The 57671-nt window shown below is 62.0% G+C and carries 48 protein-coding genes, 3 tRNA genes, 1 other RNA gene and 1 pseudogene (1 of these 53 running past the window's edge); 16 read left to right on the top strand and 37 right to left on the bottom strand.

The window, feature by feature from the left end; translation table 11 throughout:
* Positions 1-452, top strand: the 3' end of a protein-coding gene (locus QP305_RS02025) for a hypothetical protein (protein WP_284903643.1). Its footprint begins 1027 nt before the window's first position; the window shows 452 of its 1479 coding nt (coding positions 1028-1479); the start codon falls outside the window, past its left edge; the stop codon is at positions 450-452.
* 117 nt (positions 453-569) lie between these two features.
* On the opposite strand, the gene QP305_RS02020 is transcribed toward QP305_RS02025, so the two are convergent.
* From QP305_RS02020 to QP305_RS02010, 3 genes are all read right to left on the bottom strand, one after another.
* Positions 570-642 (bottom strand) — tRNA-Thr (locus QP305_RS02020).
* 167 nt (positions 643-809) lie between these two features.
* Positions 810-1709 carry a DsbA family protein gene (locus QP305_RS02015; RefSeq protein ID WP_284903642.1) on the bottom strand — a complete coding sequence of 300 codons (900 nt, stop codon included), beginning with the start codon at positions 1707-1709 and terminating at the stop codon, positions 810-812.
* A 204-nt stretch (positions 1710-1913) separates the two neighbouring features.
* On the bottom strand, positions 1914-3674 hold the full coding sequence (locus tag QP305_RS02010; protein WP_284903640.1) for a serine/threonine-protein kinase: 1761 nt from the start codon (positions 3672-3674) through the stop codon (positions 1914-1916).
* A 132-nt stretch (positions 3675-3806) separates the two neighbouring features.
* Between QP305_RS02010 and QP305_RS02005 the strand changes: the two genes are divergently transcribed.
* Positions 3807-4607 (top strand): ABC transporter ATP-binding protein, encoded by an 801-nt coding sequence (locus QP305_RS02005; protein ID WP_284903637.1) that lies wholly within the window; start codon positions 3807-3809, stop codon positions 4605-4607.
* A gap of 100 nt (positions 4608-4707) precedes the next feature.
* On the top strand, positions 4708-5964 hold the full coding sequence (locus QP305_RS02000; RefSeq protein WP_284903636.1) for a DUF4032 domain-containing protein: 1257 nt from the start codon (positions 4708-4710) through the stop codon (positions 5962-5964).
* Between the two features lie 75 nt (positions 5965-6039).
* On the opposite strand, the gene QP305_RS01995 is transcribed toward QP305_RS02000, so the two are convergent.
* From QP305_RS01995 to ffs, 5 genes and pseudogenes are all read right to left on the bottom strand, one after another.
* Positions 6040-7095 (bottom strand): aspartate-semialdehyde dehydrogenase, encoded by a 1056-nt coding sequence (locus tag QP305_RS01995; RefSeq protein WP_284903627.1) that lies wholly within the window; start codon positions 7093-7095, stop codon positions 6040-6042.
* Positions 7092-8357 (bottom strand): aspartate kinase, encoded by a 1266-nt coding sequence (locus QP305_RS01990; RefSeq protein WP_087070336.1) that lies wholly within the window; start codon positions 8355-8357, stop codon positions 7092-7094. Before QP305_RS01990 ends, QP305_RS01995 begins: the two co-directional genes overlap by 4 nt.
* A 393-nt stretch (positions 8358-8750) precedes the next feature.
* A pseudogene (recR, locus tag QP305_RS01985) lies at positions 8751-9356 on the bottom strand (recombination mediator RecR); the annotation flags it as partial.
* Positions 9356-12136, bottom strand: a complete 2781-nt coding sequence (locus tag QP305_RS01980; protein WP_284903853.1) for a DNA polymerase III subunit gamma and tau — start codon at positions 12134-12136, stop codon at positions 9356-9358. The gene QP305_RS01980 and the pseudogene recR, both read right to left, overlap by 1 nt.
* Before the next feature lie 76 nt (positions 12137-12212).
* Positions 12213-12309, bottom strand: an RNA gene (gene ffs / locus QP305_RS01975) — signal recognition particle sRNA small type.
* Between the two features lie 188 nt (positions 12310-12497).
* Here ffs and QP305_RS01970 point away from each other — a divergent pair.
* The 3 genes from QP305_RS01970 (at position 12498) to QP305_RS01960 (ending at position 14539) form a co-directional block, all read left to right on the top strand.
* Positions 12498-13646: an acyl-CoA dehydrogenase family protein gene (locus tag QP305_RS01970; RefSeq protein WP_284903625.1), complete on the top strand. Its 1149-nt coding sequence runs from the start codon at positions 12498-12500 to the stop codon at positions 13644-13646.
* A 24-nt stretch (positions 13647-13670) separates the two neighbouring features.
* Positions 13671-14267 carry a YbaK/EbsC family protein gene (locus QP305_RS01965; protein WP_284903623.1) on the top strand — a complete coding sequence of 199 codons (597 nt, stop codon included), beginning with the start codon at positions 13671-13673 and terminating at the stop codon, positions 14265-14267.
* Between the two features lie 187 nt (positions 14268-14454).
* A tRNA-Ser gene (locus QP305_RS01960) sits at positions 14455-14539 on the top strand.
* Between the two features lie 513 nt (positions 14540-15052).
* On the opposite strand, the gene QP305_RS01955 is transcribed toward QP305_RS01960, so the two are convergent.
* The 4 genes from QP305_RS01955 to QP305_RS01945 all read right to left on the bottom strand — a co-directional run bounded on the left by QP305_RS01955 (position 15053) and on the right by QP305_RS01945 (position 18190).
* Entirely contained in the window at positions 15053-15433 is a 381-nt protein-coding gene (locus tag QP305_RS01955) for a hypothetical protein (RefSeq protein WP_026429023.1), read from the bottom strand.
* The gene (locus QP305_RS08700; protein ID WP_350309591.1) at positions 15430-15651 is read right to left on the bottom strand and encodes a type II toxin-antitoxin system HicA family toxin; all 222 of its coding nucleotides are present in this window, start codon (positions 15649-15651) and stop codon (positions 15430-15432) included. Before QP305_RS08700 ends, QP305_RS01955 begins: the two co-directional genes overlap by 4 nt.
* A gap of 373 nt (positions 15652-16024) precedes the next feature.
* Entirely contained in the window at positions 16025-16342 is a 318-nt protein-coding gene (locus QP305_RS01950; protein WP_284903620.1) for a hypothetical protein, read from the bottom strand.
* 279 nt (positions 16343-16621) lie between these two features.
* A complete protein-coding gene (locus QP305_RS01945; protein WP_284903619.1) occupies positions 16622-18190 on the bottom strand; it encodes a uracil-xanthine permease family protein in 1569 nt (522 codons plus the stop codon).
* Between the two features lie 409 nt (positions 18191-18599).
* Here QP305_RS01945 and QP305_RS01940 point away from each other — a divergent pair, with 409 nt between their 5' ends.
* Positions 18600-19196, top strand: a complete 597-nt coding sequence (locus tag QP305_RS01940; protein WP_284903617.1) for a LytR C-terminal domain-containing protein — start codon at positions 18600-18602, stop codon at positions 19194-19196.
* Positions 19197-19205: 9 nt separating this feature from the next.
* Here the strand turns inward: QP305_RS01940 and QP305_RS01935 are convergent, their stop codons facing one another.
* From QP305_RS01935 to cysS, 4 genes are read right to left on the bottom strand one after another with little or no spacing between them, the layout of a single operon-like run.
* Positions 19206-19754: an ASCH domain-containing protein gene (locus QP305_RS01935; RefSeq protein WP_087070329.1), complete on the bottom strand. Its 549-nt coding sequence runs from the start codon at positions 19752-19754 to the stop codon at positions 19206-19208.
* On the bottom strand, positions 19747-21291 hold the full coding sequence (locus QP305_RS01930; protein ID WP_284903616.1) for a hypothetical protein: 1545 nt from the start codon (positions 21289-21291) through the stop codon (positions 19747-19749). The genes QP305_RS01935 and QP305_RS01930 overlap by 8 nt, the downstream gene beginning before the upstream one ends.
* Complete coding sequence (gene rlmB, locus QP305_RS01925; RefSeq protein ID WP_284903615.1) at positions 21263-22285, bottom strand: 23S rRNA (guanosine(2251)-2'-O)-methyltransferase RlmB; 1023 nt, start codon at positions 22283-22285, stop codon at positions 21263-21265. Before rlmB ends, QP305_RS01930 begins: the two co-directional genes overlap by 29 nt.
* A gap of 7 nt (positions 22286-22292) precedes the next feature.
* A complete protein-coding gene (cysS, locus tag QP305_RS01920) occupies positions 22293-23816 on the bottom strand; it encodes a cysteine--tRNA ligase (RefSeq protein ID WP_284903614.1) in 1524 nt (507 codons plus the stop codon).
* 170 nt (positions 23817-23986) lie between these two features.
* Between cysS and QP305_RS01915 the strand changes: the two genes are divergently transcribed.
* Complete coding sequence (locus QP305_RS01915; RefSeq protein WP_284903612.1) at positions 23987-25297, top strand: MFS transporter; 1311 nt, start codon at positions 23987-23989, stop codon at positions 25295-25297.
* A gap of 299 nt (positions 25298-25596) precedes the next feature.
* On the opposite strand, the gene QP305_RS01910 is transcribed toward QP305_RS01915, so the two are convergent.
* From QP305_RS01910 to QP305_RS01900, 3 genes are all read right to left on the bottom strand, one after another.
* On the bottom strand, positions 25597-26130 hold the full coding sequence (locus QP305_RS01910; RefSeq protein WP_016443353.1) for a CarD family transcriptional regulator: 534 nt from the start codon (positions 26128-26130) through the stop codon (positions 25597-25599).
* A 235-nt stretch (positions 26131-26365) separates the two neighbouring features.
* Positions 26366-27055, bottom strand: a complete 690-nt coding sequence (locus QP305_RS01905) for a response regulator transcription factor (protein ID WP_026429031.1) — start codon at positions 27053-27055, stop codon at positions 26366-26368.
* Positions 27056-27064: 9 nt separating this feature from the next.
* Complete coding sequence (locus QP305_RS01900; protein WP_284903610.1) at positions 27065-28246, bottom strand: sensor histidine kinase; 1182 nt, start codon at positions 28244-28246, stop codon at positions 27065-27067.
* 181 nt (positions 28247-28427) lie between these two features.
* Between QP305_RS01900 and phoU the strand changes: the two genes are divergently transcribed.
* Entirely contained in the window at positions 28428-29153 is a 726-nt protein-coding gene (gene phoU, locus QP305_RS01895) for a phosphate signaling complex protein PhoU (RefSeq protein WP_087070324.1), read from the top strand.
* 102 nt (positions 29154-29255) lie between these two features.
* On the opposite strand, the gene QP305_RS01890 is transcribed toward phoU, so the two are convergent.
* The 7 genes from QP305_RS01890 to adhE all read right to left on the bottom strand — a co-directional run bounded on the left by QP305_RS01890 (position 29256) and on the right by adhE (position 38230).
* A complete protein-coding gene (locus QP305_RS01890; protein ID WP_087070323.1) occupies positions 29256-30125 on the bottom strand; it encodes an anchored repeat-type ABC transporter permease subunit in 870 nt (289 codons plus the stop codon).
* Positions 30122-30898: an anchored repeat-type ABC transporter ATP-binding subunit gene (locus QP305_RS01885; RefSeq protein WP_284903609.1), complete on the bottom strand. Its 777-nt coding sequence runs from the start codon at positions 30896-30898 to the stop codon at positions 30122-30124. The genes QP305_RS01890 and QP305_RS01885 overlap by 4 nt, the downstream gene beginning before the upstream one ends.
* Before the next feature lie 2 nt (positions 30899-30900).
* Positions 30901-32118, bottom strand: a complete 1218-nt coding sequence (locus QP305_RS01880; RefSeq protein WP_284903608.1) for a choice-of-anchor M domain-containing protein — start codon at positions 32116-32118, stop codon at positions 30901-30903.
* On the bottom strand, positions 32115-33884 hold the full coding sequence (locus QP305_RS01875) for an anchored repeat ABC transporter, substrate-binding protein (protein WP_284903607.1): 1770 nt from the start codon (positions 33882-33884) through the stop codon (positions 32115-32117). Before QP305_RS01875 ends, QP305_RS01880 begins: the two co-directional genes overlap by 4 nt.
* Before the next feature lie 289 nt (positions 33885-34173).
* Positions 34174-34911 carry a phosphoglyceromutase gene (locus QP305_RS01870; protein WP_016443345.1) on the bottom strand — a complete coding sequence of 246 codons (738 nt, stop codon included), beginning with the start codon at positions 34909-34911 and terminating at the stop codon, positions 34174-34176.
* A 134-nt stretch (positions 34912-35045) separates the two neighbouring features.
* A complete protein-coding gene (locus QP305_RS01865; protein WP_154653577.1) occupies positions 35046-35198 on the bottom strand; it encodes a hypothetical protein in 153 nt (50 codons plus the stop codon).
* 113 nt (positions 35199-35311) lie between these two features.
* A complete protein-coding gene (adhE, locus tag QP305_RS01860; protein ID WP_284903605.1) occupies positions 35312-38230 on the bottom strand; it encodes a bifunctional acetaldehyde-CoA/alcohol dehydrogenase in 2919 nt (972 codons plus the stop codon).
* 522 nt (positions 38231-38752) lie between these two features.
* Between adhE and QP305_RS01855 the strand changes: the two genes are divergently transcribed.
* The gene (locus tag QP305_RS01855) at positions 38753-39001 is read left to right on the top strand and encodes a CopG family transcriptional regulator (protein ID WP_284903604.1); all 249 of its coding nucleotides are present in this window, start codon (positions 38753-38755) and stop codon (positions 38999-39001) included.
* A 55-nt stretch (positions 39002-39056) separates the two neighbouring features.
* Here QP305_RS01855 and QP305_RS01850 read toward each other — a convergent pair whose 3' ends face one another.
* The 3 genes from QP305_RS01850 to QP305_RS01840 are packed head-to-tail and all read right to left on the bottom strand — an operon-like array spanning position 39057 to position 42591.
* Positions 39057-41243 carry an FtsX-like permease family protein gene (locus QP305_RS01850; protein ID WP_284903603.1) on the bottom strand — a complete coding sequence of 729 codons (2187 nt, stop codon included), beginning with the start codon at positions 41241-41243 and terminating at the stop codon, positions 39057-39059.
* Positions 41244-41251: 8 nt separating this feature from the next.
* The gene (locus QP305_RS01845) at positions 41252-42058 is read right to left on the bottom strand and encodes an ABC transporter ATP-binding protein (RefSeq protein WP_350309590.1); all 807 of its coding nucleotides are present in this window, start codon (positions 42056-42058) and stop codon (positions 41252-41254) included.
* An 11-nt stretch (positions 42059-42069) separates the two neighbouring features.
* A complete protein-coding gene (locus QP305_RS01840; RefSeq protein ID WP_284903600.1) occupies positions 42070-42591 on the bottom strand; it encodes a PadR family transcriptional regulator in 522 nt (173 codons plus the stop codon).
* Between the two features lie 472 nt (positions 42592-43063).
* Between QP305_RS01840 and QP305_RS01835 the strand changes: the two genes are divergently transcribed.
* The 4 genes from QP305_RS01835 (at position 43064) to QP305_RS01820 (ending at position 46546) form a co-directional block, all read left to right on the top strand.
* Positions 43064-44215 carry a trans-sulfuration enzyme family protein gene (locus QP305_RS01835; protein WP_284903598.1) on the top strand — a complete coding sequence of 384 codons (1152 nt, stop codon included), beginning with the start codon at positions 43064-43066 and terminating at the stop codon, positions 44213-44215.
* Between the two features lie 123 nt (positions 44216-44338).
* Positions 44339-45118 carry a transporter substrate-binding domain-containing protein gene (locus QP305_RS01830; protein ID WP_284903597.1) on the top strand — a complete coding sequence of 260 codons (780 nt, stop codon included), beginning with the start codon at positions 44339-44341 and terminating at the stop codon, positions 45116-45118.
* Between the two features lie 20 nt (positions 45119-45138).
* Entirely contained in the window at positions 45139-45807 is a 669-nt protein-coding gene (locus tag QP305_RS01825; RefSeq protein WP_026429043.1) for an amino acid ABC transporter permease, read from the top strand.
* The gene (locus QP305_RS01820; protein WP_284903596.1) at positions 45800-46546 is read left to right on the top strand and encodes an amino acid ABC transporter ATP-binding protein; all 747 of its coding nucleotides are present in this window, start codon (positions 45800-45802) and stop codon (positions 46544-46546) included. Before QP305_RS01825 ends, QP305_RS01820 begins: the two co-directional genes overlap by 8 nt.
* Before the next feature lie 133 nt (positions 46547-46679).
* On the opposite strand, the gene QP305_RS01815 is transcribed toward QP305_RS01820, so the two are convergent.
* Both QP305_RS01815 and QP305_RS01810 read right to left on the bottom strand, forming a co-directional pair.
* On the bottom strand, positions 46680-47588 hold the full coding sequence (locus tag QP305_RS01815) for a GIY-YIG nuclease family protein (protein WP_284903595.1): 909 nt from the start codon (positions 47586-47588) through the stop codon (positions 46680-46682).
* Positions 47589-47732: 144 nt separating this feature from the next.
* On the bottom strand, positions 47733-48740 hold the full coding sequence (locus tag QP305_RS01810) for a hypothetical protein (RefSeq protein WP_284903594.1): 1008 nt from the start codon (positions 48738-48740) through the stop codon (positions 47733-47735).
* A gap of 716 nt (positions 48741-49456) precedes the next feature.
* On the opposite strand from QP305_RS01810, the gene QP305_RS01805 reads away from it, so the two are divergent.
* Positions 49457-50737 carry an ATP-binding protein gene (locus QP305_RS01805; protein WP_284903593.1) on the top strand — a complete coding sequence of 427 codons (1281 nt, stop codon included), beginning with the start codon at positions 49457-49459 and terminating at the stop codon, positions 50735-50737.
* A 176-nt stretch (positions 50738-50913) separates the two neighbouring features.
* Here the strand turns inward: QP305_RS01805 and QP305_RS01800 are convergent, their stop codons facing one another.
* The 4 genes from QP305_RS01800 to QP305_RS01785 form a co-directional block, all read right to left on the bottom strand.
* On the bottom strand, positions 50914-51057 hold the full coding sequence (locus QP305_RS01800) for a hypothetical protein (protein WP_284903592.1): 144 nt from the start codon (positions 51055-51057) through the stop codon (positions 50914-50916).
* Between the two features lie 334 nt (positions 51058-51391).
* Positions 51392-51907: a ClbS/DfsB family four-helix bundle protein gene (locus QP305_RS01795; protein ID WP_284903591.1), complete on the bottom strand. Its 516-nt coding sequence runs from the start codon at positions 51905-51907 to the stop codon at positions 51392-51394.
* A 131-nt stretch (positions 51908-52038) separates the two neighbouring features.
* Positions 52039-52114: transfer RNA gene (locus tag QP305_RS01790), tRNA-Thr, on the bottom strand.
* A gap of 564 nt (positions 52115-52678) precedes the next feature.
* The gene (locus QP305_RS01785; RefSeq protein ID WP_284903590.1) at positions 52679-54196 is read right to left on the bottom strand and encodes an alpha/beta hydrolase; all 1518 of its coding nucleotides are present in this window, start codon (positions 54194-54196) and stop codon (positions 52679-52681) included.
* 196 nt (positions 54197-54392) lie between these two features.
* On the opposite strand from QP305_RS01785, the gene QP305_RS01780 reads away from it, so the two are divergent.
* Positions 54393-55466: a 2,3-butanediol dehydrogenase gene (locus QP305_RS01780; RefSeq protein WP_284903589.1), complete on the top strand. Its 1074-nt coding sequence runs from the start codon at positions 54393-54395 to the stop codon at positions 55464-55466.
* Between the two features lie 142 nt (positions 55467-55608).
* Here the strand turns inward: QP305_RS01780 and QP305_RS01775 are convergent, their stop codons facing one another.
* Together QP305_RS01775 and tmk are read right to left on the bottom strand one after the other, a co-directional pair.
* Positions 55609-56976 (bottom strand): DNA polymerase III subunit delta', encoded by a 1368-nt coding sequence (locus QP305_RS01775; protein ID WP_284903588.1) that lies wholly within the window; start codon positions 56974-56976, stop codon positions 55609-55611.
* Positions 56973-57665 carry a dTMP kinase gene (tmk, locus tag QP305_RS01770; RefSeq protein ID WP_284903586.1) on the bottom strand — a complete coding sequence of 231 codons (693 nt, stop codon included), beginning with the start codon at positions 57663-57665 and terminating at the stop codon, positions 56973-56975. Before tmk ends, QP305_RS01775 begins: the two co-directional genes overlap by 4 nt.
* Positions 57666-57671: the final 6 nt, after the last annotated feature.

The raw sequence follows: 57671 nt of genomic DNA, 5'->3' as shown, positions 1-57671 counted from the left end.
GTGACCAAGCCGCGGCAGTCGTGAAGATATGCGAGAAGACGACGCCGGAGGACAAGAAGCCCGACAATCCCGAAACATCTGATACCGGTACCCCCGCCACACCTGGCACCCAGCCCACTACCCCGGGCACCCCTGACGATCCGGAGACTCCAGGTAACCAACCGAGTGCCCCGAGTAGCCCGGGCAGTCAAACCCCGGGCGCTCAGCCCAGCACTCCGAGTAACCCCAGCCCCGGAACACCGGGAACTCCTGGTGCCACTACTCCCGGAAACCCCAGCGGTGAGAAGCCCGGCCAGAATCCCTCCGAGGGACCGCGGGTAACGAAGAAGCGCACCCAGCCCCAGCTGCAGCGCACCGGTGCCTCGAGCGTCTTTGGCCTGGCAGCTGCCACGGCTCTGCTCTTTATGGGCATCCCGGTGGTCACGCGCAGCCGAGCCAAGCGCACGGCATAGCACGCCTTGACCGCAACGCGGGAGAAAGCTGGTCATCAGACCGCGCCTTCTCCCGCGTTTGTTTTCCGAGCACCATGGTTACCACCCAGTGCATTCCTGACATATATGCCGTACTTGAGCCCCCGGCAGGACTCGAACCTGTGACCTGCTGTTTACAAGACAGCTGCTCTACCAACTGAGCTACGGAGGCAATTCTTGCCCGGCACACCCGCCGAGCAAGGAACCAGAGTTTATCATGCCAGAATCCCCCCTCTGGAACAAATAGGGATCCCGGGAGCTAGCACCCAGCGGGGCGGCGCGAAGCGACCGCCCCGCTGCGGCGTCGTCGTACCGAAAAGGCACGCGGCGCCTGGGGCACTACTTGAGGGCGTCGAGCGCGGCGCTGAGTTTGCCGTCGGTCCAGTCCGCCACCTGTTTGCCGTTGAGGAGCACGGTGGGGGTGCCGGTGAAGCCGTCGGCGCTGAACTGCTGGAGCGACTGGCCCAGCAGCTCGGAGTACATAGCGGGCTTGCCGTCCCCAACGGAAACGTCCGCGATCATTTGCTCGGCTTCGGCATCGGTGAGGCCGGCCTTCTTACCGAGTTCGGCCAGCTGCGCGGTTTGCGGCACCGGCACCTTTTCCTTCGCTTCGAAGAGCGGGGCCGTCATCGCGAAAATTTCGTTGTGGTAGGCCGCGAAAACATCGGGGCGATGCTCGGCCACCCACAGCGCCGAGGCCGAGGCGGTGTGCGAGAATTCGTACTGCGATTCCACCACGAGCGGGTGGTAGACCAGCGTGATTTCGCCGTTCTTCGCGCGCTGGGTGAGCTCCTCCGCGTAGGAGGTTTCCAGGCGGTTGCACCACACGCACAGGTAGTCGAAGTAAATATCAACAACCGGCTTGCCGTCGTTCACGGTGCCGGCCGCAAGCGAACTGCCCACGCTCACCCCCACATCCGGGGTCACGTTTTTCGGCAGCTGCGCGGTGACCTTCGGGGCGGAGCGTTCGGCCAGCGCGGTGGCCGGCGCGCTCGGGTACGCGGCCGCAGAGCTTTCCTGCGTGGCCGGGGCGCCCGCATCATCCTTCTTATTGGAGAGGATGAACCACACGGCCGCCGCGATAAGCGCCACCACCACAACAGCCGCCACAACCGCGAGCGCGCGATTGCGCCGCGCCCGCTTCTTTTCCTGTTCCTGGAGCCGGGCCGCCGCCGCGCGCGCGGTTTCACGCCGCTGCGCCGCGGAGCTTTGCCGGTTATTCTTCTGAGTCTGTGCCATTCACTTTCCCTCGGTTACGACGACGCGCCTGCGGCCAGCCGGCCACTGCGCCTTTCACCCTGACTTTAACATGTCAATTATCGCCGCTTTCGCTGGGAAAAGTGAGGGCCGGCCGGGTGACATTGCCCGCGCGGGTGGTTTGGCGGCGGTTTAGCGGGCTGCGCGGGCGGTTTGGTGGGCCGCGCTGCCGGGTACTCCGGCCGTTTAGCGCCCCGCGCCGCCCACAATATCCTTGACCATCGTGACCAGCGGCTCGCCGAAGTACCCGAAGCTGAGCGGGGTATGCGAAGGCACGCCGAGCACCCCGGAAAGCGCCAGGAGCGCGAGTGCGGCCGTGCCGGCGGCCAGCACCACGGCCCAAAAGGCCCGGTAGGGGCGGGTGGGGGCGAGCTTGGCGAAGATGACCGCGCTGCCGCCGCGCGCTATCCGCCCGCTCGGGCCGAGCCAGGAGATTCCCACGCCCGCGAGGGCCGCTACGGCTCCCGCACCCGGCCCGGTGAGCCCGCCCAGCCGTGCCGCCACGTAGCCGAGCGTAACCGCGAGGAGCCCCACGCCGTGTAGCGGAATCACGCTGAGGGCGCTTTCCGCGAGGGTGAGCGGGGCGCGCAGAATTTGCCCCAGGTGTTCGCCGCGGAACGGCCCGCCTTCTTCTGCACGACGCCGCCGCAGCCGCGCCGCGTTCCGCTCCGCAAAGGCCAGGCACACCGTGACAAGCGCATATCCCACGTATCCGGCGATCTGCCAGGCAGCCACCAGCGCGCATAGCAACCCGCCCAGCACGAAGCTGAGGACGGGGGTGCGGCGAGGCGGGCGAGCCCACGGCGGGAGCGGTGCGGGGGCGGGTTCTAGCGGTGCGGCGCCCGGATAGGGTGCGGCTTCCGGCTGGGAAGCGAAAGGTGCGGCGGGGCCAGGTACGGCTTGCTGATAAGCGCTGGCTTCCGGGTAGGGAGTGGTGACGGGCGCCGCAGGGCCCGGCGCGGCTTGCTGATAAGCGCTGGCTTCCAGATAGGGCGCGGTGGCCGAGCCGGCGTAAATGGGTTGGGGCCAGGTTTCCGGGAACGCACTGGGAACGCTATCCGTGGCGTTATAGCTTGGCGCCGCCGCCCCGGGAAGGGCCGCCGGCACGGTTGCATCCAGCTGGGTGGGCAGGGCGCGGGGTGCGGTAGCGGCGTCGTCGTACCATGAAACCGGATCCGCAAGGGCCGCAACTACCTCATCAATCCCCCACCGCTGCTCCACCGGCTCGGCAAGCGCGGCGCGCAGGGCGTGGGCGATACGCGGCGGCACGCCGGTCACGTCCACGTCCCCCTCGAGGACGCGGCGCATGATCACCGCCGGGTTCGCGCCCGGGTAGGGATCGTGACCGGTGGCGGCGAAAGCGATGACCGCGGCGAGCGCCCACAGGTCAGCGGCTTCGTCCGGGGCGTGGCCGCGCAGCACCCGCGGGTCGAGGTAGCCGGGGGTGTGGGTGACCGCGCCGGACATGGTGAGGCGGCTATCGCCGCCCGTTTGCGCGATGCCAAAGTCGATGAGGACCGGGCCGTTCGCGCCGAGCATGACGTTCGAGGGTTTGAGATCGCGGTGCAGTACCCCGAGGCGATGCACGGAGGTGACCGCGGCGTGGAGCTGGCGGGCCAGGGTAACTAATTCCGCGGGCGGGTAGGGGCCGTCCACGCGCACGTCCTCCGCGAGCGTGGGGCCTTCCACCAGCTGGGTGACGATAAAAGCATCCTCGTCATCCGTTTCAGCATCGAGGACTTCGGCAACGTAGGGCCCGCGCACCCGCTGCAACATCGCAACTTCGCGCCGCAGGCGTTCGCGCCCGGCCGGCCCATCCACGGCCGCGGGGTGAAGGAGTTTCAGGGCCACGCGGGTGCCGGCGCCGTCCACCGCCTCGTAGACCGTGGACATGCCGCCGAAGCCAATGCGCCGCACCAGCCGATAGCCACCAATTTCCTCCCGCATACCTCAAAAATACCGAAGTGTGCCGCCCCGCGCATTTTTAGCGGGAATTCACTCTCGTATTCCCGTTCCTGACGTGGCATAATAGTGGATGAGCGTGTCAATGCCGACCGCTATAACTGATGGAGAATTCCCATGGCTTCTGTGTCACTCGTCAATGCGACACTGTACTATCCCGATGCGCCTGCGCCCGCGGTGGATCACGTGAATCTCCATATCAACGACGGCGAATTTTTCGCCCTCACCGGCCCGGTCAGCTCCGGAAAATCCACGGTTTTACGCATGATTGCGGGGCTGGAGGATGTGGATTACGGGTCGGTGCTGCTGGACGGTGAAGATGTGACCGCGCTGCCGCCGTCCATGCGCGATGTAGTGATCGTATTTCAGAATTACGCCCTGTATCCGCATATGACGGTCGCGGATAATATGGGCTTCCACCTGAAAATTGCCGGGGCGGACCCGGATGATATCGCCGCGCGGGTGGCGCAAGCGGCAGATATTTTGGAGCTCACCGACCTCCTGGAAGCGAAACCCGCCCAGCTCACCCGCGCCGAACGCCAGCGCGTCTCCATGGGGCGGGCGGTGGTGCGCCGGCCCCGAATTTTCCTCATGGATGAGCCGTTGAAAAATATGGATGTGGAAATTCGCGATGAAATTCGCGAACAGATTGCCGTGCTTCAGGAACGCACCGGCATCACCACGGTGTACGTAACAAACGATCCGCGCGAAGCTTTCAGCTGCGCCCATCGGGTGGGCGTTATGGTGGATGGCGCCCTCCAGCAGGTGGGGACCCCCGCGGAAATTCTGGCGGACCTCACTCCGCCCGTGCGGGCCTTCCTGGAGGAAGCCGGGATGGTGGAGGCGGGGGCGCTGGTTGATGGCGCGCTAGTAGACGGCGCGCTCGTGGCGGATAACCCGAGCCCCGCACCGGCCTAGCGCGCCCGCGCGCACCGAACTACCCGAGCGCGCCCGAACGCGCCGGGCTCTCGAGCTTTCGGCTACGATTAAGCCGCAGCTACTCCCGGAAAGGACACTCATGCGATCCTCGCTATCCATTATGGCGGCTAGCGTTGAACCTGATCTCCTCGATCTGCCGTGGAACGTGGCGCTCGAAGAGTGGCCGCGTGATCTCATCGCTGCGCTCCCGCGCGGTATTTCCCGCCACACCGTGCGTTTCGTGCGGCTCTCCGGGCGGATCATCGCCATTAAAGAGATTTCCGAACTGGTGGCGGTACGCGAATACGAACTGCTGCGCACCCTCAAGCGCCTCGGGGCACCCTCGGTGGAACCGGTGGCGGTGGTATCCAAACGCACCGACGCGGAAGGCAATGCCCTCAACGCCTGCCTCATCACCGAGCATCTCCCCTTCTCCCTGCCCTACCGCGCGATTTTCGGGCAGCAGCACCGGCGCGCCACCATCGCCCAGCTCATCGACGGGCTGGCTGTGCTGCTGGTGCGGCTCCACCTCCTCGGATTCTTCTGGGGTGATGTGTCGCTGTCGAATACCCTCTTCCGCCGCGATGCGGGAACTTTCGCCGCGTATTTGGTGGACGCGGAAACCGGGGAGCTTTACAGCCCCATCACCCAGCGCAAACGCGAATACGATATCGACGTGGCCCGCACGAATATTATTGGCGAGCTCATGGACTTGCAGGCCGGCGGGGTGCTTCCCGAAGATTTCGATACCATCGGGGTGGGCGATACGTTCTCGGATCGCTACTTCGAGCTATGGGAGGAAATCACCGCGCAGGTGGCCATCGGCCCGGATGAAAAGTGGAAGGTGACGGAGCGGGTGCGCCGCCTCAACGACCTGGGCTTTGACGTGGATGAAATCGCTATCGATTCCGGCCCGGATGAAGACCGCCTCCTCATCCAACCCAAGATCGTGGAAGCCGGGCACTATTCGCGCAAGGTGTGGCGCCTGACCGGCCTGGATGTGGAAGAAAACCAGGCCCGCCGCATCCTCAACGATATTGACGAATACGCCGCCCTCCACAATAAGAGCGGCAAATCCGACATGATGATCGGCCACGATTGGCTCGCCGATGTTTATGAACCGACCGTGGCCGCGATCCCGCCCGAGCTCACCGCGAAACTGGAGCCGGCCGAGCTCTTCCACGAAATCCTGGAACACCGCTGGTTCATCTCCGAAGACCAGCAGCGCGATGTGCCGCAGGCCGAAGCCGTGGCCTCCTTCGTGGAGAAAGTACTGCGCCACCGGCGTGACGAATCGACCTTCCTGGATGGGGAAACCACCGGGGAGATCCCCGCGGTCACGGCCACGCCGGAATAAGGCGCGCTTATTGCGCAGGTCGCGACCGCTGCGCCCGGTGCCGCGAGCTAGGCGCACCGGTGCCGCGCCTAGGCTCTAGGCCGCGCCGTTCTCCGTGAGCTCCTTGATGACCAGCTCAGCCAGCTGAATAGTATTGAGGGCCGCACCCTTACGCAGGTTATCGGCCACGCAGAAGAAGGCCAGCCCGCGCCCGCCCGGCACCGAAGGATCGCGGCGGATGCGCCCCACGAAGCAGGCATCCTTCCCAGCCGCATCGAGCGGATTGGGCAGGTCCACCACTTCTACACCGGGAGCACCTTTGAGGAGCTCGATTGCAGCTGCGACGTCGACCTCCTTCTCAAATTCCGCGTTGACGGACATCCCGTGCGCGGTGTACACCGGTACGCGCACGCACGTTCCGGCTACCGCGAGGTCCGGGATCCCGAGGATTTTGCGTGATTCGTTGCGTAGTTTTTGTTCTTCGTCGGTTTCGCCGCTGCCGTCCGTGGCGAGGTTCCCGGCAAAAGCGACAGCGTTGAAAGCGATGGGGGCCCGGTACACCTCAGGTTCGGGCAGTTCCACGGCGTGCCCGTCCAAGGCGAGGGCTTCTACATCCCCGCCCAGCGCGGCACGCACCCCGGTGGTTAGCTCGTGCACGCCCCGCACCCCGGAACCGGAGACCGCCTGGTAGGAGGAGGCGATCAGGCGAGTGAGCCCGTAGGCATCGTGCAGCGGCTTGAGGATGGGCATCGCGGCCATGGTGGTGCAATTCGGGTTGGCGATAATGCCCTTGGGGCGGCGCGCGATATCCTGCGGATTGACTTCGGATACGACGAGCGGCACGTCCGGGTCGCGGCGCCACGCGGAAGAATTATCGACGACGACGGCACCTGCCGCAACGAACTTCGGCGCGTAGGTGCGCGAGGCATCCCCGCCAGCGGAGAACACCGCGATGTCAATGCCGGCCAGGTCAGCGGTGGCAATATCTTCCACCACGATGTTGTTGCCGCGGAAGGGCAGTTCGGTGCCGGCTGAGCGCGCCGTCGCAAAGAACCGCACCCGGTCCACCGGAACGTCGCGTTCTTCCAGCAGGGCGCGCATAACCCGCCCGACCTGCCCGGTTGCTCCCACTACTGCCAAGGTGATGCTCATCGGCCTGTCCCTCCGTAAACGATTGCTTCTTCGCTGGCGTCCAGCCCGAAGGCGGTGTGGACCGCGCGGGCGGCCGCGTCTAGCACATTCGGGTCTACCACCACGGAAATGCGGATTTCCGAGGTGCTGATCATATCCACGTTCACGCCGTTATCCCCCAGGGTTTTGAACAGCTTGGAGGAGACGCCGCTGTGGGAGCGCATGCCCGCGCCCACGATAGAGAGGATGCCGATTTCGGAGCTGACGGCGATGTCCTCGAAACCGAATTCGGCCTGGTTGGCGCGTAGCGCGGCGACGGCAAGGTCCACTTGGTCGCGGGGCACCGTAAAGGAAATATTGCTCAGGCCCACGCGAGTGAGCGCGGTGTTCTGCACGATCATGTCAATATTGCAGTCCGCTTCGGCCACGCAGGAGAAGATTTTCGCGGCGGATCCGGGAAGATTGGGCACGCCCGTGACCGAGATTTTGCCCTGGTTGCGGTCGTGTGCCACTCCGACGACGACGGCGTCTTCATATCCGCCCTGTTTCGCGGTTTCTTCCACTATCCACGTCCCTTCGTTCTCGGAGAATGATGATCGTACGTGCAAGGCCACATTGAATTTCCGGGCGAATTCCACCGCCCGCAGGTGGAGCACTTTCGCTCCGTGTGCCGCTAATTCTAGCGTTTCTTCGTAGCTGAGTTCGCGGCGTTGGCTGGCCGCGGGGACGATGCGCGGGTCCGCGGAGAGCACGCCATCCACGTCCGTGTAGATTTCGCATACGTCCGCGCCGAGGGCGGCGGCGAAAGCCACGGCGGTGGTGTCGGAGCCGCCCCGCCCGAGGGTGGTGACGTCATTGGTGTCGTTCACGCCTTGGAATCCGGCAATAATGGCGACGGCGCCGTCTTGCACGGTCCGGAAAATGCGTTCGGGAACGATCCCGGTGATGGAGGCATTGCCGTAGCGTGCATCGGTGTGCAGGCCGGCTTGTTGGCCGGTGAACGAGTGCGCCGCGACGCCTTCATCATTGACGGCCATGGCGAGGAGGGCCATAGAGATCCGTTCTCCCGCGGTGAGGAGGATATCGAGTTCCCGCGCGGGCGGGTTGTCGGTGACGTTGTGGGCGAGGTCCAAGAGATTATCGGTGGTGTCTCCCATGGCGGAAACCACAACAACGACTTTGTTTCCGGCTTTGCTGGTCTGGGCAATTCGTTTCGCCACTCGTCTGAGTCCGGCGGGATCGGCGACCGAGGATCCCCCGAACTTCTGCACGATGAGTGCCACATTAACTCCTATTTTTCCAAGACTTACTAATGGTAACTGGAAGCGCGGGGCCGCCTGGGTGGCTTTCCGAGATTTTCAGGTGAGATTGTTCTCCTGCTCGGTGCTCGCGTGCGCGAGGAGCCGCATTATGCGAAGCATCGCCTTGTGCGAGGTGCCTCATTGGGGCGGGGCGCTGTGCTTTACGGTGATCCCGGACTGAGCTGCTTAGTTGTGCTCGCCGTGCGTTTCCGCGACTGGGGCGGAAGGCGTGGTGCCCGGAACCACCGAGGGCATTCGTCCCGTGTCTGTCATGCCCGTTCCGGGCGTGCTCGTGGTTTCCGTGCCGGTGGTTTCTGTGCTTGTGGTGGTGCCGGTGCCTGTGCCGGTGTCAGTGGTGGTAGGCACGGTTGCGCCGCTGGTAATGCGGGTGCGACCTTCGAAGGCGCGCGAGAGTGTGATTTCGTCAGCGTATTCGAGGTCTCCGCCTACGGGGAGTCCGGAGGCGAGACGGGAAAGCGCGATTCCGATAGGGGTGAGGAGGCGGATGAGGTAGGCCGCTGTAGCATCGCCTTCAATATTGGGGTCGGTGGCGATAATGACTTCGGTGACGCGGCCATCTTGGAGCCGGGTGAGGAGTTCGCGGATGCGCAGGTCCTCCGGGCCGATGCCTTGGATGGGGTTAATGGAGCCGCCTAGAACGTGGTAGCGCCCGCGGTATTCGCGGGTGCGTTCGATGACCATGATGTCTTTGGCTTCTTCGACGACGCAGATCACGGCATCACTACGCCGGGTATCCGAGCATAGTGAACAGATATCGGCTTCGGTCACGTTGCCGCAGATCTGACAGAAGTGAACCCGTTCCTTGACCCGGAGCATGGCTTCCGCGAGCGCCCGCACTTCAGGTTCTTCTTGTTCGAGGAGGTAGAAGGCGATGCGTTGGGCGCTTTTCGGGCCGATGCCCGGCAGGCGCCCGAGCTCATCAATGAGCTCCTGCACGGCACCGTCATACACCCCCGCCACTACATTCCTCCTTGTGCGGTATCAATTTCTTCAACGATGGTTCCTGAGAGCATTTCCACCACAACTTGCAGCCCGACAACATTGCTCTGCTCGATTGTGGGATCGTCCAAGGAGACATCATCCTCCTCAGTAGAATACCCCACCCCCGCCCGCGGCGCGGCATTATGCGGGCTGTTCGGACCGGCTGGCGCGGAGCTGGCCGGCGCGGTGGGCACATTGACACTGAGCCCAGGGCCCGCGGTTCCCCTACCGCCGGGCGCGCTACCCGCGGGCGCGTTGCCCCCCGCTGCTCCGTGGCGAAGCTGGCGCAGGTGTTCCCGGGCGTCATAAGTGGGGACTTCCTGGGTGCGCTGCGGCGGGCGCGGGATATGGAAATCCTGCGCGGGCTCAGGTGCGGCTGCCTGCTTCGGGGCGGCCTGCCCCGCAGCTACCTGCCCTGCGGCGGGCTGGCTTGCGCCTGGTGCCGGGCTTCCCGGGGATGCCGGCACATCGCCCGGGCTGGCGAAAGGCTGCGGCATGGGCATGTTTTGAAGATAGAAAGGAATCTCCCCACCGGGGTTAGCTGATCCGGAATTAGCCGGGCCAGAGCTGGCCGTACTCGCACCGGTCACGCCAGAGCTCGCATTTCCGGGCGCCGTAGCTTGCCGGCTGGGCGGGTAGTCTTCCGCGTCATCCGGATCGGAGAGTTCTTCAGGTTCGGGCCACTCATCATCCGCGGCCGCGCTGCCAGCGCCACGTACTGCGTTCCGCCCTGCGGGAGCGCCGGCAGGGCTGGCGGGAGCAGGAGCGGTAGCGGCCGCCGCGGTGGCGGCATTAGCTTTTGGGTGGGCACCACCGCCATCGGGACCGCTCGGGCGCGGCTGAGCTGCCACTGACGATTGGGGATTCTCCGCAACCGTTGCGTTAGCCGGCTGACCCGCATCACCCGAATGCCCCGAGGCATTGGCCTGTTGAGGGGCCGCGGCAATAACCCGCACGGTGACCGGAACCGAGGTGAAATGCGAAAGGTGGGCGCTCAAACGCTCCACGTTGCGCGGATCTTGGAGGGCGCCGAGCACCTTCTCTGATGAAAATTCCAAGGCAACCTGGTTTCCCCGCGAGCCGAGCACCCTGGTAGGCCCGGAGAAAATCGCTTGGGCGAAACGCCCGGATGAGGTTACCTCCGCCCACCGGGCCGTGAGCTCGGCAGCGTGATCCGGCCCTGATTCCTCCGGGGCGGCCGGCTGCTCCACGCCACCTTCGCGCGGTTGCTGCGCTGCTGGTTCACCGGCTGGCTGAACAGCCTGCTGAACCGGATGTTCTTCCGTTTGCGGAGCACGCTGCTGCGCGGGTTGCTCCACCGGCTGCGCGGGCTGCTCCACCGGCTGATCCGCAGCTGGCGCCGCGGGCGATTCCTTAGCCTGTTGAGGAGCGGGCTGGGTGGGAGTTGCGGCGTCGTCGTTCTGTACCGGAACGGAAGTAACAGGCCGCGGCGCGGACGCAGCCGGAACGCTAGCAGAACCCGGAACTACCGGGGCCCCGCGCTGCGCTGCGGCCGCGGCGGCGGCTGCCCGTGCCTTTTCCCGCGCGATATCCTGCGGAGATTTCCGCGCGTTTCCGCCACTTGCCGCGGGTCCAGTAACCGGCCGTGCCGCGCCGCTTTCCCGCGCCGCACCACCGGAACCGCTCCCCGAAGGCGCCGCCCCGCTGCCGGGAAGCAAAAGCCGGGCACAGAGCAATTCCAGCTGCAAGCGCGGCGAGGTAGCGCCCACCATCGCGGAAAGCGCCTCGTTCGCACGCTCGGCACTTTCGGTGGCGCGCGCCGCACCCAGCGCCTGCGCCTGGGTGCGCATAGCGGCCAGCTGATCCTGCGGCAATTCGCCCAAAGCATCCGCTGCGGCTTCCCCCGCCAAATCGATGACGATCAGATCGCGTAGGCGCTGGAGCAGATCTTCCACGAAACGGCGCGGTTCATGCCCGGCGCCGATAAGTTCTTCGACGACGCCGAAAAGCTGGCTGCCCGAACTTTCCGCAATGGCGGTGACCGCGCGATCCAGCAAGCCACTATCCGTATAACCCAGCAGCGCAACCGCCTGAGAATACGACAGCGTGGACGTTTCCGAACCGCCCATGAGCTGGTCCAGAACCGAAAGGGAATCACGCACCGATCCCCCGCCCGCGCGCACTACCAAACCGAGCACCCCCGGTTCCGGAGTGATGCCTTCCTCCGCGCAAATCTGTGAGAGGTACTCCTCCATGCGCGCCGGGGAGACCAGGCGGAACGGATAGTGATGAGTACGCGAGCGGATGGTTCCGATAACTTTTTCCGGCTCCGTAGTGGCAAAAATGAACTTGATATGAGCCGGAGGTTCTTCCACGAGTTTGAGCAGAGCGTTGAAACCCTGGGTGGTGACCATATGGGCTTCATCAATAATGAAAATCTTGTAGCGATCCCGGCTAGGGGCGAAAGCCGCGCGTTCAACCAGGTCACGGGCATCATCCACCCCGCCGTGGCTGGCCGCGTCCATTTCTACCACGTCCAGCGAACCGGGGCCATCCCCCGCCAGTTCCCGGCACGAGGCACATTCCCCGCACGGCGTATCCGTGGGCGCCTGCGCACAATTCAGGCAGCGGGCAAGGATGCGCGCCGAGGTAGTTTTCCCGCACCCGCGCGGGCCGGAGAAGAGATAAGCGTGCACCGTGCGCTCCCCGCGCAACGCAGCCATGAGGGGACGAGTTACCTGCTCCTGGCCGATAACATCTTGAAAACGCTCCGGGCGATACCGCCGATACAATGCCATGCTCACGAGTATCAGTCTACGGGGTACCTACGACACGAATCACGCGCGCAAAAAACCTGTGGATACAAGATGGTAGATACAAGACGCCCCACGCACCCGCCAGAGCCCGCATACCCTTGCTGCCTTCCGGCCCTGGGGGAGTTTTGCAAGATGACGCCACGTGGGGAGTCAGGTGCCAGTCTAAACGAGTTCGCGGGGAATGCAAAACACGGGGAGAAACACGGGGAGAAACACGGGGAGACCCCCGGCTTCATTTTCACCATTTTTTGTGTCGGAGGCCCGCGGTACACTCTCTAGCGTGAGTGGGCGGTCCCCGCGATGGCGGGAGTATCGCCGTCGTCCACAACAACAGGGAGAATCAATGGCTTTCCTTACCGAAGATCTATTGGAAACACTGCGCTCGCGGGCGGCGGCGGTGGATGCCGCCAATGAATTCCCGCGTGAGGACTACGAAGATTTGAAGCAGGCCGGCTACTACGGCGCTTTTGTCCCCAAGGAATACGGCGGGGCCGGCTTGAGCTTGGTGGAGATTTGCGCGGAACAGACCCGTTTGGCCAAGTACGCTCCAGCCACTGCGCTGGGCATTAATATGCACCAGATTATTGTGGGGCTCGGCCGCCACCTGGTGCGCAACGGCGTAGCCGCCGGGGAAAAGATTCTGCGCGAAGCCGCGGCCGGTAAGCTGTTCGCTTTCGGTATTTCTGAACCTGGTAATGACCTGGTGCTTTTCGGTTCGCTCACCCGAGCCGAACGCGATGAGGCGGGATACCGGCTGTACGGCACCAAAGTTTTCACATCCCTCGCGCCCGCGTGGGATTACCTCATGACTTTCGGCGCGCTCAAGGATGACTCCGGGGTGCGTGACGTTTTCGGCCTGGTTGAACGGGGCGACGGCGGCTTCGCAATCAAGGACGATTGGAACACCCTCGGGATGCGGGCCACCCAATCCAATTCCACGGTTTTAGACGGCGCGCTACTTCGCGATGAAAACGTGCTGGGGATCGTGGCGCCGGGCCCGAATAAGGAACCGGTTGTTTACGGCATCTTCTCCAATTTTGAGATTCTGCTCGGGGCCACCTACCAGGGCATTGGTGAGCGCGCCATTGAGGTTGCGGTGGAGCATGTTAAGAAGCGCCGCTCGGTCCTCCACAATGATGTTTACGCAAATGATCCCGATATCCGCTGGCGCATTGCGGAAGCCGCGCTCACAATGAACGCGGTGGGTCCGCAGCTACGCGAACTGGCCGCGCATATTGACAGCGGGGAGCTGGGCGGGGCGGATGAATACCCGCGTTTCTCCGCGGCCAAGAATGTGGCGGCGGAAGCGTCGCTGCGCACCGTGGAAGAATGCATCCGTGCGTGCGGGGGAAGCTCGTATTACGCGGGTCATGAACTTTCGCGGCTCTACCGCGATGTGCTGGCCGGGCTTTTCCAGCCTTCCGATCAGGAATCCCTGCACGGTTCCTGGGCCAGCCTGGTGCTCGGGCCCGTCATGCGTAAGGAGAACTAGCCTCAGAAATCAAGGAGTATCTATATGAGTGAATCCGTACCCGAAGTTTCTTACAGCGCGAATGTGGATCGTGCGCTGCTCGGTGATCTTCCCTGGCAGCCGGCGCTTGAGCATCTGGATTTGCTGGCCGCGCCGGTGGCGGCGGGTTTGCAGGCTGTTGCGCAGAACCATCCTGAGCTGGCAGCGCAGGCCCTGGTCACGGAGATTGATCCGGAGTTCGCGGATACCGAACCGATGACTGAGCATTACGGGCTCGATTTGGCGGTGTCGTGTAATTGCGTGCTGGTGGCCGGCAAGCGTGAAGGTCAGGAACGGGTGGCTGCCTGCGTGGTGCGGGCAACTACCCGCGCGGATGTGAACCACGTGGTGAAGAAGTTCCTCAACGTTCGCAAGGCTTCTTTCTGGCCTACCGAGCTAGCGGTGGAAGCTTCGGGTATGGAGTACGGCGGGATTTCCCCGGTTGGGGTTCCGGCCGAATGGAATCTCCTCATTGATGAGCGGGTGGCTGGCGGGACGGCTCTTATCGGCTCGGGACTGCGCCGCTCGAAGCTCGTGGTGCCGGGGGCGCTGCTCGCGCAGCTACCCGGCGCACACGTGCTGAGCAACTTGGCGATTGAGTAATCGGTGATCAGTCAGGCGGCAATCACGCAGTTGGCAATTGAGTAATCGGGAATCGAACTGACTGGCGACTGAATAATCGGCGATCAAACTAGCTGGTGATCGAATAACGTGGGCATCACCTCATCATGCTGAGTGGTGCTCATGCCCGAATCTACGCTAAGCTGTACAGGCAGTTTAAAACTGCCCTGGAGGATTCGCCTAGTGGCCTATGGCGCACGCTTGGAAAGCGTGTTGGGTGCAAGCCCTCGGGGGTTCGAATCCCCCATCCTCCGCCGTTAAGAAACTTCGTGTTTCAGTTACGCTCTAAATATTTATCGGTTTTCAAGTCAAATGCCGCGGGTACAGTTACCTGTAAGTCTGATACTCGCTAGGTATACTTAGGGCATGAGGTTTCGAAAAAAACTGGGATTTTCTTCTCTGTAATACTGATTCTCTCCGGCTGTAGCACGGACGGCGACATCATCAACGATATCGAGTCCGGCATCAGAGACGGTGCACCCTGCAGCGAACTCTTCCAACTTCGCAACGATTTAGACCCGTCCAATATCGATATGGCTACTATCAATGAAGCATTCCGCTCGATTGGCTGTTTCTCATCATCATCTGATCGAACAGACGGAAAGTAAATCTCATCAGATCTTTTGTCCACATCTTCTGTCCAGCGTCTGACATATCGTCTTGCCGTGGTCAGAACGTCGAAAGCGCGGACAACGTAAGTTCCAGTGGGCACACCCTCCGGCGCAGCTCAACTCCGGTTAAATGGATAAAAGGGGGACGTTCGAAAGCTAAGCAGCCAGCTGGCTGACACGCCCCGCAGTAATACCGAGAGCCGACGCGATCTCCCGCGTAGAGTACCCTTCCTCCCGCAAAACATGGATGGAATGCAAGGTCGCTTCCCGCAGACGGGCCTGTTCAACTTGGAGCTCGAGCCGCCTCTTAGCGATTGCGAACGCCACCTGAATCTCCGGGCTTAAGCCTTCACCAGCTTCTAGCTGGATATTGAATTTAGCTCCGCTGGGTAAATCTGCAGCGAGAACGATTGCATCCATCATTCCTTTGCATAGTTTTTTGAGGGTGGGGGCAAAGTCTACAGCTTCGGGAAATTCCACACACTGACCAAGCCAGTCGGTTTCCTCGCGGGTTACAGTAACGCGGTAGGTTTTCATTTTGTGAGCCATCCTTTCCCAAGTATTGGGGCGAGTTGTTTTTCGACGGTTTTCAGGGTTCCGATGCGAATGTCGTGGCTCCCATGTTGTGGGACAGTTGCGAAAACGGTCCGTCCATCGCGCGTGAGTTTGTAGCGGCGATGTGAACCTTCTTGCCGGACACATTCGCCTCCCGCTCGCTCGATGCGCTTGTTGATTTCTCTCGCCTTCACACCCATGAATTTAGTCGCTAAACGATAGCGTGTCAAGTAGCTAAACAGCCAAGCTTCCCGGACCCCGAGGAACAAGGGGTTTTTCCGAGATGTACTGCGCACGTGCGACAAGTGCAGTACAGGTCTGAGAACACCTAGCACCCCCGCTGGGACACGTGTGACTACTGGGCATCTTGATGATTACAGCACTTCCAGCGCAGTACGACTTGCCCACTCACCTCTCATATATGAACATAGGCACCCAGCTCAACGACCCACACCTTCGATGGCTATGGACGGTAAGATATGTACCGCGGCGCTTTGATGGGCGCTTCATCGATGAAGTAACGCAAAACTTCATGCCGCTTTATTTATACAACCAAAGACGAGGGAAGTTATGTCAGCACCACTGCAGTGCTCCGGATGCGGTAGCAACAACATTTCCGTGCAATTCGTAGAAAGCGGTCAGCGCACTGCCCGCAAGGGCGTAGGCGGACTCGGCCACCTCAACAATGCCGCGCGCAAAATAACAGCCATTGGAACAGTAGGAATGTCCAACCTCGTTTGGAAGAAATCTGAGGGGACCATGCGAACGAAAACCAAGGGCGGCAAAATGGCCATTTGCCAAAGCTGCGGTAATAGCTGGAAAATCTAGAAATTCTTTCGATTTACCCTGTAGGCACCTGATGCCTGCGGAGTAAATTGATTCCGACAACATGGGCCACCTCATGAATGAACGTGACCACCGTAGCTCAAGCTAATCACGAAGACCGTCGGCTGATACCCTCGAGCTGCTCGGCGTGGAAAATACCAACTTCAACCACACGCTCTGATCAGCCATCACGGCATAAGCACCGCGGGGCGGGAAGCTTCTTCGGCTTCCCGCCCCGCGTGCATCCATTTATTTTTTGAGGCCGGCCCAACTGTTACCCCGAATCGCCACATCATTCGCGCGAGTCCAGGGCGCCTAGCCGCGCCGTCGTACTACAAGGTGCGGCTAATTGCTGGCGTGCGTTCCGTCCGCACCGCGCGAAGCCTCGCGCGAAACGTCCGCGCCGCTCGCGTTATCCGCTCCGGCGGCATCGCCCGCGCGCGTCGCGCCTTCCGCATTCCCCGCAATCCCCGCGATTTCCGCGAGCTCCGCAAGGTCCGGCGCGCTCTGCACCCGCTGGCTCGCCGGCGTGCGCGCCAGCTTCCCATCAGGCTGAACATCCCAGGACCGCTCCAGGTGACCTTCCGCAAGCTCCGCACCCGCGGGGGCCGAGGCCGGCGTCGCCGGTTCAAGAGACGTACCACGCAGGCGCGAAACCGCGCGCATGCAGTGGTAGATGATAATGGCACCGAAGGAACCGAGCGCGATCCCCTCGAAGACCATATCCCCCACCGTCCAGGTGTAATTCGCGATCGCTACCACCATCGCCACCGCGGCGGTATTGAGATTGACCGGGTCGGAGAAGTCCACGCGGTTCTGCACCCAGATACGCACCCCGAGCATGCCGATCATGCCGTAGAGGATCGTGGCCGCGCCGCCCAGCACCCCGGGAGGAATCGTCGCAACAACCACGCCGAACTTCGGGAACATGGACAGCACCAGGGCCGTGACCGCCGCCACGATGTAGGCCGCGGTCGAGTAGACGCGGGTCGCGGCCATCACGCCGATGTTTTCCGCGTACGTCGTGGTACCCGAGCCCCCGCCCGCGCCGGCGAAGACCGTGGACAGGCCGTCGGCGAAGAGCGCCCGGCCGGTCACACCGTCCAGATTGCGCCCGGTCATCGCGGACACCGACTTCACGTGGCCCACGTTCTCCGCGATGAGCACCAGCACCACCGGGACGAACAGCCCGAGGGTGGACACATCGAAAGCCGGGGCGTGGAAGGTGGGGATACCCACCCAGCTGGCATCGCCAATCGCGGAGAAGTCCACTTCGCCGCGGATGCAGGCGCATACGTAACCGATAATCACACCGATCAAAATGGACAGGCGCCCGATAATTCCCTTGAAGAGGACCGTGACCGCGAGCACCGCCACGATGGTCACCACCGCGGTCACCGGCGCGGCCTTGACGTTATTCCAGGCCGCAGGGGCCAGGTTGAAGCCGATGAGCGCCACGATTGTGCCGGTCACCACCGGGGGCATGAGCTTATCGATCCACCCCGCGCCGAAGACCATCACGATCAGGCCGACCAGCAGCAGGGCCGCGCCCGTCGAAATAATGCCACCCTGCGCGAGCGCCATCCCGTGCGAATCGATGGGGCCGCCGCCCTGGGTGTAGCCGGTCACCGCGCCGATGGGCGCAATGAGGGCAAAAGAAGAGCCCAGGTAACTGGGCAATTTTCCGGCGGTAATAAGGATAAAAAGAAGGGTTCCGCATCCCGTGAAGAACAATGTCGTCGAAGGATCGAAACCCGTTAGTAAGGGAACGAGGAACGTTGCGCCAAACATTGCAACAACGTGCTGCATTCCAATGCCGATTGTGGCTGGCCACCCCAGCCGTTCGTCCGGTTGAACCACCTCACCCGGCGCGATGCGCACACCGTCGCCGTGAAGTTTCCATACTTGTGCCATGAATGCTCTCCTCGTTGCTCTTCGCGCGGGCTTACCCGCGCATAGAAGGAATGGGTTCGCAATCTCGCAGTGGCGCGACCGGGATACCGCGTGGCGACCGGCCCGCCCACACTCGTTTGAACCTGAATTAGTGTATGGCTTTTTGCGGACGGTGCAAGTCCCGCGCGGCTCGCTTCACAGGGGCGACGACGCCGCTACCGCTCAAAAACTAGGTAAACTCTACGTAAACAAGGTGACATGGGATGTGTCACACCTCCGGGCTTGGCGAGACGGTTGGCGACGGATGTGGCGGTGGTGGGGTTGGCCGCGGGGCGGCAGCGCTGCTTGGCAACGGAGCTGCCGAACAGTGCGGGCTATCTCCCAGTGTGCGCAGCTGCTTTTTCGGGGCCGGTGAACTAGCGTTAAACCCGTGACCCAGCAGCATCTTGGGCCCCGCGAGGCCTACCGTCGTAAGATCCAGCAGCGCCAGACCGTGGTGTTCAGCATCGTGTCCGGGGCGCTCGCACTTGTTTTTGCCCTCTGCCTGCTCATCTGGCTCGGCATTATCCCCTCCCCGATCAATAAGGAATTCGCGGCCGACCCGGATCCCGATGAGGTCACCATCCCCTGCCTGAGCGGCCCCACCACGCCGCTGGAGCTCTCTAAAATTAACGCGAATGTGTATAACTCAACGTCGTCGAGCGGCCTTGCGGCGGAGGTTGCACATAACCTCGCGGAAATGGGCGTCACGGTAGGGACGACGGCGAACTGGCCAGCCGGTGTAGATAAATACGGTGCGATTGTGCAGGCCGGACCCGATGGCCTGGCTGCGGCCTACACCCTGGCAACCTTCATTCCTGATTCGGTCGTGGGCTTCTCTAATGACACCACGGGTCAAACGGTCACGGTGATCCTGGGTGAGAAATTCGATGCACTGCGCAGCCCGGAAGATGCTGCCGCCCAGCTCACCGATGGGCAGCTTACTTCCCCGGGCAATTGCGTGCCGGTGAGCGAGGCGCGGAAGTAGGCAGCTAGCTTAGTTGCCGGCCACCGCGCCGGGCCCGAGGTGATCATCGCGGTCCGAGTAGAGCACGGTGAAGCGCTCCACCACCACATCCCCGGCCGGATCGAATTCCAGCCCGGCCGCTGCTGCTTCCGCCCGGAAGAATTCCGTGTGGGCGGCGCGCCAGCTCTCCAAGCTGCAATCACCTTCGCCTTCAGCCTGCGCGATCTGCGCGCTGACCTCTGTAAAGGGCATGACCTCCACGCTATCGGTGCGGATAAGGGCACGCGGGCGTTCTTCCCCATCCAGCACAATCGCCAAATCGCCTTTTTCGGGGAGCGGCACATCTTCGGCGCGGTAGCTATCCGCCCAGCTCGACGTCGCAGTTTTCCTCCCCGCCACGATAAGTTCAGCAATCTCGGTGGCCTCTTCGGAGGTCAAACCGAAGCTAAATGCCGGGGGCCGGAAAGCGGAAATTGATTCACCACCGGTGATGACCTCAAGCGGGTTGATTTTCCCGCGCGTGACCGCGCGGGCCCAAAAAGCTTCGAGGAAGCCTTCTACCTGGGTGTTCTCACTCATGAGTGCCCTCCTCGAACGGCTCGGACAGTTCGGACGGTTCGGATGTGCGTTTCGCCGGCCCCGGGTTCAAACCTTCGGCCTCCAGTGCGGCGTTGAGCCATTGGGTGGTAAGAATGCGCACCAGGGCATTAGCGCCCAGCGCCCCGCCCGCGATGGTCAGCGCGCGATACCCGCGTTTATTCCAGCGCCGCGCCCCGGCGATAACCATCGCCAAGCCCAGCCCGGCCTGCGCGGAAGAAATAATCTCCAGCAGCCGCGGATGATCCAGGTAGAGGCGCCGGTACACTTTCCACATTCCGGCTGGGGCCGAGCCGTAGCCGGATACCTCATAGGCCAGGGATGCTTTCATGCGTTCCGGGAAAGCCTGCGGTGTGAAGACGGTCGCTTCCGGAATATCCGCCGGAATATCCGCGGCTTCCCGCGCCCCGCGCAGCACTTCACCCACCGCTGCCGGCAGGCCCAACACCTCAAGGAAGCGCGGCACCGCTTCGGATACCGGGGCGGTGAGCGCCTCGGTGAGATCCCCGGCATCCACCTCCGGGAAATCATCGAGAATACGCCGCACCCGCGCCCCGGCTCCCAGTTCTTCCCGGGAGAAAGCCGCGGCGGCACTATTGGCTTCCACGTGCGGAAGATCTTGGAGGGTATCCAGCCACTTCCAGTAGGTGATCCCGGAGTTCTGCCGGATGACCAAAACCGGGTTGCGCCAGCTGGGCGCCGCCCCCGCGGTGGAAAGCACGATCACGAATCCGGGCCGCCGTCCGATTTCCGCGTCGCGAGCCAGGGGCACATCCGCCACCATGACATTGGCGTTCCCGTGCGCGAAAACAGCCACCGGTTTTTTGATGCGAGCCGCCAGGCCCGGCACCCGCGCGAAAGGCACATCGGAAATAGCCACCATGGGCCCGTTGTGCATGGTCGGGATTTTACCTTCATCACCGGGCAGCAGCGGGGAATCGGAAACCGGAGCGAAAGCCTGAGTTTCCTCCACTATCGGGTTCGCCGCGGCCGGTTCCGCCGCGTGAGCGGCGGCGGCGTCGTGCTGAAGGTGCGCATCCGCGTACGCGAGATCCGCTTCCGTGACATCCACTTCACCCAAATCAATATTCGGGTACACCACGTAACCATCCACCTCAATGTGGATTTTGCGCAGTTCGTGATCCATTTTTTGGGCGAAATCCACAAGGTTGAGGCCGGGCACGATGCCGGGTTCTTCCTCCCGAGCGCTCGCGCCGGTATCGGCATCCGCACCGGCTTCGGGATCCTCACCGCTTCCGGAATGCACCGCGTTTTCCTCGCCAGCCGGCGCCGATGTGCCGCTAGACCCATCCGATTCAGCCGCTTCCAGCACGCTCCGGATCGTGGCGACGCGGCGCCGCTTGCCGGTCACCGCGATTTCGAAACGGAAAATATCGCCGTCGTGATCCCCGCGGACCACCACGCCTTCGCGCGCGAAGAACTCCTCGAGCTGGGCGGGGCTGGTCAGGCTCTGGTCGAGCCGCTGCACCTCACCGCGAACCGGCCTCCACTGATACATTGTCCCCTCCGTTCATCCGTGCCCGGATCCGATCGACCTGGTAGAGCGAAATTCCCGTGGCGACCGCGGCGTTGAGCGATTCCATGCGCGCGGCAATCGGAATCGAGGCAATCACATCGCATTTATCGCGAATGAGCCGCGCCAGCCCGCGCCCTTCCGAACCGGTCACCAGCACCAGCGGGGTATCGGCCAAGCTGAGGTTCTCCACCGTGGTGGAGCCGCCGCCGTCCAAACCGACCACGAAATATCCCATTTTCTTCAGTTCATCGAGCGTGGAAGCAAGGTTCGTGACCCGCGCGGTCGGCACAATGGACACCGCCCCGGCCGACACCTTCCACACCGTGGCGTTCACCCCGGCCGCGCGGCGCTCCGGCACGATGACCGCGTCCGCGTTGAACGCCGCCGCGCTGCGCAGCACCGCCCCCAGATTATGCGGGTCGGTCACCGAGTCGAGAGCCACGAAAAGCGGCAGCGGGCCGCCCTCCTCGTGGCGCTTCAGGGCCGCGCGCGCTTCCTCAATCGCATCCGCGTACTCGTAAGGCGGCACTTCGATAGCCACGCCCTGGTGCACGGCATTATCCGTCATGCGGTCAAGCTCCCCGTGGGAAACTTCCACCAGCGGGGCGCCCAGCGCGGTTGCTTGGGCCACCAGCTCCGCCAGGCGCTCATCGCCCACCGCGGAAGTCTGCATAAAGACCCTGGTCAGGGGCACGCCAGCCCGCACCGCTTCGCGTACCGGGTTGCGCCCGCAAATGAGTTCGTGGCCGGGCGCCGTGTGCAGATCGCGGCGCAGCTTGAAGCTGGAACGTTCGCGCGCCTCGGCTTGCGCCTTGCGGGCATCGCGCACCTGCTTTTCTTTATAGGCCTTGTGGTAGACCCGTTCCTCCGCTTTCGGGGTGGGGCCCTTGCCCTCCAGGCGCCGGCGGTTGTTCCCGCCCGAGCCGACCGTAGCGCGCTTCTTGCCCTTGGGGCGCCGGGTGCGTCCGTCTCCCATATTTCTCCTACTTTTCTTCCGCGCCGGTGGCGGGCTCTGCTGTTGCGCTGGCGGGTTGTTCCGCACCTGCCGCGGCCTTTTCCGCGCCGGTAGCGGCTTTTTGCGCGTTTTCTAGGTGCCAGTGCGCGCCGTCCGCCGAATCTTCCACCGCGATGCCGGCCGCGTGCAAAGCATCGCGGAGCGCATCGGCCCGGGCCCAGTCTTTCGCGGCGCGCGCGGCCGCGCGTTCCTCCAGCATGGTATCGACGACGGCGCCCAGCGCCCGCGCGGTTGCTTTATCAGCGCCACTGGAATTACGCCAGGGGGCAGCCAGGGGATCCAGGCCGAGCACATCGAGCATGGCCCGCACCCGCACCTGGGCGGCGCGCACTTCGGCGCTGTCCCGTTCCGCGAGCGCGGCGTTCCCGCGGCGCACCTCCTCATGGATCGCGGCCAGCCCACTCGAAACATTGAGGTCATCATCGAGGGCCCGCACGAATGCTTCGGGTAGATCCGCCGGACCCACCGCCGCGATTTCTTCCGCCGCTACTTCTTCAGTGGCAGCCACCGAGCGTTCCACGAATCCGGCCAGGCGCTCCCACACCACCCCGGCTTCCGCCAGGTTTTGCGGCGAGTAGTCCACGGTGGAGCGGTAGTGGACCGTTCCCAGCGCGAAACGCACCACCGCCGGGGATACCTGCGCGGTAACATCCTCCAAAGAGACGACATTCCCCAGCGACTTGCTTATTTTTTCGCCATTAACGGTCACCCAGGCGTTATGCATCCAGTACCGCGCGAAATTCCGCCCGGCAGCATGGGCCTGCGCCTGCTCATTTTCATGGTGCGGGAAACGCAAATCGATCCCGCCACCGTGAATATCAAATTCCTTACCCAGGTAGTGGGTGGACATCGCGGTGCACTCCAGGTGCCAGCCCGGGCGCCCGCGGCCCCAGGGAGTATCCCAAGCCGCGCTTTCCGGTTCGCCCGGCTTGGGGGCCTTCCACAGCGCGAAGTCATGCGGATTGCGCTTATCGGCTTCCCCGCCTTCCTCATCCACCACCATATTTTCGAGCTTTTGGCGGGTGAGGGAACCGTAATCGGGTAGCGATGCGACGTCGAAATACACATTGCCGGGCTTGCCTACATAGGCGTGGCCGGCGTCGATAATCTCCTGAATAAGCGTGATCATCTGCGGGATGTGCCCGGTAGCGCGCGGTTCGTACGTGGGATCCAGGATGCCGAGGGTGCGGTAGGCAGCGCTGAATTCCTTTTCGAAACGGTAGGCCCAGGCCCACCACGGGGCACCGGCCTGCGCCGATTTATCGAGGATCTTATCGTCAATATCGGTGACGTTACGCACCAGGCGCACCTCATTGCCGCAGCGGCGCAGCCACCGCACCAGCACATCGAAGGCCAGGGCGGAGCGAATATGCCCGATATGCGGGGACCCCTGCACCGTAGCACCGCACAGGTACACACTGACATTCCCGGGTTCCAGGGGAACGAAATCCCGGACGGCACGGGCTGACGAATCATAGATCTTGAAGCTCACGTAGTCAGTTTACCCGCTCCCTGCCGGCCAGGCAGCGCCCTTCCTCTGCTGGTGTACCGAGACGGCGCTAGTACCTGGTGGCCGCAGCTGCGCCGTCGTACCTATTCCCGCACCACTCCCTCGCGAGCGCCGTTCAACGCCTCGTTACCCTCCTCGCCTACGATGAAGCCATGCACAACACTTCCGCGCGTTCCGTTCTTTTCAACCGCCGCGTGCTCCCGTGGGCGCTGTGGGATTGGGGATCGGCAGCTTTTAACGCCGTCGTCACGACTTTCGTTTTCACCCCGTATCTTTCTAACGAAAAATTCTTCGGGACCCAAGCCAATGCTTTGATCGGCTGGGGCCTGGCGCTGGCCGGGCTGCTCGTGGCGCTTATCGCGCCTGCGGTGGGGCAATGGGCGGACCGGTCGGGGAAGAAGAATTCCCTCCTCACCCTCACCACGCTCGTCACGATTGTGTGCATGGCGCTGCTGTTCCTGGTGGCGCCCTCGCCTTCCTACCTGTGGCTCGGGGTGGTGCTGCTCGCCGTGGGCAATATTGTTTTCGAAATCGGTTCGGTGGTCTACAACGCGATGGTCACCGATATTTCCACGCCGTCCACCCTGGGCCGCATCTCCGGTTTCGGTTGGGGCATGGGTTACGTGGGCGGTATCGTGCTGCTCCTCATCCTTTTTATTGGTTTCATCAGCCCGGATACCGGTTGGTTCGGGGTGACGAGCGCGAACGGCATGAACATCCGCGTATGCATGATCGCGTGCGCGCTGTGGACGCTCGTTTTTTCCGCCCCGCTCATGGTGCTGTCCCGCGACGAAGCCCCGCGCGGGGAACAATCCCGCGGTGTCATCGCCGCCTACCGGGCGATTTTCCGCTCTATTGCGCGGCTGTGGCGCGCGGATCGCTCCACGTTCTGGTTCCTCATTTCTTCCGCGATTTACCGCGACGGCCTGGCCGGCGTCTTCGCCTTCGGCGGAGTGCTCGCGGCTCGCGTTTTCGGTTTCACTCCCGGGGAAGTCATGATTTTCGGCATCGCGGCGAACGTGATCGCGGGGGTTGCGACCATTGCGTTCGGGTGGTTGGAAGATATTATCGGTGCGCGCCGCGTTATTTTGATGTCGCTCACTTTGATGATCGCGTGCGGCTGCGTGTTGTTCTTTATGCACGACGCCGGAAAATCCCTCTTCTGGGTCTTTGGCTCCCTGCTGTGCATTTTCGTGGGGCCGGTCCAGAGTTCTTCGCGTACCTACCTGGCGCGGCGTGCCGGCCGGGAGAATAGCGGCGAGCTTTTTGGCCTCTATGCCACCACCGGCCGCGCGGTTTCTTTCCTCACTCCGGCGCTTTATTCTGCTGCGATTATGAGCTTCGGCTCGCTGGCGGGAGTGAGCGGCGACGCCGCGGCCCACTACGGAATCCTCGGGATTATCGCGGTGCTCGCGGTGGGGCTGACCGCTTTCTACGGTTCGCTGCGCGCCGGGCGGCGATAACTCTGGCATCGGCCGCCGGAGAAGCCCGTCGGGCTCGCGTAGTGCAAGCCCAGAGCAGAAATCGGGCCAAAATGGTGCGTGGATGTGCACCCTGTTGCGAGCTGAGGACAACCCACCATGAGCGACTTGTTTTTCTGCCCCGAGGCGCCCCGGGCCAGCTGGCAGCGTCGTCGAACTTTAATGCGTGAAGCGGCCCGGGAGAATTCCCGGACCGCTTCATTCACACGGATCTCAAAACGCGCCTGTGCTTCAAAACGAGCGTGCGCCGTGAAACGAAGACGCCCCGCGCCTGAGGCGAACTAGGCGGATGCCGCGGCACCTTCTTCTGAGCTGCTTTCCCGGCCTTCGTTGCCTTCGGCCAGGATCTCATCGAGGAGTTCACCGGCTTCTTCTTCGCTCAATTCGCGGGCGAGGGCAATTTCCGAGCAGAGGATCTGGCGGGCGCGCTGGAGCATCCGCTTCTCCCCCGCCGAAAGGTGGCGGTCGGTATCCCGGCGGGTCAGGTCACGCACCACTTCGGCTACCTTATTGACATCCCCCGAGGTGAGCTTTTCGGTATTCGCCTTGAAACGCCGGCTCCAATTGGAAGGTTCTTCCACATCCTGTTCGCGCAGGACCCGGAACACCACTTCAAGCTGATCTTCGTTGGAGACATCACGGACCCCAACTTCCTCAATGGATTCGGCCGGAACCTGAATGACCATATCGCCCTGCATGACGTTAAGCGTGAGATAGGTGCGCTTTTCACCCCTGATAATCTTGTCTGAAATATCAGTAATTTCCGCTGCCCCGTGATGCGGGTAAATAACGGTTTCTCCGACCTTGAACGGCATTGAATCAGAACCCTTTCTCCGCTGCGCGTTCGCGCAATATGCGCATATCCGATAGACATTTTACCATTGACGGTGTAGTCTCTGATCTTTTTTGCGCTGCAAGCCACAAAGCGCTGAGGTGCGGGCCACAAGTTCGCAGGCAGGCGGGCCGCCCAAGTTTGCAGGAAGACCGACCGCACGCTCACTCCGCATGCGGGAACGCGGGCATCCGCCCGCGCTCGCGCCCCGCCCGCAACTACTCAGAAACCAGCTTGTAGCCGAGCCCGCGCACCGTCACCAGCGCGGTGGGCGCGGAGGGATCCACCTCGATCTTCGAGCGAATCCGCTTGACGTGCACATCCAGGGTCTTGGTGTCACCCATATAGTCCAGGCCCCAGATACGGTCGAGGATCTGGGGGCGGGTGAGCACCCGGTCCGGGTTACGCAAGAAGAGTTCGAGGAGTTCGAATTCCCGCAGCGGCATGCTGATGAGTTCCCCACCCACGTAAACTTCGTGCTTATCGGTATCCATTTCGACCCGGCCCACCCGCAGCACATCTTCGTCCACGTCGTCGGCGGCCCCGGTGCTGGCCCGGCGCAGCACCGCCCGCACCCGCGCCACCAGTTCCCGGTAGGAATACGGCTTGGTCACGTAATCATCCGCGCCGACTTCCAAGCCGACCACCTTATCGATTTCAGAATCCTTGGCGGTGAGCATAATGATGGGCACATCGGAGGTGGCCCGAATCCGGCGGCATATTTCCTCCCCGGACATCCCCGGGAGCATGAGGTCAAGAAGCACCACATCGGGGCGCGCCACCCGGAATTGTTCGAGGGCCGCGGTGCCGTCCGCGGCGGTGACCACCTCGTAACCGTCCCGGCCCAGGTTGAATGCGAGGGTATCGCGGTAGGTCGGTTCGTCATCAACAACAAGAATCGTGGTCATGGTGTTTCGTTACTTCCTCTCCGAATGCTCGAGCAGATCGGTTTCAAGACTAGGAGCCAGTTCAGGAATATATGGCTCGGGTAGGCAGATGGTGAAGGTGGAGCCCTGGCCTACCTTGCTCCACAATTTGATCCGCCCGCCGTGGTCCTGGACCACGTGCTTGACGATAGCAAGGCCAATCCCGGAGCCCCCGGAATTGCGATCCCGAGCGGCATCCCCGCGGTAGAACCGTTCAAAAATACGCTCGCGTTGCGCCGCCTCAATTCCTTCACCTTGGTCGACGACGGAAATAAGCACCTGCCCATCTGCCAGCGATGTTGCTATCGAGACCCGCCCGTGCGGCCGGGTATAGCGCACCGCATTATCCAAAAGATTGCGGATCGCGGTGGCGAGCATGCGCCTATCGCCATACACCGTCAGCCCCGGCTGCCCGCCGCTCACAATTTTCACCCCGCGATTGGCGGCTTCCACATCCATCCGCGCAACCGATTCGGCCACCACCGCATCAACATCCACGAGCTCCGTGGTGGTCAGCGCATTGCCTTCTTGGAGGCGCGAAAGCTCGATAATATCCTGAACCAGGCCGCGCAGGCGCACCACTTCGGTATCCAGCTGGGCGGTGAAATGCCGCACCGCCTGCGGGTCATCCGCCGCGCTTTCCAGGGTTTCCACCAGCAAAGAAATCGCCCCCACCGGGGTTTTTAGCTCGTGGGATACATTGGCCACGAAATCCCGCCGGGTTTCCTCCAGCTTGAGCTTCTCGGTATTGTCCTCGAAAAGCACGAGCACCCGCCCGCCGGATAGCGGCGCCGCGTAGACCATCAAGCGGGTATCGCTCTGATTTTTCAGAGTGGAGCGCTTAATGGAAAGCGGGCGGGAGAGCACTTCCCCGGTATCGCGCACTCGCGCCACCAGCTGGATGAATTCCGGGCGCACCAGGCGATCATCACGCACCAGCCCAAAACTATAGGCCTGAGTGGAAGCGCGTTCCACCACATCGAGGGCGGACACCAGCACAAAGAATTGCGGAATCGCCTCGAGGACTTTCACGGCGTCCTCCACCGGCTCCACCGTGGTGGTCACCCGCAGCGGGCGCAGGGAACGCTGCGAATAGGCGAAAGCCAGGGAGGCGATAATGCCCACGGCGATGCCTCCGCACACCGCAGCAAGAACAGCGATTCCTTCTACCATGGTTCCAGACTAGCTTGTCCGAGCGGAGCCTGGCACGCCCCACAGCCCCGAAACCCCGCTATTTACCTACTGTTTACGCAATATGCCGCTAGTGTTAACCCCATACTGCTGAAATGAAACCTGTGGTGCGCCGCCGTGCGCTACGAACGCGCCCGCGGGCGCACAGACATGAGGAGCTTTAATGCGTCAAGAATTCCGCAACGAAATGAAGACGCTCGAGGAAACGCTTGCCAAGCAGGCTCGCAGCGCCGCTCGGGCGATGGAACACGCCGCAGATTCGCTGCGGAACGCCAACCTGGCCCTGGCGGAATCGGTTATCGATGCCGATGCGAATATTGATGAGCTGCAGCGTCAGATTGAGGATATGGCTATTTCGCTGCTGGCGCGCCAGGCGCCGGTCGCCTCGGATTTGCGGACCGTGGTGACCGCCATGCGCATCGCCATCACCCTGGAGCGCATGGGCGATCTGGCCCGCCACGTTGCCTATATCGCGCGCGGGCGTTTCCCCGAGCGCGTGGTGGGTGGCCCCGGCTACGACCTGCTGGTACGCATGGCCGATGAGGCCGTGCGGGTGGGCCGCCAGGTGGAAGAGCTGGTGCGCAAGCAGGACCTCGCCATCGCCGATGAAATTGATGAACGCGATGAGGTTCTTGATGATCTGCACCGCCAGTCCTTCCAGCTGGTGCTCGATGAAGATAACGGCATGAGCCACCAGGAAATCGTGGACGTGGTGCTGCTGGGTCGCTTCCTGGAACGCTACGGGGATCACGGGGTGACCGTGGCGCGCCGCATGCACTTCCTGGTCACCGGCCTGCGCGTGGATGTGGAATCCACCCCCGGCACCGAAGAAGAAATGCTCGGTGGCGACTTCCCCGAAGGTTTCTCCGCCGGGGATATGGAAGACTAATCGCCGCCTCGCCGCACCGGCCAGGTTCGCGGGCCAGCTCAGCTCACTAGCCAGCTAGGCTCCCGCGGCCGGCCGGCCGCGGCGCCGTCGTTCGGGCCTGTACTACACGCGGTCGCTGACGCGTGCGGTACGGGCCCGCACTAGTTTCCCGCGCACCGGGACACTCAACCACACGAGGGCGAAGAGCGCCGTCGTAACTAAAACAATGGCCGCACCCGCCGGAATATCCGCCGCCCAAGAAAGCCACACCCCCACGAAAGCGCTCGCGCACCCGAGGAGCGGGGCGAGGAGCATCATCGTGCCCACGCGGTCGGTGAGGAGGCGCGCGGTGGCGGCCGGGGTGACGAGCAGCGCCAGCACCAAAATATTGCCGATGGACTGCACGGAAATCACCACCGCGAGCGCCACGGTGAGGTAGAGGCACACGTCGACGAGCAGCACCCGGGTGCCGGTGGCGCGCGCAAAATCGCGGTCCACGCTCACGGAGAGCAGCGCCGGGTGGAGCACGGCCAGGAACAGCAGCACGGCCGCGGCCACCACCGCGGAGGTGAGCACGTCGGAACTATCCACGCCGGTGAGCGACCCGAAGAGGAAGGATTCGAGGGAACCTGTGTAGCCGGGGATGCGCGCGATGAGGGCCACGCCGAAGGCGAAAGCCGCGGCCATAAAGATCCCGATAATGGAGTCTTCGCGCAGGTTGCGGTTTTGTGAGGCGAGCGCGATAAGAAGAGCGACGACGCCGCCCGCGACCGCTCCGCCCACCAGAATGGACCCCTGGAGCGCGAAAGCGATAACGATGCCGGGGAAAACGGCGTGGGCGAGGGCATCCCCCAGGAAGGACATGCCGCGCAGCACCACGTGCACGCCCACCGCCCCGCACACCACCGCGGAGAGCATGGCGACCAGCAGCGCGCGCGGGAGGAAGCCGAGAACCGGATTGGACAGGTCAGCCAGGAAATCAAAGAAACTCATGCTTTCACCATTCCGAGGACGCGCAGCAGCGGCGAGGAGGCCCGCACCTGGAAGGTTTCCATCCACAGGTCGGCGCGGAGGATATCGGCGGGCGGGCCGGCCGCGATAATTGTGCGGTTGAGGAGGGCCACGCGGGTGGAAATATCAACGGCCTGGGTGAGGTCGTGGGTGGACATAATAATTCCGGCCCCGCCGGCGCGCAGCGAGAGGAAAAGATCGGCCAGGGAATCCTGGGTCGGGTGGTCCAGCCCGGTGAAGGGTTCGTCCAGGAGAAGGATGGCCGGGTCGCGCACGAGGGCGCGCGCGATGAGGATGCGCTGCTGCTGCCCGCCGGAAAGCTGCCCGATGGGACGACGGCGCATCTCGAATAAATCGACCCTATCGAGCGCCGCATAGACTTTTTCCCACGCGCTCCGCCCGAGGCGCGCCCGGGCGAGCAACCCGCGGCGTTCCAGCCCGGTGGCCACCAGTTCCTCCACGCTCATGGGGTAGCCCCATTGGGTGGCGCGGGACTGGGGCACGTAGCCGATGGCGCGGTGCGGGCGGCCGGGCCGAACCCGCTCCCCGCGCACCTCGACCGTGCCGGCTGCCGGGCTGAGCAGGCCCATAATGCTGCGCATGAGGGTGGTTTTCCCGGCGCCGTTCGGGCCGATGAGGCCAACGAGCTCGCCGGCGGCCACCTCGAGATTCACATCGCGCAGCACCCGCACTCCCCCGAGCACAACCGCGAGGTCACGGACCCGTAGCGCCGTTTGTTCCGGTTCTGCTGCCACGGCTACTCCCCTTCCGGCGCGGCGGAGCCGGATTGCGAGGTGTTGGCGGGGGCCGCATCTGCGGCGCCGTCTCCGCCATCGCGGGCCCGGGTGCGGGCCGCGAGCGCGGCCTCCTGGTGGCGGCGGCGCGAGGCGCGCGCCCCGATAAATCCAGCGGCAATAAGAAGCACGGCGCCGGCGCAGCCGATAACCACCCAGCGCAGCGGGATTTCCGCCTCGCCGGCGGCCGCGTTCTGGGAGCCCTGCGCGCCGGATTGTGCCGAACCGGATTGGCCCGCGGCAGATTGCCCGGCCTGCGCGTTATCTGCCGCGTTATCCGCGGCCGAGCCGCTGGCGGCTGCGCCTTCGCTCCCGGCCGGCCACTGGGCCGCGCGGGCGTCGTCGGCAGAAGTATTCGCACCCACCGCGAAACGTAAGGTTACGGTTTTCTCCACCTGGGTACCGTCCGTGAGCTGGGCGGATACCGTGAGGCGCACCAGGTGTACGCCAGGCTTGGTGAAGACCCAATTTGCGTGGGTGTGGGTATTGAGGGAGACGTGCACCGGCTGCGAGGTGGCGACTTCGGAATTCCACAGCAGGGTAGGCCCGGAGAAATTACCCGAATCGACGAAGGCGGTGAACTGGCCTTCCCCGGAGTGCCCGCCGTAGGTGAGGGCAACGTCGCCATTGACGCGACTCACTACGCCCGGGTCCTGGGTATTCCAACCCAGCCAGGGCACGTCGGCGAGCTGCTGCTGCGGGATCACGTAGGCCGGGCCGGAGGCGTGAATAAAGGAATAGGCATCTGTGGCGGGCACCTCCATGCGGGCTGCCTCCCCCACCCGGAAGACCACGTCGTCCACGAAGCGCCACACCGGCGCGGCGCCCGAGTCATCGCGCACCAGGAAATCCCAGCCGGCATCGGTGAGCCGCGGGCCCATATCCACGTGCCCGGAGCTGATCTCCACCGGGGTACCGGCCGGGGCGAGTTGCTCGTCCCCGCTCACCGTTTGGGTGAGGGCCGGATCGACGGCGGTGCTGGAGCCGCTCCCGCTAGTGGATCCCGGCGCGACTGAGGGCTGCGCGGGCACCGGGTCCGGATGGGCGAAGGCCCGCGCGGGCATGGCCAGCACCAGGGCGCAGCTGAGCACCATCAAGGTCAGTGCAGCGAGCAGGCGGGCGCAAACAGGGCGGACAGCGCCGGAACATGCGCTCAGGTGCGCGGTAGAGAATCGAGTCATGAGTTGTCCTTCGTGGGTTCGGTAGCGGGAAGCTGCGCGGCGGGCGGCGCGGCTTGCGGATCAGGTTGCGGCGCAGCGCCCGGGTCCGCGTGCGCATCGGGCGCGGTAGGCAGAGGCAGCCGCGGCACCTGGTAATCGGGAGGCCAGGCCGGCAGCGCGCCCGGATCGAGGCAGCTTTTCAGGGCGCGGCCATTGGCGATCATCATGGCTTCGTAGGTGGTGGCGGCGCCGTCGAAAGAATCAGAATAGAGCTGGCAGACCGCCACCCCCGCCGCGCCCGCCACGGCCCGCAGCTCCCCGGCGTGCGAGGCCGTGGTCGGCTCCCCAAATACCGCGGGAACGCGCAGGTCCAGGAGCGTATGGGTGAGATTGGCGAGCTGGCGCGCGGAAGGCTCCAGCGCCGGATTCGGGGTGACGAAACCGACCGTGTCCAGGCCGTAGGCACGCGCCAAATAGCCGAAGCCGTCATGCGCGGTTACGAGCTTGCGTTGCCGGGCCGGAATAGAGGCGACGACGCCGCGCAGCCACTCATCCACGCCTCGCAATCTGGCAATATACGCCTGCGCATTGGCCGCGTAGGTGGGCGCACCTTTCGGATCCAGGGCGCTGAGCTCGCCCGCGATGGTTTCCACATAGGCGATGGCATTCGAGGCATCGAGCCACAGGTGCGGATCAACATCGCCGTGCACGTGTTCGCCGAGCACCGCCTGGGCCAGCACCCAGCTGGTATCCCCGGCCCGCCCTAGGAAACGCCAGGCGGGATCGCCGGGAATCTGGGTGGCCACGGTATGGGGCACCGCCACAACCGCGCTATCCGGGGAAACTTCGGTGGTGCGGGCCGATTCGATTTCCCCGCGCAGGGTAATGGCGCCGCTATCGGCCATGGTGATATCCACGTGACCGGCATCGATCACCCGGCTGCGCCCGGTGCTGGCCGGGTCTACCCCAACGGCAAAGACCACCGTACCCTCGCCGAGGCTGCGGCTCTGGCCGTTCTCCTGCACTTCGGCGCGCATGCGCAATTCGTAGATGCCGGGGGCGGAAAAAGCCCAGGACATATGGGTATGGGCTTGGGCGGGGAGATCCACGTGGCCGAGGTCCTCGCGCGAGGAATCAATGTATACCTTGGGTTGCCCGAACGTTCCGGTGGTGAAAGCGGCGAGGGTGCCCGGGCCGGTGACCGAGACCGCGCGCAGCGAAACGATGGGAGCCGAAGTGGTGGGAGCGGAAGGGGCGGCGTCGTCGTGCCCCTCCTGGGGCCCGACCGTGACCGGTGCCCCGGCACGGAAGCCGAGCCACACGGTACTGAGGGCTGCGTCTTCAACGAGCGCGATGTGGCGTGCGCCGTACGCGACGGCCGCCTCACCCAAACCGACGTTTTTTACGCCGGGGCGCCTGGTAGCATCCATGGTGGCGAGCAGCGCTTGGTCCTCCAGCAGCAATTGGTTGGAGAAGACGATGTCCGCCCGGGCCAGTTCCCGCAAGGACCGCAGTGACGGTTCAAAAGAATGCGGGTCTGCCCCGGGCGGCACGAGGGAAGTCACCTCACCCCGCTCGCCCAGAACATTCTGGGCGAGGTCCGCGAGTATCGGAGTGGAGGCGACAACCCGTGGCGCATCGGAATTCCGATCGCCAGTTTCGGCGCGGGTCCTCACTCCCGCGGCCGAAACACTACCCGCCAGCGCTTCCTGGCTCCCACCGGAAGGGATACCGGCAGGGCAGACCATCGCGAAGATGGACGCGATGGCGGGTAGCAGCTTCATCATGCTCGGACACACACCTCCGGATACGTGAATCCAGGCCGCCGGGCGGCGGCGCTGCGCTCGGCTTTCAGGCCGGGCGCTTCCCAGGCAGCGGCCGAGCCGCTCACAAGCCGTAACGATAACCGTTATCATTACCAGCTCAATGGTAGGGGGTGGGGCGGGGATGGACAAGTCCCGGCCGCGCTGCCGTGACTGAGTTAACAGCAACAGGGCCCCGGTTTGACCGGAGCCCTGCTACCTAGCTCGCTAGCGCAGCGCTAGCAGCTACGAATTACTTGCGCATGACGCGAATTTACTTGCCCTGGTTGGCAACTTCCGCGATCTTCTTCTGCGCTTCAGGATCGAGGTAGGTGCCACCCTTCTTCACGGGCTTGAGGGTTTCCTCATCAAGCTCGTAGACCAGCGGAATGCCGGTGGGGATGTTCACGCCCACGATGTCATCATCGGAGATGTCATCAAGGTACTTGACGATGCCGCGCAGCGAATTACCGTGCGCCGCGATCATGACGGTCTTGCCGGTCTTGATGGCGGGGACGATATCGGATTCCCAGTAAGGCAGCGCGCGCGCCAGCACATCCTTGAGGCATTCCGAGCGCGGGATCGGCTCACCGGCGTAGCGGGGATCCTGATCCTGCGACCATTCCGAACCGAGCTCAATGGCCGGCGGCGGAACATCGTAGGAGCGGCGCCACTGCATGAACTGCTCTTCGCCGTATTCGTCGCGGATTTCCTTCTTGTTCTTGCCCTGCAGCGCGCCGTAGTGGCGTTCGTTGAGGTGCCAGGAACGCTGCACCGGAATCCAGTGGCGGTCGCATTCATCCAGGGCAATATTCGCCGTGGTGATCGCGCGCCGGAGCAGCGAAGTAAAGAGGAGGTCGGGGAGGATGTTGTTCTCCTTGAGGAGCTTGCCGCCGTGAGCGGCTTCCGCGCGCCCCTTTTCCGAGAGCGGCACATCAACCCAACCGGTGAACAGGTTCTTTGCGTTCCAATCGCTCTCACCGTGGCGGAGCAATACCAGTGTGTAGGTCATATTGTTATTCTTTCATGTCGCGGCGCGGGTTACCACGCCCTTTGCCTAGAACTTAAAGGGGAACGACGACGACGCCGTACGCACGCGCCCGGCATCACTGCCGGCCGCGTGCGCGGGGCTGGGCCACCAGCGGCTTAGCAGCCCGGCGCGTTCGATTCCACCGAGCAGGATCCGGGGCCCGAGGAGCTCGGGTCGGAACTGGGGTTATCCGAAGGGGACGAGGAACACGAGGCCAGGGCCAGGGAGCACAGCAGTGCGCCCGCCACAGTCAGTAGTTTCTTCTTCACCTTACCCACTCTACCGATGGAAGCTCGCCGCGGGCGAGCCTTGAGGCCTAGCGCGGCGGGCGCCGGACTGCGTGTCCCCGGCGCCCGCCACCTGCCAGGCTGGCTCTGCCGACTTAGTTCGCCGCGCCTTCAGCTGCGCCGTCGTTCTTCTTCTCCGCCTTGGCGCCCTTCCCGGAAGCCTTTGCGGAAGCGGGCGAGGCGCCCTCGAGCTGGGTATCGACGAGTTCTTCGGCGGCCGGATCATCCTGATCGGCTTCGGCGTGCTCGAGGCTGGCCTTGGCCTTGTGATCGTAGATCTCTACCTGGGCGTTCGTGGCCGATTGCGAGGCCGAGGGCCGCGAGGAGTCGCCCTTGCGCGCCTTCGCCGCGCGGCGGCGGGCCGCCTCACCGGTGCCGAGGTCAGCGAGCACATCCACGCCGCGCGAGGCGGTGTATCCCACTTCGCCTTCAAAGGCGTCAATGATAAGGGTACGCAGCTCGGAAACGAGCGGGGCCTTCGGGTTGGCCGGGGTGCACTGGTCTTCCAGGGCGCGGTCAGCCAGCCAGTCGAGCTTGGGCTCGAGCGCTTCCCAGGTCACCCCGTTGGCCTTGAGGCTCATCTCGATACCGAGATCCTCGGCGAGCTTGGTGACCTCATCGATGAGCGACTGCACGCCCTCTTCGGTGGTCGAGGCCGGGAAGCCCATGTACCGCGCGAATTCCGCGAGGTCTTCGTCGGCGCGATAGTGCTCGTAAGCCGGGAAAATGGAGTGCTTGTACGGCTTGGTAGCGTTGTACCGAATAACATGCGGCAGGAAGATCGCGTTGGTGCGACCGTGCGCAATATCGAATTCACCGCCAACCTTGTGCGAGAGCGAGTGAACAATGCCCAGGAACGCATTCGCGAAGGCCATACCGGCCATAGCCGAGGCGTTGTGGACCTTTTCCTTCGCTTCCATATCGCCATCCAGCACAGACTTGCGCAGGTTGGCGAAGATGAGCTGAGCGGCGCGGATGGACAGGCCGCGGGTGTAATCGCTAGCCATCGTGGACACGTACGATTCAATGGCGTGCGTGAGGGCGTCCATACCGGAATCGGCGGCGGTGCGCGCGGGCACCGAATCCACGTACTGCGCGTCCACAATCGCCACATTCGGGGTAATTGCGTAATCGGCGAAGGGGTACTTGACGTGGGTTTCGGCGTCGGTAATCACCGCGAAAGGCGTACATTCCGAACCGGTACCCGAGGTGGTCGGGATGGCCACGAACTGCGCCTTGCGCCCCAGCTTCGGGAAGCGGTAGGTGCGCTTGCGAATATCCATGAACTTCTGCTTCATGCCGAAGTACGAGGATTCGGGGTGTTCGTAGAAGAGCCACATGGCCTTCGCGGCGTCCATGGGAGAACCGCCGCCCAGGGCGATAATGCAATCGGGCTGGAATTCTTCCATGAGTTTCGCACCGCGGAACACCGTGGTCGAGGAGGGGTTGGGTTCCACGTCCTGGAAGATGTTCCAGGCGACGTCGTCCCGGCGGGCCTTGAGGTGATCGATAATAACGTCCACGTAGCCGTTCATGACCATGCCCGGGTCGGTGACGATGAAGACACGCGAGATCGCGGGCATCTTCTGCAGGTACTGCGTGGAGTACCGCTCGAAGTACGTCTTCGGCGGAACCTTGAACCACTGCATATTGTTACGCCTTTCCGCAATTCGCTTGATATTAATAAGGTCGACGGCGCTGACGTTATGCGAGACGGAATTCCGCCCGTAGGAACCGCACCCGAGCGTCATGGAGGGGATGAGGCCGTTGTAAACGTCGCCGATGCCACCCAGCGCGGAAGGAGCGTTGACGATAATGCGGCAGGCCTTCATACGCAGGCCGTATTCGCGCGCCACGTCCTTATCTTCCGTGTGGATCACCGCGGTGTGGCCCAGGCCGCCGAAACGCAGCAGCTTTTCGGCCACGTCGAAGCCTTCGGCATCGCTTTCCACGGTGGTGTAGCCGAGCACCGGGCACAGCTTCTCACGCGAGAAGGGTTCTTCGGGGCCCAGGCCCTCCAGCTCAACGAGGAGGATCTTCGTTCCGGTGGGAACGTCAATGCCCGCACCTTCGGCGATGCGATCCGCATTCATACCCACAACGTCGGCGCTGATGGTGCCATCCGCCTTGACCATGAACTTAGCGAGCTTTTGCTTTTCCTCCGGGGTGACGATATGACAGCCCATGCGCTCGAATTCGGCGAGCAGTTCCTCGCGGACCGAGGCATCGATAACGAGGGACTGTTCAGAGGCACAGATCATGCCGTTATCGAAGGTCTTCGAGAGGATGAGGTCGTTAACGGTGCGCTTGATCTTGGCGGTCTTGTGCACGTACACCGGGGCGTTGCCCGGGCCCACACCCAGGGCCGGCTTGCCGGTGGAGTAGGCGGAGGCCACCATGCCCGCTCCCCCGGTGGCGAGGGCCAGGGAGATGGAATCGTGGTTGAGCAGGGTCTTCGTGGCTTCCAGGGAGGGAGTTTCGATCCACTGGATGCAGTGTTCGGGGGCGCCGGCGGCAATCGCGGCGTCCAGCATGACCTGCGCGGCCAGCGCCGAAGACTTTTGCGCACTGGGATGGAACGCAAAAATAATCGGGTTGCGGGTCATAATCGAGATGATGCACTTGAACATCGTGGTGGACGTCGGGTTGGTCACCGGGGTCACTCCGGCGATCACGCCCACGGGCTCGGCAATTTCGATAATGCCCTTTTGCTTGTCCTGGCGAATAATTCCCACGGTGCGGTCATACTTGATGGAGTTCCAGATGTATTCCGTGGCGAAAAGATTCTTGATGCACTTATCTTCGTAGAGGCCGCGGCCAGTTTCTTCAATGGCGGCCTTGGCGAGCACCATGTGCTGATCAACCCCGGCAAGGGCCATCGCGTGCACAATCGCATTAATCTTTTCTTGATCGAAGGCATCGAATTCTTCGAGGGCGGATATTGCCTGCGATGCCAAGCGATCGATCATGTCACCAACGTCGGTGCGGTCACCAGTTTGCTGAGTGGTAGCCATAGTTCGCTTTCTCCCGATGGATCCGCGCCTGTGTCACCTTCGGCATATAGCGTTGCCCCGCGCTGCGGGAGGCCCGCCGTGCGGGAGAACGCCGGCTCTTGACGAACCACGCGCGTTTCCGTGCGAGCCGTGATGCCGGTTGCCGGCTCCATCGTCGCTCGCGCCTTTACCTTAGCGAATGAAAGATGCTTGCGTTGTAGCGCAGCTCGCACCGGGCGCGCCGCGGGATGAGCGCGGGGAAAGTCGGGACTTTCTGCCTGTTACCTGCGGTTTTACGCGTGGAAAACGCGCTGAAAAGCCCTGAAAATTCCTCAGAAAATCGCGGCTCGCGCGCGCGATGCGGAGCGAGAAGTAAAAGTCAGACAACTTCGCGGGACTGATGTCCCCTTCTTCGCCGCCCGCAAAGTTATTTTTTTCACGACGGCGCTAACCGGGCAAGGCGTGCTTAGGCGGGTGATGTGAAGCTTCGCGGGCTCCGCTCGCGCCTCCGGCGGGATGCCATTTCCGTATTACGATAATTGCATGACTGAAACGCTCAAGGGCACACCGGTTACCGAAGAACAAATACAGGCATGGGCCGCTGAAGCGGAAGCTGGCTACGATGTTGATACTCTTACGAAGCGAGGTCGCGGGCGCCCCGGGCGAGGCTCCACCCCCAGCCAGGTAGTTGCTGTTCGTTTCACGCCCGAGGAAATCAAAGCCATTGATGCTCGCGCTCGGGAACTCAATGTGACACGCTCCGAACTGATTCGCGAAGCCGTCTTAGCGTGACAATTTCACTTCATGCCTCAGCCAGAAAACACGCACCGAACATGAACCCCGCGCGCTACTCCTGGGCGTTATTGGCCGGCTCGCTTACCCGGCGCAGCGCGGGCACCAGCGCCAGGACCGCGAGCAGGGAGAGCACCAGCGCGGCCAACAAAGCCACCAGCAGCACAGGAGAGAAAGAGGCATCCAGGGAAACGGAACGCATCTCCATGAGCAGCCAGCCCGCCCCGAAACCGGCCGCTGTTGTGATCGTGGCGATGACCGCCAGCGGGAGCACCGACTCCACCACGAGCATGGCGGCCAGTTGGCGCACCTGCATGCCGCTCAGGCGCAGCGTCAGCAAAGAGCGGCGTCGTTCCAATAACCCCGCGTACGTCGAGACCAGCAGCGACACAATCGCCACCGCAAAAGTCAGGGCAATTCCGGCGTAGACGAGGTACGTCATCGTCTCCACGGTCTTATCCACCGCCACCGCGATACCGCGCCCACCGGCGAACACAAACACGCCGCCCGGCTCGGTGAGCTGCGCATTCATGAGGGCCGTGCGCACGGCCTCAATATCTCCCGGCTCGCGCAGCTCCAGCAGCACCGCGCTCGCCTCCCCGGAAATATACGCGTTGTAACTCCCCTGCACGGTTTCGGCTAATTGCGTGGCATCGGAAGCTTCGACGACGGCGCCCGGCGCATCCGCCAGATCCCAGAAATTCACGCCGATCACGCCACTGCCCTGGCACGTGAGTCCCACAGCCCGAGCGGCGGTATCACAAGGAAGCACCACCCAGGACCGCGCGAGATAAGGCACGGTGAGAGCCTGGGCCCCCGGAACATTCGCGGGAATCGCCCGGGCCGCGGCCTCGGCCTGCTCCGGGCTGAGGTTCGCGAGCACCGCGGTGGTAGCCGGCATCTTTTCCGCCACAGTCGGCACCTGCGCGCCCAGGAAATCCACTTCAGAAACCGTGGTAATAAAGAAGGTACCGGCGAAAAGCGCGAGGATCACCCCGGAAACCGAGCGGGCAATCCGCCCCGAATGCGCCCGCACGTATTTTTGGCCAATAATCATGGGCGCTCGGCGCGCCCAGCGCGCGCTCAGACCGGCCAACGCGTAGATCAGCCAGCGCGCCGCCACCACCAGGCCGAGCATCATGATGACCAGCGCAATCAGGAAGAGATTTTGTTCGGTGCCGGTGGCGTTATCCGGCTCGCTGGTGACATACAGATAGCCAAAGATCGCGCAGGCCAGCGCGATACCCGCGAAACTGAGCGGAGAGGGGCGGGTGAGGGTGCGGCGTCGTCGTACCACCCCCAGGGGCGTGGCATCGATGCGCCGCAGCCCCCACAGATTCGCACCCACCACCATCGCAATAATCGCGAGTGCGGCAAGCGCGTAAGCCAGCGGCGTGACCTCGAGGGACTCGGCCCAATAGCGCCCGCGCGCCAGCGGAATCTCCGCGAGAAGCGGCCGCGCCACCGCGAAAAGCGCCGCGCCCAGCACGTACCCGGCCGCCGCTCCCACCAGGGCCTCGAGAATAAGAATCCCGCGCACCTGCCGCCGGGTAGCGCCCACCAGGCGCAAGGTAGCGTAGCGCTGTTCGCGCTGAGCACTGCCGAGCGCCGCCGAAATCGAAATAAGGAAGAGCACCGGGAACAGCAGCACCACCAGCCCGATGAGCAGCAGAATGAAATTCGGGTCGCTTCCGCTAGAGCCGGGTGTATCAAAGGAAGCGAGGCTGCGGGCATCCTCCACTTCGCTCAGATCGGTGCCCACCACAGCGAGGAGGTCGTCCGGGCCGTTGGTAAGCTCCTGCGGCAGCGTGCCCCGATCCACGCGCCCGAAGCGGTTGGCGACCGCCGGATTCGCGCTGGTCTCCAGCAGGGTACGGGTCCCGCGCGAGAGCAGATATTCGCCGCGGCCCGGCCAGGTAATGCCGTGCAATTGCGCCGGAGTGCTCACCCCGGCCGCGTCCACGTACACAACCTCGACCTGCGCCCCACCGATCACCGCAAGGTCATCGATACCGGGGCGATACATTTTTATGTGCGACGACGCCGCAGCTGCGGGCAGATCCGAAGCAAAAGGTGCATCGTGCAGCGTGTCCTCCCAGGATTCGGCGGTGCGATCCAGGGTGGCGTGGGTGAAGGCCGCGAAGGCGAGCAGGAGGACGGTTCCGAAGGCGACCGCGCCGGTAATGAGGGCGAGGCGGCCTTTGGTGCGGCTGAGGGATTGGCGTACCACGATCCAGGCCATATGCATGGTTATGCCTCCAGGATTCCGTCGCGGACGATGATCTCGCGGTCCGCGTAGGCGGCGATGGTCGGTTCGTGGGTGACGAGCACCACGGTCATGGCGTGTTCGCGGGCCAGTTGGACCAGGCCGCTCATGACGTATTCAGAGTTGAGGGAATCGAGGGAACCGGTGGGTTCGTCGGCGAAAAGGATGCTGGGGTGCGGGCTCAGCGCGCGGGCGATGGCGATGCGTTGGGCTTCCCCGCCGGACATTTCGCCAGGTAGGGCCTTCGCGTGGTCCGCCAGGCCGACGCGTTCGAGCCAGCGGTAGGCGGTGGCGTAGGCGGCGCGCTTCTTGGTGCCGCCCAGGAGGAGCGGCACCGCGATATTATCCAGGGCGGTGAGCTCCGGGATGAGCTGGCTGAATTGGAAAACGAAGCCGAAATCCTCGCGGCGCAGCCGGGTGCGGTCGTTATCGGAAAGCGCGGTGAGCTCGCGGGGGTGGGTTTCGGGGGCCGGGGCGCCGGACTGGCTCGCGAGCTGGCGTGCGGCCGCGGCATCCGGAGCGCTGCGCCGGTCCGCCGGGACCGGGCCGAAGTAGGTGACCGTGCCGCTATCGGGAAGTTCGATGCCGGCCAGCGCGTGGAGCAGGGTCGATTTGCCCGATCCGGAGGGCCCCATAATGGCCAGGACTTCCCCGCGGCGAATATCCACGCTGACGCCGCGCAAGGCCGCGGTTTTGCCGTAACTTTTCGCGAGGTCGCGGGCGGAAAGGATGATATTGCTCGCGCTCGGTGCTCCCGTAGCGCTTGGTGCGCCCGTGCCGATGCTAGTCATAGCGGTATTGCTCATAGCTCCTCCTTGAGCTGGTCGAGGCGCGAGGAGGTCAATTGGATCCACCGCAGATCAGCCTCGATATGGAAAATGGCGCTGTCGAGAAGAAGTTTTTCGGCCAGCGGGGCGTTTTGTTTGCGGGTGGTGAGTTCGCGCATGCGCTGCTGGTGGGTGGCCCGCTGCGCTTTGAGGTAGCCGGAGGCATCGCCGGTGACGAGGAGCGAAAGAATCGTTTTGAAATAGAGGTCTTCTTGGAGAGCGAGCGCCGGGACTTCCGGGGTGGCGAGCCATTCACGCAAGGAGCGCTCCCCGGTGGTGGTGAGGGCGTAGCGCGTGCGGCTCGGGCCACCCGAACTTTCGTGAACATCCACCTGCGCCACCTTGGCATCGCGGGCCAGCCGCGCCAGGGTGGCGTACACCTGACCGGCCAAAATCGGCTTATCGCCCGCGAAGTAGCGGTCGTAGAGCTTTTTCAACTCGTAGCCGTAATTCGGTTCGCGGGTAAGCAAACCGAGGAATGCGTACTGAACTTCCATTCCGATACCAACTATTCACTCAGTAACTAGTTCTACTAGTCACCGAGTGTATAGTGGTGGGTGCGGGGTGCGCAAGGAGTGCGGGGCGCAAGGGAGAGTTGGAGCGAAAAACAGGTGCACCGGGCGGGTTGCGGTGATAGCCAAACGGGCATACCGCGCGGCAGGCGCGGCGTCGTCGTTATTACCGCAGCTCAACGAGTTGAAAACCACAAACGGTTTTCCTCACCCAGTTTGCGTCTCGCGCGATTTGCCATTACCCTTTCAACCATGGCTCATAACACCGCTGCATTCGTATCCGCCTCCATGGCTCTGGGTACCTGCATGTGTATGTGCATGCGAATGTGTATGTGCCGCTAAATTCAGCTAGAGCATTTTCATCGCCACATCGCCCGTAGTGGGCACAATTCCCTCATTTTTCGGATAGCAGTATCCGCAATTTCACGCACCCAAAACACCCAAAAATGGATTAACTATGCCTAAAAACCTATCTTTTGCCACCCGAGTTGTTAACGATTACTCCGCATCGCGCCCGGATGACCAGTACCGTGCGGTCATCCCACCCATTTATTTGGCCTCCACGTTCGAGCAGCCCACCGACGGCTCGGCCGGACCGTACGGGTATCAGCGCAGCTCCAACCCGACCCGCGGCTCTGTGGAATCCGCGGTTGCGTACGTGGAAGGCGCCGAGCACGCCCTGGCTTTCGCCACCGGAATGGCCGCAACCGCAACGGTATTTTCCTCCCTGACCACAGGCGACCGGGTTTTGCTTACCTCATCGGTGTACGGGGGCACGTTCCTCTTTGTTGATGAATTTTTCGCCCGCCGCGGGATAACTGCCGAGTTCGTCGACGATTTCAACGAATTGACCGAGATTCCCGAGGATACCGCGCTGGTATTTCTGGAATCACCAACGAATCCCACCCTGCGGGTGACCGATATTTCACATGTCGTGGCTTTGGCGAAAAAGGTTAATGCCAAGGTAGTTGTGGATAATACGTTCTCAACCGCATACCTGCAAAAGCCCCTGGAACTGGGCGCAGACGCCGTGGTGTACTCGGGCACAAAGTATTTTGGTGGGCACTCGGACGTTTTAGCGGGATTCATATTAACGAACGACGACGCCTGGTACGCCAGCCTGAAAATCGCTTCCAAGGCACTGGGCAATCCCCTCTCCCCCTTCGATTCTTATTCGATTCTGCGCGGGTTGAAAACACTTGTTATCAGGCTCGACCGGCAGCAAGAAAACGCCGCAATCCTGCGGGGCTACCTTGAAAATCACCCTGCAGTTTCCCGGGTATTGGCTCCGGGCTGGTATTCCCCCAAAGAAAAGGAGATTCACGCGCGCCAATCCCGCGGCGACGGCGCGCTCTTCGCCTTCGAGCTCGCTGAAGGTATCGACTTCCATGCCTTCGCAAAGAATTTGAAGCTTATGCGCTTCGCGGTTTCCCTGGGCTCCGTGGAAACTCTGATCTGCCACCCGGCAAGCATGATCCACGAAAATCTCACCCCGGAAGAACGCGAAAAGGCGGGCATCTCTGATCGCCTGCTGCGCTTATCCGTTGGTATTGAGGATGCTCACGACCTCAAGGCCGACCTAGAAAATGCCCTGTCCGCTATCGATTAAAGGAACCATCGATTATCTGAACCCTCGATTGAGGGAAGCATCAAATACCCGACCCATCGATCAAAGGGAACCATCAGGTACCCAAACTATTAATCACCCCAACCATCAATTAAGGGAACCACAATGAAGAAAATATTTAAGGTGCTGGCTGCCGGCCTTGCCGCTGCGACCGTACTGAGCGGTTGCGGAGCCAAGAAAGACGCGCTCGCCCAGGTGGAAGAATCCGGAAAACTCAAAGTGGGTATCGAGGGCACCTTCGTGCCCTACGGCTACCATGACGAATCGGGCAAACTGGTGGGCTTTGAAGTAGAAATTGCCAAGCTCATCGCCCAAGATCTCGGCGTTGAACCCGAATTCGTTGAAACAAAATGGGATTCGCTCATTGCCGGTCTTGATACGGGCAAATATGACATCGTCATCAATAACATTAACCCGACCGAAGAACGCCGGCAGAAATACGATTTCACCAACCCTTACGCCATTTCTCGTTCCGAGATTCTGGTGAAAAAGGGCGCCGGTATTACCAAGTTGGAGGATCTGAAAGGCAAGAAGTGCGCCCAGACTCCCTCGTCCGACTACGGCCAGACTGCCGCCGCGGCCGGCGCCGAGATCGTACCCACCCAAGGTTTTTCAGAATCAACCCAGCTGGTCATTAACGGCCAGGCAGACTGCACGGTGAACGACGTGGTGACGGTTTCTGACTTCCTGAAGAAGACCACCGCTACCGGTCTGGACGGCATCAAAGTTCCCGGCGGCGAGCCGGTCCAGATTTCGGTCATGCTAGCCAAGGGCTCCGATCCCCTCAAGGACAAACTGAACGAATCTATTGCCAAGGGCCTCAGCAATGGCTCGTACGCACAGATCTTCGAAAAGTACATCGGCGAAGATATTTCGCCTAACTAAGCCCATATAAAAGGTACGTCATGAATACGATCACGCTATGGCTCGAGTCTTTTCCGCAACTCTTAGAAGCCACGTTAAAAGTTACGATTCCGCTTTCGCTCATTTCTTTCGCGATTGCGCTCGTGTTGGGCATCATCACCGCCCAGCTGCGGCTATCGAAGAGTCGGATAGCTCGGGCCATAGCGTGGTTCTATGTCTGGATTTTCCGCGGCACCCCGCTCCTCGTACAGCTATTTATCGTCTTTTTCGGGCTTCCCAAGGTTGGCATCACGCTATCGGCCTGGCTCGCCGCGATCATCACTTTTTCGCTCAATACCGGCGCGTATATTTCCGAGGGAATCCGCGGGGCTCAGCTCTCCATCCCTTCCGGCCAGTGGGAGGCCGCATCCACCTTGCGGCTCACGCATTGGCAAACACTGCGGCACGTTATTGGCCCGCAGATCTGGAGGATCGCGCTTCCTTCTATCAGTAACGAGTTCGTGAACCTGGTGAAATCGACTTCGCTGGCATCCGTTATCACTATTTCCGATGTTTTCCAGATCGGCCAGCAGATCACCGCGCGCGTCTATGAGCCCCTGGTACTTTACGTTGAAGTTGCGGCGATTTACCTCGCTATCTGCACGCTGCTGACCTGGCTGCAGGCATACCTGGAAAAGAAAACCTCCAAGCACGTGGTGAAAAATGATTGAGATTAAAGACCTAGCTAAAACATTCGGCACTGATATCCACGCCTTAGCGGGCGTCACCGCGAGCTTTTCTCCCGGCAAGACCACCGTGATCGTGGGCCCATCCGGTTCCGGTAAATCCACGCTGCTGCGCACGTTGAACCTGCTGGAGATCCCCAATTCCGGGAGCATCCGGGTTGAGGATTTCTTGCTCACCTTCCCCGCGCAGGTCACACGCACCGATAAAGAAAAAATCCGTTCGCATTCCGCCATGGTTTTCCAGGGTTTTCACCTGTTCCCGCACCTGACCGTCCGCGAGAACGTTGAACTTGCGCCACGACTGCACGGAAAAGACCCGAAAGCCGCGCGTGCCGACAGCGACGCTTTGCTTGAGCGAGTTGGCCTCAGTGCGAAAACAGATGCTTATCCTGCCGAGCTTTCTGGCGGCCAGGCCCAGCGAGCGGCAATCGCCCGCGCGCTAGCGATGCGCCCGAAGTATCTGCTCTGCGACGAACCAACCTCAGCGCTGGATCCGGAGCTCGCGGCCGAAGTGTCCAAGGTTTTATCCGAACTGGCCCGCCAGGGTCAGGGCTTGATCGTGGTGAGCCACGATATGAATTTCACCAGGCGCGTGGCAGACCAGGTGGTTTTCTTGGACGCGGGCCACATCCAATACGAGGGCGCCCCGGAAGATTTCTTCACCTCGAACAACGAGCGCATCGTGAAATTCCTATCGGTGTACGACCCGTCAGAAAACTTGTAGGAGCGCGGCGCGGCGGGGCTTGCGGCACCGGGCGGTTTCTGGCGCGGCGCGGGTTGCGGTGATAGCCAAGCGGGCACGCGGCGCGGCAGGCGCGGCGTCGTCGTACTAATATCGCGCGCACCCGCGCGCGCTCCTAGGCGTTATCCGCCTCCCATTCGCCGAAAGTGCGGCCGTCTTCCGCGAGCCATTCGCGCCGGCCGTTCGAAGAGCGCCCCAGGATCACCGCGGCCGCGGTGGAAGGTGAACCGAAAGCAATATCGCGGGTGAGAACCGCGGCGCTGCCGGAAATTTTTATGGAACCATCGTCGACGAGCTTGTGATGCAGCGCGGCGTAGCTGGTGTAGGAACGGAGCGTCGATTCGGAAGCGCCGCGCAGCTGCCATTCGGCGACGACGCGCGAACCTTTGAGAACGAAATACTCGCCATCCACCAGCTGCATCGTGGCATCCACCCCTTTATTAGCCTGGCGCAGGTGGAATAGCGCGGACGTGGACGCGGGCGTTTCGGGAGCGGGAGCAGCGGGAATCGTGGAACGCGAACGCAGCACATTCACGCCGAGAATCGGAAGAATGACCTTAACATTATCCAGGAAGGATTCCGCCGAGGCCTGCTGCCCCTCCGACAGCTTGCGCAGCCGCGGGACCTGCTTATTATCGGGCATGGAGCAGCGCTCGGCGGCCTGGGCAATATCCACGAGGCGCGACTCCAGGTAGCCCCAATGCCCCTCGTTGAAAGATTTTTGCATGCTGCCGATAATGACGACCCGGTTCCACTGCGGTTTGCGCTGGTCGTGGGTGCGCAGGCGCTCGCTGAAATTTTCGGTTTTGCCGATGTAGCACCAGGTGTTGTCGATGGCGTCCGGGTCTGCGCCGAGGAGGAGGTAGACGCCGTTGCCGTGGGCGTCCTCGCGGTGCAGCAGTTCCGATAACTGGTCGCGGCGTGCAGATACGACGACGCCCGTCCAGTCGGCGATGCTTGCCGTCATGATCCCGCCGGGCGTGCCATCCACCAAGAACAGCTCAATCGCTTTGCCGCGTACCATGCCACCAGTGCCTTTCCGTGGGTTCCACTTGGAGTTTGCCTAGAGGTAACTGCGTTCCGCGCCTAGGTTCTCCCGATTTGCCAATGCTCCTCTCAGATTCTATGCGAGAGAGAAGCCTGCGGGGCTGGAGACGGCCGGGGTTCGTTATTCACGCAGCCTTCGCAGACCCATGATGCCCGCGCCCATAAGGGTGCAGGCGAACGCAGCCAAGGGCAGGGTAACCGAGCCGGTATGGGCCAAGCTCTTGCCGGTGCCGCCTGTATTACGCGGGTGGTTCGGGGTGGGCGTGGGACTCGGCGTCGACGTGGAGCTCGGTAAGGGAATGAGTAGAGCCGACGGCGGAGTACTCACACCCGACGTTGGCATCGGATCAGGAGTGGGTGTCTCTCCACCTTCTTGATCTTTCTCGGGTTCGGCAGGCTCGGGCTTATCAACATCTGGAGGTGGGCACATCGCATCGCCACTCAGCACCGTCGAGGCAATCACGTCTTCCGTATCCTGAGTTCGCGTAACTATCGATACTTTAGTTCCCGCAGTCAACTTATCGCTTGGAACGTTGAGGTTGAGGTCCTCAAAGGTTGTTGGTTCACCGTAGTAGTTATCATCGATTTTGAGCTGGTACTTAGGGACGTGGTTTTCTACAGCCAAAGTGGTAGTTCCAACATTTTGCCAGCGCCCCCAGCGCGTCTCGCGCGCGAGGTACGTTATCCTTATCGGCTTGCCAGCTTCGGCATCGCTCGTTAGGTCAAGCTCACCATCACAATTGAAGTCATGCGGTATACCCAGAGAAACTTTGGGATTCCCCTCCTCATCTCTGGCGGCTGGTTTCGGGCGCCACTTACAGTTATAGGTGTCATTGATGCGCAGTTTCAGAAAGGGTGCCCAGAAGCCAGGCGTGCCGTGCTCATCCGTGAGAACGACCTTCATAGAGAATTTGAGACGGTACTTCCGTTTCGTTTCCGTAACACTAAGCCTGGTTGCGCCATTATCGCAATCCGAATGGATGCTCATGTGTGAGGATTTCTCGAGCAGCGCCGTGCCATTTTCCAGTCGCTCATTAATCCCCAGACCAAAGGCTACCGGGGTGACCATACTCAAAGAGAGAAAGGCGACGGCAACTCCCGCGAGTGATCGGAGCAAGGCTTTCTTCATTCATTCACCCCATTTCCAGGACAAATAATGGTTCATTCACATCTCACGTGCCGTCCCGCGCCTCGCAGTGGGTGGCAGTGTGGAATGAGCGGTAGTTTCACACATCCAGTGAGCAGCAGGGACGCGGGCTCGACACCTAAATCGTTTCACATGTTAACACGCAAACATGCTTAGTTTTGGGACTAAATAACGTGATATAAGGGCGATATATTTCCAATCTTTTTATAGTTGATTTTCGCCGGATCCCTTGACGACCCTGCGGGTCACTGTAGCATTTTTAGCGACCCCGAAAGTGCTGCAACCTGCATGGATACGTTCTAGCGCATTGACCTTTATAGCAAGACCCTCGATTGATTTCCGGACGGTAAAAGGTGCAGATATTTCGGTGTGACGAATTTACCACCGCCAATGGTCAGCCACGAAGGATGCAATCTGACGAAACTGAATGAAAACTGTAGGAGCAGTCAGAAGCTTCATTAAGGAGCCTGATAAACACCTTGGGAAGCACCTCGCCAACCAGCTTTCGAAAGCAACCCATCCAACTCTTCTCGGTTGGGCTACTTTTCGACCGTTGGCCCTGGGCTACTTTTCGACCGCCACTAACGCATCGATCCGACTTGCACAACAGAAACGGTCCAACTTGCACAACAGAAACCGTCCAACTTGCACAACAGCGTGTTAACATGTGATAACGAGAGTGAAAGGAGGGTATCCACATGGGCGATTCTTCAACCCCTCCAGCCTATTTACCTCGGGTAGCCGACAGTCTCCTGGCACGAAAGCTCAAAGTAGCTGGAGCTGTACATATCCAAGGCCCGAAGTGGTGCGGCAAAACCGCTACCGCACAACAGGCAGCGGCGAGCGCTATCTACTTGCAAGACCCGGATCGTTCCGCTGATTACCTTCAACTTGCTTTCTCAAAACCGTCCCTCCTTCTGGAAGGTGAAAGCCCGCGCCTGATTGATGAATGGCAGATGGCTCCCCAGCTCTGGGATGCAGTGCGCTACGCCATCGATAGGGAGCATGGCCGCGGCAGATTTATTTTGACGGGCTCTTCGACGCCGCGCCAATCTGAGATGCCAAGTCACTCGGGTGTTGGAAGATTCGCGCGGATCACTATGCGCACCATGTCCCTGTGGGAAACGCGGGAATCAAGCGGCGCGGTTTCTCTTACCGAGCTTTTTGACGGCCGGCACGATATCGGTGCTTTAGTCAATTTCGATATTGAGCGAATTGCTTTCGCAATTTGCCGGGGCGGTTGGCCCGAAGCCGTCACCGAAAAAGACGAAGGCACCGCCCTTGATATGGCGAAGGAGTATATCCAGCTTCTCTTAGACACCGATATTGCGCAGATCGACGGAATTAACAGAAACCGCACCTGGGCTCAGGCAATTTTGCGTTCCTACGCCCGCAATGTTTCTTCTCAGGCGACGCTGGCTACCATCGCGCAGGATATGCAGGGAGAACCGCCCGCGCGCAATACCGTTTCTGATTATGTGGATGCTTTAAATAGGGCCTTTGTATTCGAAGATTTACCCGCGTGGAATCCGCGCCTGCGCTCGAAAACGGCAGTTCGCACCAGCTCAACGCGCCATTTCTGCGATCCATCGCTGGCCGCCGTTATGCTCAATGCCACCCCGAAGCGACTTTTGACCGATTGGGAAACTTTCGGGCTTCTTTTTGAATCTCTGTGCGTGCACGATCTACGGGTTTATGTTGATGCCTTGGGTGGCCAGGTCTACCACTATCGCGATAAAACAGGTTTAGAGGCCGACGCCGTCCTGGTCTTAGATGATGGGCGCTGGGCCTTGGTTGAGGTGAAACTAGGGGAACAGTCAATCGACCAAGCTGCCGAGCATCTTAAGAAGCTCGCGCAACGGATCAACACCGCCCACGAGGGTGAACCCGCATTCTTGCTTGTGGTCACCGGAACTCAAGTGGCTTATCAACGTGACGACGGCGTGCTGGTGGTTCCCTTGGCAGCGCTTAAGCCTTAGCGAGCGTTTGCTCTAGCCCAGCGGTGATGCGCAACGGTAAAGTGCGCAATGATGGGGAGGTGAGATGTGAACGAGCGTAACCGCGGGCATCGGTCGTCATCCCCACCGAGAATCACGCCCCTCGTGAAGTGTTTAGCGCTCATAGGCTGTTCTCAGCTTGTTGCCGTCGGGTTGTTTTACTGCGTAGCGGAAACGAATGCGGCTACTGCTTCTTTTGCATCAGTGTTGGAAATGAGCTTCCTGACGATATTGGCCAGCTTCTTCCTCAGGAACGGCGTCATCACTGCTCTGGTAGTAGCTTGCATGTTGCTCACGCTCATATCTCTCGCCCTCATTGGAGTACTTGTGCGTAAGCACGGACTGTCCCTCGTCGCTACGCTTTCCAGCATCACTCTGGGCTTGTTGTTGTATTTCCCAACCGCCGGTGGTGCGCTATTTCCGCACGCGCTCAAGATGCCGGCAATATCTTTTGGGCTACTTCTGCTTTTCTCGGTTCCCCTCGCAGTGGTCATCTGCGGGCGGCTGATTCATAAACACTACTCACACACAAACAATTAGGCACTCTCGACAGTCAACAACTTTTTCCATTGGTTCTCCTATAGCTTTGAACCAGTTTGCATTCAGGAAAGGCACCGAAATCACTGTACCCATCGGCTAGCAGGCAGCCAGTTTCTTCCACTTGCGAATCTTGGTGCGAAACGTGGTAAACGGGGCGACCGTGTTGATATGCACCCACTTCCACACCGGCCACGCCGACGGCGTGGAAGACGCCCACGCCCGCTGCCCAGACTCAAACAACTCCGCTTCAGTTAGACCGCCCACCATCTGGACCACCTCACCGAGCAAGGTCCCGAACTGGTCAATCAACTCTTCAGCAGGTTCATGTTCCCAGCGCTGATAAAACGACTCGTACAAGCCACCCAGCTGATTCCATTTATAGCCAGCTGCCGGAGTCACTACCTCAAGACCGGATTGCTCGTCACGTTCCCAGCCAAGCAGTAATTCCATCCAGCCGACCTGGTAGGCGATCATCTGCCGGGGCGTGCGATCAACACCATCAACCAGCTGATCCCAACCATCGTCAGGAACATCGGCGAACTCGCCGAGAAATAGACTGCCGCGCTCAGCGATCTCCACCTGCAGCTCAGTGCCAGATTCATATGATCTCACCGCACACCTCCTTGTGAAGCAGCGTTATTTTCACGCTCCGCTAGAGCATTAAACCATGAACCTATGCCTGATTACGAGAAATGCGACACCCGCTAACGCAAACGCAGACTTATTAAATCCGACGTAAAAGTTGGAGCCACCTGAGAGAATCGAACTCTCGACCTATTCATTACGAGTGAATCGCTCTGCCGACTGAGCTAAGGTGGCACGCTACCCGCGGCTAGCCGCGTATGCGGCCAGTTCACAAGGCAACAGATGCATACTACCCGGCCGGCGCACGGGCACGCAAACCCCGGCGCCGTGAGCTAGCGAACGTTGAAGGCGGGGTAGGGCAACCGGGCGGCAGGCGCGGCGTCGTCGTAAAAAGAAAGGAAAGAAAAGTGTTGCTCCCCGGGGCGAGAGTCACATGAACTCGCCTCGGGGAGCAACATGGGGATTACAACATCCCCAGATGAGCACACCGACCACCACAACCGGCGGCTCAGGCCTATAAAGTTTTTGACAATCAGCCCTGCTTGAAAGCCTATTCAAGAATGGCCGCGTCAGCACATACAAGCATAACGCCCCGGCGCTAAGGGAGCAAAGAATTGCGTTCCCTATTTATGTGTACAACTTCACTACGGGACCGTAACTTCGTGAAATTTGCAGCAATTCCATGTTGGCCTGGGACGATAGGCCGATATCAAGCGCACGCCCCGGCCCGCGCAGCCCGGCATTCACGCACCTCACTCACCCCGCCGGCCGCTCGCCGCGAATCGCGCGCTCACCACGCTAACGCGCCGGGCAATTGAGGTTCTCCGGGACGGCTCCGGTGAGGTAAAACTGGCGAATCGGATCATCGATGCACCGGCCCGCGGTCCCGAAAGCGGTATGCCCATCACCTTCCCAGGTCACCAGCACGCCGGATTCTAAATCCTCAGCGAGGGACTTCGCCCAAGCCTGCGGGGTAGCCGGGTCATACTTGGTGCCGATCACGATAATGGGTGCCGCACCGGCCGCGCGGAAGGGCCCCGGATTCTCCTTCGCCTGGGTGGGCCACACCTGGCACAGATCCGAACCCGCGTAAGCATCCCCGAGCAGCGGGCCGCCCTTGGTAGCACGGGAGGCTTCCTCCAGTTCCGCATCCGTGGCGGGCCGGTAATCCGCACAATTAATAGCCCAATTCGCTTCCGTGGAATTATCCAGGAAATGCCCGTCGCTCGGATCGCGGTTCTGCCCGGTCAGGGCGATGAGCTGGAGAACCGTTCCCTTATTCTGCTTATCGACCTCCGAAATTCCCTCCATGAGCACCGGCCACAGCATCTTGCTGTAGAACGGAATAGTGAAAGCCGATAGCGCCTGCGCGCCGGTAAGCGGCATATTCGGATTCCCGGTGGGGATCGGGGTGGCGGTTGCGGCGTCGATAATACCGCGCATATGCGCGATACTCTCATCCACGCTCCCCTTCAACGGGCAGCGCGAACCCTGTTCCTGCTGGCACCATTCCACGAAACGGCGCGCGGATTCTTCGAAACCACGCGTTTGATCGGTGGCAAGGCGGGCCGTACCCAAGGTGGTGTCGACGGCGCCGTCGAGCACCATACGCCCCACGTGAGCAGGGAAAAGATCCGCATACTGCGCGCCCAGGAACGTGCCGTACGAATAGCCCAGGTAGTTGAGCGAGCGGTCCCCCACCAGGTGGCGCAACACATCGAGATCCTGCGCCGCCGAACGGGTATCCACGTACTTGAGATACTCGCCGTTTTTCTCCTTGCAGCGTTCAGCCACCCGCCGCGCATCCGCGGCCTCTTTCGCGCCCGCCTCCGGATCGGAATCCGGGTAGGTGGTATCCACGAGCTGCTGCAATTCCGCATCCGTGAAACAGGTTATCGGGGTGGATTCGCCCACCCCGCGCGGGTCAAAACCGATGACATTATATTTTTCGACAACATCCTTGCCCAGAGAAATCGAGGCTGTGGGGAGCAAATCAAGACCCGAACCCCCAGGGCCACCAGGATTAATAAAAATAGAGCCGACGGCGCTGCCACTCGCCTCTTGTTTCCGCATCGATAATTCGATGGTCGCCCCTTCCGGGTCCTCATAATTCATGGGAACCTGGACGCGAGCGCATTGATCTTTGCCGCAAGAAGTCCATTCCACCCGCTGCTCATAGAACCGGGCGAGCTGCGCCGGATATTCGGGCAACCCGCCGGTGGAGGTATTGCCGGTGCCGCCACGCACCAGGGCATTATTGGCACACCCGGAGACTAAAAACAGCACGGCGCCGAGAGCAGCAAGAGTTCTTTTCACGTGTCTAGCGTACGGGAGCAAGCTGGTAATAGGCAGGAGGCCGCCATAATTTCGCTAGCCGTGCAATTACTGCATTTTCGCGTCTCGGGCATTGCGCGGGCGGTCACCCTCTGACAGACTGAATGTGACGCTCACTACACATATTGAGAATGTCGCGTCCACGCCCCAACCTGCGTGCCCACGTAAAGGAGGAAGAATGAAGGCTATTCGCTACTACGGCAAGGAAGACGTCCGGCTTGAGGATATTCCTGAACCTGAACTCCGGCCGGGAACCGTGAAGATTTCCCTGGCGTACAACGGTATTTGCGGCTCTGATCTGCACCTGTACTTCGATGGAGTCATGCCACCGGCTCCCTCGGCTGATGAACCCCACCCCATTTCCGGAGAAACTCTTCCGGTGGTTTTCGGCCACGAATTCTCCGGAACTGTGGATGAAGTCGGCGAAGGTGTCACCAAGGTCAAGGCCGGTGACCGCGTTGCCGTGGAACCCTTTATGGTGTGCGGGGAATGCCCGGCCTGTAAGAAGGGCATGTACAACCTCTGCGAAAAAATGGGATTCATTGGGATTTCCGGGCGCGGGGGCGGCCTGGCTGAAAAGATCGTGGTGGAGGAACGCTGGGTTCATAACGTTGGCGATATTCCGCTTGATCAGGCCGCTCTTATCGAGCCGCTTTCCGTTGGCCATCACGCGGTTGCACATGCCGGCGCCGCTTTCGGCAAGGCTGAAGACAAGGTGGCCGTGGTGGGCGGGGCCGGTCCGATTGGGCTGCTCACCGCCGCGGTCCTCAAGGCTTACGGTGTGAAAACCATCGTGTCCGAACCTTCCGAAATTCGCCGTAACAAGCTCAAGGAAGTGGGGGTTGCCGATCTGATCGTCAACCCGGCGGAAGAGGATCTGCTGGAGAAGGTGAAGGAATTTACCGACGGCGTGCTCGCGGACTTCGCTTTCGATTGCGCCGGGATTTCCGCGGTGGCCGATCAGCTTCTCAGCGTGCTCACCACCGGCGGGCACCTCGAAGTGGTGGCCCTGCACGTCCATCCCTTCGAGCTGGATCTTATGGGTGCCATTATGATGCCCGAACGCTCCATCAGCGCGTGCATTGGCTACTGCAATGATCACGAACCATCCATCAAGCTGGTGCAGGAAGGCAAGGTCAACCTGGAGCCGCTCATCACCTCGAAGATCACCGCTGATCGCATCGTCGAGGATGGCTACAAGCGCCTGCAGGGCAACCCGGGCGAAGTGAAGATCCTTGTTTCGATGAAGTAGTTCGATGGGGTAAGGAGTAGCGCGAGCTAGCGAACGAACGCTAGCGCGCGAGCCGGCGAACGCTAGCGCGAACTAACGGGCCGGTACGGAAGCACATCCCCAAAGGAAGGTTTCTGCCGGCCCGTTAGTGCGCCCGAGATAGTTACGCCAGAATCGGCGAAGCCAGGTCGATAAACATCGCTTCGAGGGCGAGCTGCGGAGCAACATTCGCGGCCAGCCGGCGCCGCGCCTGCGCCACCGCGTCCATGCGCGCCACCGAGAGCTCCGGGGTGGAGGCCGCCGCGGCCGCGATAATCTGCGTTTCGAAATCGGCGTTAATAAGTTCGACGCCGGCATCGACCTGCACCGCCAGCACATCACGATAGAGCGCCAGCACATCAAGCATGGCCCGATCCAGGTAGTCGCGGTCCTCCCGCACCGCCCGCTTTTTCCGCTGTTCCTCAAAAGCGCGTATCTGGGCGCGTTGCGAAGCCGAACCGCTCTCCCGCTCCCCCAACCCAATACTGGCCCGGAATTCCGCGAGCTCGGTATCGGTTTCGGTATCAGCTGCCACCTTCGTGCCCTTTTTCGCTCCGGTACCGGAGTGCGCGGATTTCGACGCGGTATTTTTCGACGCCGCACCCGCGCTTGCCGGATAGTGATCGAGGAGATGCTGCGCGGCGAGCACCGCGTCGGCGGTCCCGCTCAGATCAAGAGTTTCCCGTAGCAGCGCGGCGCGTTCCGCCGCGACCTGCGGATCACGAAGTAGAGCGCGAGCCCGGCCAATATGGCATTGCGCAATACGGGCGGTCGCGCGGGCCGTACGCTCACCAACCTCGAATTCGCCGGCCAGGAGCTGGGCGACCGCTTCCACGCTCGGAACCTGGAGGGCCACGTGGCGGCACCGGGATCGAATCGTGGGGAGCATATCCTCCGGCGAAGCGGTAATCAGAATCCACACGGTATCGCGCGGGGGTTCCTCGATTGCTTTGAGGAGAACATTCGTGGTGCGTTCCAGCATGCGGTCCGCGTCTTCAATAATGATGATGCGGCGCCGACCCACCGAGGGGAACGTATAGGAAGATGCCACCAGCGAACGGGTTTCTTCCACCGAGATCGTCACCGAGCGCGGATCCATCCGGATCACATCGGGATGGGTGCCACCCAGCGTGGTGGTGCAGGCATGGCAGTGCCCGCAGCCGGGCACAGCTCCGGTGCATTGCACGGCAGCCGCGAAAGCGAGCGCGGCAACCGAGCGCCCCGAACCGGGCGGCCCGGTAACCAACCATGCTTGGGCCATTGCCGCGCTGCTAATATCCGCCGTCGTACTAGAAACCGGCGCAATACTAGAATCCGGCTCCGTTTCCACGGACGCTGCGGCGTTCGGACCGGTAGCACCCGCCGCGTCCATATCGGACGCAACCGCGGCCGGGCCGGGCAGCTCCGGGTCGCCGATCCGCGAGGCCCAGGCCGCCCGCTGCAAGAGCTCGGCAACCGGCTGCTGGCCGATAAGCGCGTCGAAAACGCTCATGATGCGTCTCCTGCGGCTTGCTGACACGCACCGCGGCCCTCAACGGCTTCCATGCTTTCCATGCTTGCCAGATTTTCCAGGCCTGCCAGCAGAGTTTCCACCCGCGCAATAATCTGAGCGGCCAACTCGGCAACAGTCTCGCGCGCATTGAGCACCAGGTAGCGCTGCGGATTATCCGCCGCGAGCGCGAGGAAATTTTCACGCACCGCCCGGTGGAACTCCCGGCCTTCCGCCTCGATACGGTCGTAGTGGCCGTCATCCGCGCGCGCTAAGCCTTCGTTTTCCGGGATGTCGAGGAGCACGGTGAGGTCCGGCCAGAGTTCTTCGGTGGCCCACTCGGATATCGCCCGGATTCCCGCGCCGAGCTCACGCGCCCCGCCCTGGTAGGCCAGGGAAGAATCAATATAGCGATCCGAGAGCACGACCGCCCCGGCCTCCAGACCCGGGCGAATAACGGAAGCGACGTGCTGGGCGCGATCCGCGGCGTAGAGGAGCGCCTCGGCGCGCGGGCTGACGGCGCCCCCGTGCAAAAGCAACTCCCGAATCTGGGTACCGAGCATGGTCCCCCCGGGCTCCCGGGTCTGCACAACCGTATACCCGCGCTCGGAAAGCGCCGCAGCAAGCAGCTGCAACTGGGTTGTTTTCCCAGCTCCATCCCCACCTTCAAAGGTAATGAACACCCCGCGCATTTATGC

This window comes from Actinotignum timonense (assembly GCF_030216305.1).
Taxonomy (GTDB): domain Bacteria; phylum Actinomycetota; class Actinomycetes; order Actinomycetales; family Actinomycetaceae; genus Actinotignum; species Actinotignum timonense_A.
This window is presented reverse-complemented; position numbering and strand designations above follow the sequence as displayed.

What these genes read in the sequence shown, in the direction of transcription:
- QP305_RS02015 (WP_284903642.1), bottom strand. Translation starts at nt 1,709, where the DNA reads ATGGCACAGACTCAGAAGAATAACCGGCAAAGCTCCGCGGCGCAGCGG.
- QP305_RS02010 (WP_284903640.1), bottom strand. Translation starts at nt 3,674, where the DNA reads ATGCGGGAGGAAATTGGTGGCTATCGGCTGGTGCGGCGCATTGGCTTC.
- QP305_RS02005 (WP_284903637.1), top strand. Translation starts at nt 3,807, where the DNA reads ATGGCTTCTGTGTCACTCGTCAATGCGACACTGTACTATCCCGATGCG.
- QP305_RS02000 (WP_284903636.1), top strand. Translation starts at nt 4,708, where the DNA reads ATGCGATCCTCGCTATCCATTATGGCGGCTAGCGTTGAACCTGATCTC.
- QP305_RS01995 (WP_284903627.1), bottom strand. Translation starts at nt 7,095, where the DNA reads ATGAGCATCACCTTGGCAGTAGTGGGAGCAACCGGGCAGGTCGGGCGG.
- QP305_RS01980 (WP_284903853.1), bottom strand. Translation starts at nt 12,136, where the DNA reads ATGGCATTGTATCGGCGGTATCGCCCGGAGCGTTTTCAAGATGTTATC.
- QP305_RS01970 (WP_284903625.1), top strand. Translation starts at nt 12,498, where the DNA reads ATGGCTTTCCTTACCGAAGATCTATTGGAAACACTGCGCTCGCGGGCG.
- QP305_RS01965 (WP_284903623.1), top strand. Translation starts at nt 13,671, where the DNA reads ATGAGTGAATCCGTACCCGAAGTTTCTTACAGCGCGAATGTGGATCGT.
- QP305_RS01955 (WP_026429023.1), bottom strand. Translation starts at nt 15,433, where the DNA reads ATGAAAACCTACCGCGTTACTGTAACCCGCGAGGAAACCGACTGGCTT.
- QP305_RS08700 (WP_350309591.1), bottom strand. Translation starts at nt 15,651, where the DNA reads ATGGGTGTGAAGGCGAGAGAAATCAACAAGCGCATCGAGCGAGCGGGA.
- QP305_RS01950 (WP_284903620.1), bottom strand. Translation starts at nt 16,342, where the DNA reads ATGTTGTCGGAATCAATTTACTCCGCAGGCATCAGGTGCCTACAGGGT.
- QP305_RS01945 (WP_284903619.1), bottom strand. Translation starts at nt 18,190, where the DNA reads ATGGCACAAGTATGGAAACTTCACGGCGACGGTGTGCGCATCGCGCCG.
- QP305_RS01935 (WP_087070329.1), bottom strand. Translation starts at nt 19,754, where the DNA reads ATGAGTGAGAACACCCAGGTAGAAGGCTTCCTCGAAGCTTTTTGGGCC.
- QP305_RS01930 (WP_284903616.1), bottom strand. Translation starts at nt 21,291, where the DNA reads ATGTATCAGTGGAGGCCGGTTCGCGGTGAGGTGCAGCGGCTCGACCAG.
- rlmB (WP_284903615.1), bottom strand. Translation starts at nt 22,285, where the DNA reads ATGGGAGACGGACGCACCCGGCGCCCCAAGGGCAAGAAGCGCGCTACG.
- QP305_RS01915 (WP_284903612.1), top strand. Translation starts at nt 23,987, where the DNA reads ATGCACAACACTTCCGCGCGTTCCGTTCTTTTCAACCGCCGCGTGCTC.
- QP305_RS01910 (WP_016443353.1), bottom strand. Translation starts at nt 26,130, where the DNA reads ATGCCGTTCAAGGTCGGAGAAACCGTTATTTACCCGCATCACGGGGCA.
- QP305_RS01905 (WP_026429031.1), bottom strand. Translation starts at nt 27,055, where the DNA reads ATGACCACGATTCTTGTTGTTGATGACGAACCGACCTACCGCGATACC.
- QP305_RS01900 (WP_284903610.1), bottom strand. Translation starts at nt 28,246, where the DNA reads ATGGTAGAAGGAATCGCTGTTCTTGCTGCGGTGTGCGGAGGCATCGCC.
- phoU (WP_087070324.1), top strand. Translation starts at nt 28,428, where the DNA reads ATGCGTCAAGAATTCCGCAACGAAATGAAGACGCTCGAGGAAACGCTT.
- QP305_RS01890 (WP_087070323.1), bottom strand. Translation starts at nt 30,125, where the DNA reads ATGAGTTTCTTTGATTTCCTGGCTGACCTGTCCAATCCGGTTCTCGGC.
- QP305_RS01880 (WP_284903608.1), bottom strand. Translation starts at nt 32,118, where the DNA reads ATGACTCGATTCTCTACCGCGCACCTGAGCGCATGTTCCGGCGCTGTC.
- QP305_RS01875 (WP_284903607.1), bottom strand. Translation starts at nt 33,884, where the DNA reads ATGATGAAGCTGCTACCCGCCATCGCGTCCATCTTCGCGATGGTCTGC.
- QP305_RS01870 (WP_016443345.1), bottom strand. Translation starts at nt 34,911, where the DNA reads ATGACCTACACACTGGTATTGCTCCGCCACGGTGAGAGCGATTGGAAC.
- adhE (WP_284903605.1), bottom strand. Translation starts at nt 38,230, where the DNA reads ATGGCTACCACTCAGCAAACTGGTGACCGCACCGACGTTGGTGACATG.
- QP305_RS01855 (WP_284903604.1), top strand. Translation starts at nt 38,753, where the DNA reads ATGACTGAAACGCTCAAGGGCACACCGGTTACCGAAGAACAAATACAG.
- QP305_RS01850 (WP_284903603.1), bottom strand. Translation starts at nt 41,243, where the DNA reads ATGGCCTGGATCGTGGTACGCCAATCCCTCAGCCGCACCAAAGGCCGC.
- QP305_RS01845 (WP_350309590.1), bottom strand. Translation starts at nt 42,058, where the DNA reads ATGACTAGCATCGGCACGGGCGCACCAAGCGCTACGGGAGCACCGAGC.
- QP305_RS01840 (WP_284903600.1), bottom strand. Translation starts at nt 42,591, where the DNA reads ATGGAAGTTCAGTACGCATTCCTCGGTTTGCTTACCCGCGAACCGAAT.
- QP305_RS01835 (WP_284903598.1), top strand. Translation starts at nt 43,064, where the DNA reads ATGCCTAAAAACCTATCTTTTGCCACCCGAGTTGTTAACGATTACTCC.
- QP305_RS01830 (WP_284903597.1), top strand. Translation starts at nt 44,339, where the DNA reads ATGAAGAAAATATTTAAGGTGCTGGCTGCCGGCCTTGCCGCTGCGACC.
- QP305_RS01825 (WP_026429043.1), top strand. Translation starts at nt 45,139, where the DNA reads ATGAATACGATCACGCTATGGCTCGAGTCTTTTCCGCAACTCTTAGAA.
- QP305_RS01820 (WP_284903596.1), top strand. Translation starts at nt 45,800, where the DNA reads ATGATTGAGATTAAAGACCTAGCTAAAACATTCGGCACTGATATCCAC.
- QP305_RS01815 (WP_284903595.1), bottom strand. Translation starts at nt 47,588, where the DNA reads ATGGTACGCGGCAAAGCGATTGAGCTGTTCTTGGTGGATGGCACGCCC.
- QP305_RS01810 (WP_284903594.1), bottom strand. Translation starts at nt 48,740, where the DNA reads ATGAAGAAAGCCTTGCTCCGATCACTCGCGGGAGTTGCCGTCGCCTTT.
- QP305_RS01805 (WP_284903593.1), top strand. Translation starts at nt 49,457, where the DNA reads ATGGGCGATTCTTCAACCCCTCCAGCCTATTTACCTCGGGTAGCCGAC.
- QP305_RS01800 (WP_284903592.1), bottom strand. Translation starts at nt 51,057, where the DNA reads ATGAGCGTGAGCAACATGCAAGCTACTACCAGAGCAGTGATGACGCCG.
- QP305_RS01780 (WP_284903589.1), top strand. Translation starts at nt 54,393, where the DNA reads ATGAAGGCTATTCGCTACTACGGCAAGGAAGACGTCCGGCTTGAGGAT.
- QP305_RS01775 (WP_284903588.1), bottom strand. Translation starts at nt 56,976, where the DNA reads ATGAGCGTTTTCGACGCGCTTATCGGCCAGCAGCCGGTTGCCGAGCTC.
- tmk (WP_284903586.1), bottom strand. Translation starts at nt 57,665, where the DNA reads ATGCGCGGGGTGTTCATTACCTTTGAAGGTGGGGATGGAGCTGGGAAA.